Raw genomic sequence first — 57671 nt, forward strand, 5'->3', positions numbered from 1 at the left:
AATGCGTCTGATTGTTGCGGCTGGCCAGGCGAGCCTGCGCCAGCGGCCTCATCGCCTCGGCGCCCGATACCTCCACAAGCTGGCATGGTCCAATCAGTTCGGCCCAGGCGCGCGCGAATTCTTTGGCTCCGGCTTTTCGCCTTCCCACCTCCCTGGGAACCTGCACGTACAGTGCCGAGGGTGAGATCCGTTGCGCAATCTGGCTGATCATACGCAACAGCAGCGTCGACGGGCGCGGCGAATCTCCCTGAAAGGTCACGCGCAGCAGAAACCGCGGTGTCTCAATGGGAGCGAAGACTTCACTGACTGCATCAATGATGGTGCGTGCACTCGCATCGGGCACATCCGGCAAAGACACGACATAGCCGGCGGGCATTGCCTGGGTTCCCACTGTGACCGCGCCGTAAGGGCGGACCTGAACCTCATCGAGTGAGACAAGGCGCTGGCCGCGTTCTGAGGCGACAAGGCCGCGGGAGACGGCAACAGTGGCACCGGCATAGACGCGGGCGGGGTGTGAACGCCCTCGTAACATGCGCCATATTTCAACGGGGAGCCGCCATGCGCCTGCGATGCCCAGGAGCACCACCATGAATGCCAGTGCTATCAGGATGCGGACAGGGTGCGTGCCCCACATGACGAGCATTGGCCAGATGATGCCGGCCAGCAGGGCACACAGGCCGGAAAGGAGGGCCACGGCTGTCCAGAGGGTGGGCGGCGAATAGAACGTTGGATTCTTTCCGGCCGACACTGCCGTGTCGTGGCTGGTGTCGCCTGAATAGGGCTGGCCGATACCCCACTGTTCGTAGGTGACGGCTCGTGACGCTATGAGCTGCAGTGTCTGGTCATTGAGCTGGTTGATGGTGGCACGCCTGTCGCCTTCAAGAAGTGCGCGCAACCTGGCTTGCCCAGTGAGCGTGAGCGAGTGATCGATGCCGGTGACGATCTGTGGGAACTGACCTGATAGCAGGGTGTTGGCGGGCTGCGGCTGGTTGCCGGGGTGTGGGCGGTCGCTGACTTGCAAGTAGTCGCTGGCCTGCGGGGCATGACCGGTTGGCAGGGTGACATCCAGTCCCCACAACTGTTCGTGGCGACGATTCATACGCGATATTTCCGCATCAGAATCCAGGGAGATACGCGGCGGCATCACACAGATCACTCCCCAGTTGTGCGCCACCTTTCCTGGCCATTGGGGATCCAAGCGCAGTGTGCGCCCACGCAGCTGCTGAGTTGCAGCTGATGTGGCCACAGCGGTCAGGTCAATCAGCGTGTTGACGGCCGGGCAGTCCCATCCCTCCCCCAGCAAGCCTCGGGTGCCGACCAGCAGACGTACTGTGCCTTGCTCCATCAGTGTGGATACCGCTCTGACAAGCACTGCCGCAGAGGGGGAGGATGATTCCACTTTGACTCTGGTCACCAGGTGGTCTGCCTGTTCCGGCTCGTTCTCGTCACCGCTATCAACTGCCAGGCGCAGACCGCTGAGTTCTTCAAGGGCGGGAATGATCCACTGCGCGTCAGCGCTGGCAACATGCAGGTGCTGTGAGGTCAGCAAAATCGGGTGCAGTCCCGCTGTTGTCGCGTCAGCACACACTCGGGCAAAACATTCCACCGCGCTGGCAACGGGGCCGGTGGAGCGCCCTCGTCGATTCCCTTCAGTGGCAAAGTCGCACACGATAACTGCCCGAACGTGTTGACCGTCCGCGCTTGCCAGCTCGTGATGCACAATATCGACGGCCGCATCGTTCTTGGCGTGTGACTGCGCCATGACGGTGTCAACCGGATTCCGACCCGCACGGATCCCTCTGTCAGTCAGGTAATATCCAAAGTCTTTGAGTGTGCGGCGCATCGCGTGCCATTCATCGGCTCGGCTCGCATCCGGCAGAATCTTCTCCAACGCGAAGCGTGCACACACCCGTATGGCGCTGTCGATGCTGGGGCGTCTGTTGCCGATCAGTCTGGGCAGTGTGAGTGCTGCAGGGTGATCACCGTGGGTGTGAATCAGAACCTGCGCAGCTGATTCCGTGAATGCATAATCGGCCTCCAATTGTGCATCTATACCTGTAGGCTGCTCGCCGTCTATACCTATGAAACCTATTGTTTCCAACAAAAAGTCGAGGCCTTCACCCCCTGCAAAAACTGCCTTCAAAAATCTACGCAATTGGCGATCATGAGAGGTAAGGAATGTGATTTCATCATCTGCCGGCTCAGTGAACCACACAAGATCCCGGTATGGTGCAAGGTTGCCTTCCCGAACGACGGCAGGGGTCGGAACCTCAAAGTCGACGTCACCGAACAAACCTGAATAGGTGTCAAATGCGCGGCCATCGTCCACACTGGGCAGCGTGGCGGTCAGACCGATCACGATCGGTTCGCGGCCACTGGCACGAATACGCGCCAACAGCAGTCCGATAACCAGTGCCCAGTGGTCAAGCAGATGATGGCATTCATCAAGGATGACTGTGCGCACGCCAGCCTGAACTATCCGATCAATTGCAGCAATTGCATGAGGGTGCAGTACGCGTTCCACCAGCTTAGGATCCTGCGCTGTCAGGGTTGTGCGGATCTTGGAGGCTCGACGAGAAATGCCGGAGCGATAAGCCGCGCTATTTGAGCTCTTCAGATCTTTCAACCATTCGTCAGCCGCCTGCACTGAGCGGCCCGCATCCACCAGGTCGTCGATCCACTGCTCCCGCGCCAAATCAGCAACAGCATCTGTGCTGCGGACGGTGGACAATGCCTGATATGTCAGCGCAGTGAAATCGCCGACCAGTTCCGGATCTTCGCTGATCGTAGCTTGAGGCTCATCGTCCGGCACGGGTGCATAGGCGGCGGCCGCCCAGCTCAGCTTCGTGGCAGTCAGAGCCCATTGATGGCGAATAGTTGTCGTGGGAGCCAGTGCAACGGCTTTCCATCCTGAACGCATGGCCAGCATCAGGCCGACCAGTGTTTTGCCTGCTCCTGGCGGCGCCACAATATGCAGGGGATGATCCGGGCCTGGTGTCAAAGTGGCAAGAATGTCGCGTTGGTACGTGCGCAGGGTTCCCGTGAATTGCCACGTGCTCAGTGGGCGCTCCTCTTCACAGCTATCGGTATCACAGCGCTGACGCCTGTTCCTGTGCGCATCACAAGGCACAGCTGAGTCGTCATCAGGTGCGCTCGATTCGGGCTTGTGCATGCTTCACTCTAACCTGATGCGCGGACCACCAGCTCACACGGCAGCAGGACAGGAGCTTCCGTATGTTTGTCGTTGATCAGGTCACGCAGCATCCGCGTGGCAACGTCAGCCATCTGATCAGCAGGGTTCGTCAGTGACGTCAATGGCGGAGTGAAGCTCGCTCCCATTTCCGAGTTGTCGATCGACACCACGCGAACATCATCCGGTATGCGAATGTCCTGGTCACGCCACACATTGATTGCGGCCATCGTCATCAGGTCCGACGAGGAAAAAACAGCGTCAACTTCGCCCCGCTGAATCGGCTCGGTCAACTGATACCCCGCCCGGGCTCCCGATTCAGCAGTGAACGAGCCGTTGACGACGAGTGCCTCGATATCGTGAGTTCGCAGCTCATCACAGAAACCATCCAGACGATCCTGCGCTGCCACCATATCCGTTGATCCGGTGATAATAGCCGGTTTGCGCGATCCACCCTCGACCAGTCGGCGGGCAGCCATACGACCAGCCTGCTTGTTATCCACATCGACCCACGACTCAAAGGATGTGGATTGTTCGGGTCGTCCGATGAACACGATTGGAATGGGCGCGTGCATGAAGGTTTCAACCTGGCCGGGGATCTGGTGATGAGAAGTCACGATCGCACCGTCCACATGCCCGTCGTACAGGAATGGTCGCAGGCGCTGGTGGTGGCCTTCCTTGTCTGCAAATGCCAGAACCAGTTGCACGTCCGTGTCATCCAGGCTGGAGACAACCGCCTGCACAACCGAAGAAAAGAACGGGTCGGAAAAGATGCGTTGATCCGGCTCAGGCACAATCAGCGCGATCGTGTCAGTTCTCCGGGTCACGAGCGAACGGGCCGCACGGTTAGGCCGATAGTTCAGCTCCTTGACAGCGCGCTGCACGGCGCGCACTTTCTGCGGTGACACACGGGCATCCCCGCGCACGACACGCGATGCCGTTGCACGTGACACGCCAGCTGCGCGCGCCACGTCCTCAAGGCGCACTGCGCCCGTGCGTGCGACTCCCATGACTCATCCTCTATTCTTGGGCGTCTGGAATCTCCAGCGTTCCGGTGCGCATGACGTCGCGGTACCACAGCGCTGAAGCCTTCGGTACTCGCTCGAGCGTGTCATAGTTGACGCGCACGATGCCGAATCGCTTCGAATATCCCAATGCCCATTCGAAATTGTCCATCAGTGACCATTCCAGGTAGCCGCGCACGCGGGCGCCCTCGTCAATTGCCTGGTGAACAGCTGCCAGATGATCACGAATGTACACCAAACGGTCGTGTGAATCGTCAACGTAGTCGTGCTCATCAGCAGCATCAGGGTAGGCGGCACCGTTCTCGGTCACCACAAGGTCAGCTCCTGCCGGCCCGGTGTATTTCTGATGTAGGTCGGTGAGCAGCAGGTACAGGTCGTGAGCGTCGACTTCCCATCCCATATCTGTCAGCGGCAAGTTGCGCGAGACTACGCGCACAGACGATGAACCGACTTCCGGGCTGGAACGCAGCACTCCCTGCGCATTCGGTGCAGGCACCGATTTCCTGTATCCATCCTCAGGTGCGGCCACTGCCATTCCGTTATAGAAGTTGACGCCCAGCACGTCGATCGGCACATGAATCGTCTCCATGTCTCCGGGGCGTACATACTGCATGATGTCGGCTTCCAGACGCATGTCTTCGACCACGTCAGCAGGGTATTCGCCGCGGAAAATGGGGTCGAGGAAGATACGGTTGTGTAGCCCGTCAATTCGTCTGGCGGCATCACGATCAGCCTCGCTATCCGGGTCAGCGGGGTGTGCGACAGTGAAGTTCAAGGTAATTCCACGCGTCGGCTCCTCACCTTTTTCATTGGCGAGGGCGTCGATGGCACGTATCGCCAGTCCGTGCGCCAACAGCAGGTGGTGCGCCGCCGCCACAGCCTCATCAGGGCTGGTGTGACCGGGTGCATGCTCACCGCATGCGTAGCTGAGGAATGACGAGCACCACGGTTCGTTCAGCGTTGTCCACACGTCCACGCGGGCGCCAAAACGGTCGTATACGGCGGCTGCGTAATCAGCGAACAGTTCGGCGGTGTGGCGGTTTGTCCAGCCGCCCTCGTCCTGCAGGACCTGCGGCAGATCCCAGTGGTAGAGCGTGAGCCACGGCTTGATTCCCGCTGCGCGTAGCTCATCGATCAGGTCACTGTAGAACGCCAGGCCTTCTTCGTTGAGAGTGTGCCCGTCAGGCATGACCCGCGCCCACGACACGGAGAATCGGTAGGTGCCGACACCGAGGTCTTTCATCAAGGCGACGTCTTCTTTCATGCGGTGGAGGTGGTCGCATGCGACGTCGATAGTGGATCCGTCGATGATGGCGCCCGGGGTTTGGCAGTGAACGTCCCAGATGGACGCAGCTTTCCCGCCCTCGTATGCGCCGCCTTCAACCTGAGCTGCCGCGGTGGCGACGCCCCATCGAAAATCTTCAGGGAAAGTGAGTGTGGTCATCCTTTGACAGCTCCTTGCATGACGCCGGAGACGAGGTGTCGTCCGGCCAGGAAGAACAGAATAATCAGTGGTGCCGTTGCCACGACGACGCCTGCCATGATCAGGGAGTAGTCCTTGAAGTAGGAGGCTTGCAGCAGTTGCAGTGCAACGGGCAGTGTTGGGTTTTTCGCGCCCAGAACGATGAACGGCCAGAAGAAGTTGGTCCATGAGCCGACGAACGTGAACAGGGCGAGCATCGCCGCGGCGGGTCGTGCAGCTGGAATCGCCACTGACCAGAACGTGCGGAACATGGAGGCGCCATCCACGCGGGCTGCCTCGATCAGTTCGTAGGGCAGTGCGTCGCGGATGTACTGCGTCATCCAGAACACGCCGAATGCGCTGACCATGCCCGGCACAATGACGGAGACGAGTTCGCCGCTCCATCCCAGTTTTGTCATCACCATGAACAGCGGGACAACGCCCAGCTGTGCGGGCACCGCCATCGTCGCGATGATGAAGGTCAGCAGTGGTTCACGCCCGCGGAAACGCAGCTTCGAAAACGCGTAACCCGCCAGCATCGAGAAGAACACCACAGAGGCGGACGAGATCACTGCGACGATCACCGAGTTGATGAACGCCCCCCACACGTTGATGTCGGAGTTGAGGACGCGCTGAATATTTTCGATCAGGTGCCCGCCCGGAATCAGGGACGGAATCGGATTCTTGGCAATGTCAGGCGCGGTGGACGAAGCGAGCAAAAACGCGAAGTACAGCGGGTAAGCAGAGATCAGCAGGATCACTACCAGCAGTGCGTACTTGTACCACCGCGGCCGCTGGGTCGTGCCGAAACCACGGTGTTCGGGTGTGTCCGCGCGCCGGCCACGCTTTTTCCGCACAGGTTCGGAGAGCTCGTAAGCAGTTGATTGAACTGACGAGGCAGCTTGGCTCTTTCCTTCCTGAGTCCGTGCCCTGATGGTGCGACGACGGTCTTGCCTGGCTCTCGCGCGCGCCGCTGCGCGCGCAGCCCTTTTGCCGCATCGCTGCTCAATCATGGCAATCGACGGCTGGTAAGCGCCTTCAAGAGTACTCATGACAGGTCAGCTCCTTTCCCTGCAGAAGTTGAATGTGCCGAACGGTGATCGGAGTGTGCGGCCGAGGTGGCAACCAGTTCGTGCTGCGCACCCGATTTGTCGGAGCGATGTTGTGCTTCGACGGCGCGCCGACGCGCCTCGCGCTTCTCAGCACGGGAAATCCTTCGACCGGAGGAGGAAATTCGCTTGGTCAGGAGGAAGTTGATCGCCACGAAGAAAACGATGATGAGGAAGAGCAGCCATGCCACGGCAGATGCCTTACCGAAGCTCTTTTGCGCGCCCCACCCGACCTGGTACAGGTACATCGTCAGGGTCAGCCACTGGTTGTCGGCGCCGCCACCACCCATCGTGTCGTACATGCGCGGCTCGTCGAAGATCTGCAGACCGCCGATAGTGGAGGTGATGACAACGAAAATAATGGTCGATCGAAGCTGCGGGATCGTCACCGAAAAGAACTGGCGGGCAGGGCCTGCCCCGTCAACGGTTGCCGCTTCGTACAGTTCACGCGGAATAGCCTGCATGGCGGCCAGAAGAATCAGAGCGTTGTACCCCGTCCAGCGGAAATTCACCATATTCGCAATAGCGATATGGGAGGCCAAAGCGTTGGCATGCCAGCCGATCGGACTGATGCCCACCATGCCCAGCAGCGTGTTGATCATGCCTGACTGGTCAGCAAAAACTTTCGAAAAGATCAGGGCCACGGCCACAGGCGCCACAACGTAAGGCAGCAGCACACCCATGCGCCAAAATGTCCTGGCACGCAAGTTGGCATCGAGCACCCAGGCAATGAATATCGCGGCGATGATCTGCGGAACTGAGGACAGTAAGAAAATTGAGAATGTATTGCGCAGCGCGATCCAGAAGACTGAATGGTCCAGAACGGCTGCGTAGTTTTCAACTCCGTTGAACCCTTTATCCCCACCGATCAGGTGCCATTTATGGACGGACACCCAGGCTGTATAGACCAGGGGGAACAATCCGGTCACGGAGAAAACAATAAAGAATGGCGAAATGTACAGATACGGAGAGGCTTTGTACTCGAATCTACTGAGACGATCTCGCCATGTAACGCGCGCAGTGGCAGCATCGCTCGACATGGGTTTTCCTGCGTTCTTTCAGGTAGAAAAGCACGAATGTGCAAGATGGATCCGATGAGCTGGGGACCGTGGCGGGCCCATTTTGAGCCCGCCACAGTCTCACAGTGAGGAGTTATTGAAGATCAAGCTGGTTGTATTCAGCAATAACCTTGTCCCAGGACGCCTGGGCATCATCAGTCTTGTCGACATCGACGCGCGTAATGCCGTCGGTGACCAGCGTGGTCAGAGCGAAGAAGTTGGGTCCCTTGTACGGCTGGACCGTGATCTTCTTCGACATGTCAGAGAAGATCTGCCCGATCGGAGCGTTGTTGAAGAACTCGTTGGTGTATTCGGTCAGCTCCGGAGAATCCAGTGCTTCCAGCTGCGAGGGGAAGTTGCCCTTGGTCTCGAATGCCTTGATCTGCTGTTCGGGTGCGGTCAGCCAGGCTGCGAGTTCCCTGGCTTCCTCCGGGTGTGCGCCCTGCGCAGGAACAGTCAGGTAGGAGCCGCCCCAGTTGCCACCGCCACCGGGGAAGACAGGAGCCACGTCCCAGCCTTCGACGCCTTCAGCATTTCCTTCGACAACGCCGAGCATCCACGGCGGGCACAGCATCGTGGCAAAACCATCATTCTGGAATGCGTTGGTCCAGTCTTCCGACCACTGTGACAGGTGGGCAGACAGGTTATCCTCGACCGACGCCTTCAGTACCTGGTCGTACACCTTCTTGATGGTGTCGTTTTGGTCCAGCGGGATCACGGTGTTGTCAGACTCTTCGAAGGGCTGTTCAACCTGGTTCAAAATACCCTGGTAGGTACCGGTTCCACCGTCAAACCACGGAATTCCGGTTGCCTCGACGAACTGTTTGCCGACTTCGAAGTACTTGTCCCAGTCGCCTTCCAGCAGCTTGGCCACCTCATTGCGATCAGTTGGCAGGCCGGCTTTTTCGAACATGTCTGCGCGGTAGCAGATGGCTTCCGGACCGGCATCCGTGCCGTATCCCATCAGCTTGCCATCTTCAGTCATCGCAGCTTCGGCCTTCCAGTCCAGCCAGCGACCCTCAACGTCAGGTGAGCTCAAATCGACGAATTCATCTGGGTACTGCTTCAGTTCGGGCCACCAGTCCACTTCGATTGCTTCGATGTCCGACAGGCCGGATCCTGCTGCCAGACGGGTGAGCATGTTGTCGTGGGCTTCGTTCGAGGTGGCCGCTTTCTTCTGCTCGACCTTGATGCCCGGATGTGACTCCATGTATTCGTCAAAGAGGTTGTCGTAGCCAAATTCGTTGAATGTTGCGACAGTCAGCGTGATGTCGCCGTCTGATCCGCCGCCAGCCTCGCCTGATGCTGAAGATTCCGATCCTCCGCCTGACGAGCAGGCTGCCAACGCAAGTGCGCCAATTGAGAACACTCCGATGGTGCCCATCATTTTTCTCGATCTCACAACTACTCCTTCGTATGTGATGGTGTCGTCCATTGCCGATGCGCATGGACCAGCGCCCTGATAAGGCCACCTTTGGGAGCGCTCTCTCATTGTGTTCACAGGCTGAGAGCGCTCTCAACAGGATGTTTCCCATCCTGCCACCATAGTGCGCAGGCTGCAACCGTTAAACGGACACGATTTAGTAACACCTTTCACAAGGCGGGTGTTCAGGCTGTCGCCGGTACTCCTCGTGTCTGACGGCAGTCGTCGCTCACAGCGCCAAAGCTGTGGAGACCAGCGTCGCTACGGCGACGATTAACAGCAGTCCACCGAAAGCCAGTGTCAGGGTGCTGTTTTTGGCTCGAGTGGTCAGTTTTCCGCCGAAGATTCCACCCACCATTGAGGCAGCTGCGAACGACAGTGTCACAACCCAGTCGACGCTCACGTGAGTTCCCACCCGAGATAGCAGCCCCATCGCTGAGGCAATGATCATGATCAACAGCGACGTGCCTGACGCTTCCTTGATCGGGAATTTCAGCACCAGCAGCAGCATCGGAACAACCGCGAACCCGCCGCCGACACCGAAAAAGCCAGTCAGGAAGCCTGTCAGTGTTGCCGCAGCGATCGGTGCCCAGACGTTGACGCCGTCCAGTGAGAAAAGACGACGAGGCGCGCGGGCACCCTCGTCAATACGGGTGGAGGACGGGTCAGCATCGTCACCATCAGTACCGTCAGCGAGAGTATCGTCGAGGGCATCTGCGGACGCATTGCCAGATGACGATCCGGCACGGCGCAGCACTCGCCAGATCATGAGCGTGCCCACGCACAGCAACAATGCGCCAAAACAGAGCATGAGGATGGTGCCGTCTACCAGCACGCTCAGGCGTGAACCGGCCAGGGACCCGATGCACGACAGGGCTCCGAAAATGAGCCCTTCCTTGATTCGGACCCGTCCGTGGCGCAGGTGGTCAACGATTGACACGACGGCGGTCAGAGCCACGATGATCAGTGACGACGCGGCGGCAGAATGGGGGCTCTGCCCCAGCAGATACACCAGGATCGGGACGGACAAGATGCCGCCGCCGGCGCCCAGCGTGCCCACCACGACACCCACCGCTAATCCGACTGCCAACGCTGCAACAATGTTCATCATGTCCTGCATGTTCCCTTTCGCGTGTCATTCATAATGTCGCTGGCGGGCCGGCCCGAGACAATCAGGCCCGCCATGCGCTCCAGGTCAGCGCTGATGTGTCGGTAGAAGTGCTCGTATCCGGCGCACAGATAGTTCTGCCCGTACTCTCCGTCGACCGAGCGAACGAAGCGGTCCTTCGGGCATCCGCCGTAACACAGCTGCAGGTACGGGCAACGCCGGCACTGTCCGGTCAGCTCAAGGCGTTTCTTGCGTGAAAAGCGGCCCATCGTGTCAGTTCGGGCCAGGTCAGCAAACGCGTCCGACGCCACGTTTCCCACAAGCCAGTCAGGTTCAACCCAGTGGTCGCAGGCGTACACATCGCCGTTGAATTCCATGGCGAAGTTGAATCCGCACTCGGGCGCATGCACGCACACCGACGCGGCACCGAAAAGCGCAGACAAGGCTGAATCGAAATCCTGGACGAAGACGCGCCCCACATCGCGCTTAACCCAGCAGTCGAAAACGGTGGAGAGGAACTGGCCGTACGCCTCAGGGTCCACGCTGCGTGATGTCACATCCGAGCCATGCTGACGGTAGAGCACGCTCGGAGCGCGCTCCCCTTCGCCGCGCCAGCCGTTTTCAGCCAGATCAGCATATTCGGGGTCGACGCGCTCCACGATGGGAATGAACTGCATAAACTCAGCACCCAGCTCATCGCGGAAGTACTCGTACACTTCGCGGGCGTGGTGTTCGTTCGCATGGTGAACAGTGCATAGGACATTGCAGCGCACACCGGCTTCCTGCAGGTATCGCCACCCTCGGATCACCATCGCGTGTGTTCCGCGGCCACCCTTATTGAGTCGGTACGCATCGTGCAGAGCCTCAGGCCCGTCAATCGAGACACCAACCAGGACGTCGTGCTTGGCCAGGAATTGCGCCCAGTCGCGGTCGATCAGAGTGGCGTTGGTCTGAATCGCGTGGACAACGCGTTGCGAGGGGCGGCGGTAATCCTCGCACAGCTGGACGGCACGTCTGAAAAAGTCGAGTCCGCGCAAGGTGGGCTCGCCACCTTGCCACAGCATCGTCACCTCGCCGTCGGCGCTGGCGGCCAGGAACTCTGCGATGTAACGCTCCAGCGTGTCCTCGCTCATGCGTTGGCGTGGCACGTCGTAGAGCAGTTCCTTCGACAGGAAGAAGCAGTACTGACAGTCGAGGTTGCACGCCGCACCAGAGGGTTTGGCAACGACGGAGAAAGAAAATCTTTCGCGTGCCAGAGGTGTCCCATCGAGGGAAGGGGCCTCGGTGCGCACATGTGGAAACGGCAGTGGTGTCAGTGCCGGCACAGAGTCTGCTGCGGGTTCGGGATCCGGCGCTGGAGGTGCTCCGCGTGTCATGGATACCTCCTGTCCGTTCATCGTCAGCCGTTTTGATCCAGCGTAGTCACGGTTTTCGCTCAGGCGCCACCGCATCAAGGCCCGGGCGGGATGTCTTATGCAACGTCACATCGTGCAGTGGTCGCGTCCCTGCCCGACAGTTGGCTCCCTCGTTATTGACGAGGGGCGTGCCGCATCACTGTTCGAATGCGCGCCAGCTGATCACGCAGTTCGGTGAGACGCAGGACCAGGCGGTAACGAAGCATGTTGATCGGGATTTCCCCGCACGTCCACACCTGTGTCGGTTCGGCAGCAAATTTCGTCTTGAACGTATCGAGGTGGGCGAACTGGGGAGCGTTTTCTGAGCCGATTCCCATCAGATCCAGGGTGTGGCACTTGCGTTCGCGGGCCACCTGAATCATCTTCCACACCAAGGCGTCGGGAGCCAGTTCGCGTTTGGCCTGAGGCGTGGCAGCGGCAAAGTAGTAGGTGGCGAGGTCGTGCGCATGGGTCATCATCAACCAGGCCGAAGATTGACCTTCGGGGGCGTAGGTGATCAGTGTTGCCGCATCCCCTGTGCCAATGCAGTCAGGAAGTCATGGTAGTAATCGCCCGTGAAGGTGGCGAAGTGTTCCGCGCTGCCGAGATTGTTCATGATCTCGACAAGAGGGCGAAATTCTTCAGCGCTCAAAGAGGTATAGGTGTGAATAGCACTCTAATCGATCTCGCGCAGGGCTTTCCGCGCGTCGCGTCGCCCTCGTTTTTTCATGCGAGCGAGCACATCGGAGTCCTCATCGCCCTTAAGGTCCAGCATCACCGTACGATCGTAGGCCACGGCATCGCTGCACGGCAGGCACTGCGCCTGAAGGCTCGCCACAATTCTGAGGAACGTGGCATCACTGCGTGATTTCTTGACGTACGCGGCTAGGTCATCGATCATGCGTCGTTCAACTGAGGCAGGGGGCGCTCATTCCAGACCGGCCCGCCACGAGACCACAGGAACGGTACACGATGAGTCTCATACGACTTCAAGGTTAAGACTGCTTCATAGTGCCCATCAGTCCACAGGTGGCGGGACCCCTCACAAAGGTCGCGGCCCTCATGCAGTGCGTCCACGCGATCCCATTGCACTGTCGCCTCGATCGGCACCAATGACTGCGCACGTGACAGGAATGCCTCGTATTCCTCGTCAGTCAGTGTCTGGATATGCGAATCAGCCGATACTTCCGCTGCAGTGTAAGGGTCGCGCGAAACGGGCGCGCTTTTTTCTTTGTGACTCACGACGCTCACCTTCTGTGTCTGACCTACGGAGCAGGGATGATGATCCGTATCCCACCAACCGGCCATACTCATTGGAAAAACGTCACTGTAGGCGGATATTGCGCCGAATCTTTCGAGATCCTCAACGGACAACAACGGTTCAGTAACGAGTTGCAATTCCTCATCGTAGCATTTGGATCATCCCGAGGATCTCACTGTGATCACTTGAGGCTGACACCACAAAGGCCCCGGCCCATGACACCTCACCCCGCCGATCAGGCCACTCGAGAGACCGTTCGTCGGGGTGAAGCTCAGATGATTGCGATGCTTCTACTTTTCCGTGCTGAACATGTAGTTCGTGGCCACCACGATCGCGCCGTAAATCAGTCCGGCGATCGGCCACACCAGCCACGAGGTTTCCCAACTGCCCAGGAATGACACCGCCAGGAAGATTGCAACGGTCAGCAGCCAGTACACTCCGCTGATCATGCCCAGAGGGCTGTGTGAGGTCTTCTTGGCCAGGTCGTACTCTTCAACCTGCAAGATGACGTTCATGCCGTTCATAACAGTCTGAACTGCAGTAATGCTGTAGGTCGCGACGGCGAAGACGATCAGGGAGAGAGCAAAGCAGATTGCCAGTATCCCGTCCCCGAACACGTCCGACAGTATACTGCCAAGTATCAAAATCAGTAGCCCGACGATGTAGGAGATCACGGAGATCGTAACGGCACGCGAATATGTCGGCTTAAACTCCTTCTTCTGCTGCTCAGTTCGATACGTTGCGGCAATGGTGGGCGCCAGAACCTTCTTCGACATGTCCTCATACTCACCTGAGTAGGGGTTTTTCAGCATGAAGTACAGTCCGAGGCAGACCAGAATTGCCACTACTGTCAATCCGATGGCACCAGCGATCATCTCAACGGTCTCGCCGCGTCCGTCAGCCACCATGCCACCGCAGATCAAAGCGATTGGAGACAGGATAAATGCTGCCACTCCCAAGGCGATGGGGCGTGCCCGTTTGCGTCGATGCTCAATGAACTCGGCGGCTCGTTCAGGACTGATCTGAATCGGTGTATCAGCCAGGGTGACTGTGCGCTCGGTCGGTGCTGTCACCTGGGGATCGTCCACCTGGCTTGCCGCTGCCGACTGGGGTGATGCGGCCTGGGCTGGAGCGGCTACTCCCAATTCTGCTGCCAACTCATCAACATCTCCGAAGTCAGCGATGACCTGGGACAGTGCGTAGTGTTCGGGCAGTCCCTGCGCCAGGAGTTCGTCGTATTTGTCTTCCATCAGCTCGAGCATTTCACTGCGGGCCTGGTCGGTTTCAGGGGTGTGGGGAAGGGATGAGAACATGTACTCGAGATATTGCTTGATGGCTTTCATGATTACTCCTCAACGAATGAATTGATCAACGAGGGTTTTGGTGTCGTTCCACTCGGAGCACTTGTCATGGTAATAGGTACGTCCTTCTGTGGTGATATGGAGGTAAGTCCGAGGTTTTCCGCCGGTTCGGGTGCCGGGGTACGAGGTCACATATCCGCCTTTTTCAAGGCGCTTGGATGCGGAGTACAACGTCGTTTCCTTCATGACGAAGTCACTGTTGCTCAGTTCGGTGATGGATTTGGATATTTCGTAGCCGTAGCTGTCCGAGTCGAGCAGAACTCGCAGAATCATCAGTTCCGTGCATCCGCGCAGAACTTCACTACTGACCATGTGGGTTCCTCCCTTTGTGATCCCGTCGCCGCACTGTTGTGGTGATGTGTATGCCCCTCAGCAAGTACTCCATGTGAAGTACTACGTCTGATGTAGTAAACACTGTACACCTACTACTACGTCACATCAAGTAGTTTGGGTCACTTCATGGTGCGGTGATTTCCGCCTTACGTGTGTTGGCAGCGACTGAGCCGAAGATCACGCGCTGCACCTCCTAGAGGCCGAAGCCGTCGACACCTCGTGCATCAGTGTCGATCGAATCGAATTCGCTCGCCCGGATTCCGTGCAATATCGACACCTCTCGCATCAGTGTTGATCATGCGACTTCCCCTCGTCCACCACTCCCATCGCGCCGAATCCTCGGCTCATTCACCCCACTCACCGTCTCTTGCGCACCTCCAACCCAGTCCCGCCGCTTCCTCGCACAAAACCCTAAATTTGACGCCTCGTTGTGCACATTCCCCTAGATCTAAGGCCACCACATGCACATTCCCCTAGATCTAAGGCGACCTCGTGCACGATGCCCTGGAAAAAAGAGAGCCTTTTCAGCACTCTTTTCCATGTGTCCACGTCAGCCGGCATTAGCTTCAGCGACGCCCGCGACAGACCTTGTTGACCTAGGGGTTTGTGCAATTTTCTGCCTAAATCTAGGGCTTCGTGCATTTTCTTCCCTTAAATCTAGGGGATTGTGCGTTTTTCTCCTCTAGATTGAGGAGATTGTGCACGCAGACGGCTGCTTGACGATCAGCGCCGACGGTCAGCGCTGGCATGGCGGATTGCGGAGGCGAGCGAAAAGTTCGGACAGTGTGCGCTACGCGCAGTGTTTAAGGCGAGCGCCGGCGTGGCGGATCAGGGGGTGCAGGGCAGATCACGCTCATCGATGTTGCTTTCATTAAAAGTTGTGCCTAACGTAACTAAGCAATTCCTAATTCACTGTTAGAAAGTGAGAGTGCGTTTATGCGCCACCTGGCGAAGACTCTGGTGACCATCAGTGCATCGATTGCGCTGATCAGTGGATGTTCCACTGGGGCCACTGACGCTGGCGAATCTGACCTGGCGACGCATCAGGATACTTCCGCCCAGCCGGCATCGGCTCAGTCCGGGCAGGTCCCACGCGACATTATCAGTGCCTACCGCAATTGGTCGATACGTCGCCAGCCATTGAGACGCACTCGGGTGAATGCCGGGGCCGTCGAGGTGGCGCTCGGCATTATCCCAGTTGATGTCGTTGCCCAGTCGAACAAAGATCACGCTTCCCGGTTCGATGTGGGTGCGTTGGTCGCGTGCACAGTCTTCGAGGTCCTGCGCGGTGACCTGGGTTCTGGGTGGGACGCGACCGTTTTCTGATCGCGCGGCCACGTCGAGCAGCACGCCGGGCGCATCAATGATGGGAATGCTTTCCGCGCCTCCTTCTGAAAATCCGTCGTAATTTTCGAGGGTGTCTGCGCGAGATGAGCACCCGTAGAAGTGCAGATCGTCTGCCTGGTGGCATAGCGCGTCGATGTGTGTTCCGGCGTGCTCGTTCATGACGATCACGCCGGAGGCGCTGGAGCGCGGCAGTGTGCCGGGCTGTTCGCGCAGGGTGTCTTTGTGGCGACGGTACAGATGGTAGGAGTATCCGGGTCGGTGGGATCCCAAAACTGGCATACCGTCGAAGCGTTGCTGTTCCAGGTCAATGATCTGAGGTGTCATGTCCGCCTCCGCACTTTCGTCGGTGCACGCCGCGATATTTCAGTCCTCAAGAGTGATGACTGTGTCGAAGAGGCCCACATCTCTGAGCTCTTTGTGCGAGCGGATGCCTGTGTAGCTAAGCGATGCGTCCTCATAACGACGAAACGCGAAAACGGCCTGATTCATGTGGATCGAGTTGAATACCCCCAAGTCTACGAGGAGATGAAAATCATCAACTGTCAAACCAGTTACTGTCTTGAACAAGTCAGGCTCTATTTTTGTGATTACGTCTTGCAACGTATTTTCCCGGAAGTCTGTCAGGTACATAAATGCCGGAATGCGCGTAGCGAACTTGATGAGCTTCTCTTGAATCTGCTTGCGCTTGGACTTGTATTCCTTTTCCTCTGCTGTAAGTTCCTTTCTTTTGTCTCCTGAAAGAGTGTCGCCTTTTTGCTTCTTGGTTTTCGACACTGACTCGCTCTTGTTAACGACCGTTTCGAAGACGTCTGACCCAAGCGAGCGGAAGCCCTCGATGTTCATAATGGCTTCCATTGCGGCTTCGTTGTTCATAATCTTGCGCAACGTAGCGTTGTCTACGTTCACCAGAATCGCAGACTCCCACTTGCGCGCCAATAAGGTTGCTGACGTGCCTGACATTGCGATGTCAAGGATGCTTCCGGCATCTATTTGCGTCATATTCGCCCCGTCATAAGCGAGCACTGGAAGGAAACTCACCAACTCAGCAACGGCATTCTCCGGGTTCGACATCTGCGGATTGAGCCCAGCACCATAGTCTGCTACCTGCCGAAGAGCTCGAGTCGGTGCGAAATCGAAGACGAAAGCAACAGGCTTGAGGACTTCCTCCTTTGAGGGATTGTCGCCATTTGGGTTCTTAATGGACCACGGAGACTGCACACGAAACGCTGCCTGGAAATAAGTTTCTGGACTGGCGAGGTTACGCAGCATCAAAATCGATGACCACTGCTTCACCGTGACACCGGTGGTCAGCTTTCCACACGAAAGTGTAATTGTCTTCGTCTCATGTCCATCCCTAATAGCTCTCCGCACAGGTGGGAGTGCCTCTATTCCCACGCCTGCACCTGCGCCCGCCACTACAAGTACCTGGTAGTCATGCCAGTATGTGTTATGTCGAGCCTTCAAAAGATTCGCCATCGCATGGCATGCAGCTACGTTGGGCATAAACCAGAATGAGTGTTGCATATACGGCAGTAAACGCGAATCAGCATACGGGAATGGTGGTCTCGTTCCAGCTCTGAGCGAGTCAAGTTGAGTTGGAGCATGCTCTCCACGAATGAGATCCAACCATTTCTGTACATCTGACTCATGTTTGAACATCGCTTCCCGGCCCGTTCCGGTGGCGGAAAAGAACTCGTTCAAATCGAACTCATCGAATTCCCCTTGGTGGGCTGTAGTAATTAAGTCATCAGGCATTTGGTACGTCATGAGACGTAATTCAGGCAACGCACCGTATGGATTCCATGCGCCGGGCTGTTTTTCGGCCCATTCTTGTTTGGCGCGTTGCTCATCGGTATATGTCCAGTTGAAGATTTGTTCTTCAATAAAGTCGCCTGACCCTATTGCGCGAAACGGCGTACCAGATAAGTACAGGTAGGCACGCGTGGTGATCGGCAAGAACTCATCCTCGTTGCTACCCAATTCATCGAGTTCTTGATCGAAGGTTTCCAGGCCCTCATGGAACTCGACTTTGAGTTCTCGTGCGGCTTCTCTTTCATCCTCACCTTCAAAGAGTTCCTTGACGGAGTCGCGCCACGCCCCAAAGTGATATTCATCAAAAACGACCAAATCCCAGTCCACTGCGTGGATCCATTTGTTTTTCGCCTTGATTAGGCCCGTTCGACGATCGCGGCCCAGTAGGTCCTGGAAAGATCCGAAATATACGAACGGACGCTCGCGATCAAAATCCAGTTGGCCCTTCATCGTTGCCGCATTACCATATTGCCATCCCTCAAAATCAACGTGGTTGGACAGGTCCTCTTGCCACGCATCCTGCACAGCGGGCTTGAAAGTCACCACAAGGACCCGCATGGCGCCCATTCGCTTTGCCAGTTGATAGGTTGTGAACGTCTTTCCAAAACGCATCTTTGCGTTCCACAAGAATCTCGGTGTTGCTTCTCCGTCCTCATGCCATATTGAGCGGTAATACGCCAAAGTCTCGCTCACTGCCCGATCTTGTTCGGGACGCATCTTGAACGTTTCATAGCGTTGCCCGGTGTATGTCTTTCCTGCGCGAAGTTCTTCGATGGCGGTCTTCACGTCTGCGGGAGTACATCGAACCCACTCTCTAGCCGAGCCGCGAGGGGGATTCTCGAAGCCTTTTGCCACAAGACGGGCAATCACATCCTTATCACTGAAATTGCCGCCATCTTCGCGCTCCGCAATCTCATCCACATGTAGTTCGTATTCCTGCTGCATCTGGCCCTGAGACTCTCGAATGCGATCATTTACATCCGCTTTTGTAGTCTGGCCAACCTTGATCAGTCCCTCATAGTCAACAGGCGGATTCTTTGGGGTCCACGCGTAAATATGCAGCCGGGATGAGGGCTTAGGTGGGAGTAAATCAGAAATATTCCTCATGTCACTTACCATTCATGGGACGTATTGACTGCTCGATTAGATTGATCTCCGACTCATCTAGCCCATAACGCGAGTAGAGCTCCTTATCGGAGAAACTATGGTCCCAACTTTGCAGAGGTACATACTTAAACCGGGACTTTGTAATGTGTTGAGTCGATGAGCGTAAAGCTACCAAAAAACGTACGAATTTCGTTATGACGTAAGAGAGGCAACTTTCAGCCTCCCTCTGACTTTCAAAAATCCCAAGTAATATGTATGTTTCCGTCACCACTGCATTCGGCTCAAGTATAGATGTTCGCCCCAGAACCCTCCTAGTTCCAGTTTTATCAGGCTGGCCAGCATGATCATGAGATGCGTTTGAGGTGAAAACTTTCCACCTATCCACCGCATCTAATCTCGTTCGTATTTCATTCCTAGAAATCCAATCAATCCCATTGTTCCGCACTAGCTTTACTGAATCAGTAGAAGTTATTTCTGAGCGACCTCGAAAATTAGTCGGAAATCCAAAAGGCTTACGTGAACTTACTTGAGTAGCCATTTGCAAGTTCTCGGGAAGAATTGTTTTCGACTCTTCTAGCGACGTTTTCATTTCGACTGAGTAAATCTTACGCAAAATCGATATTGCCCTACTGTTGCGAATGAAAATATCGTTTCCCGGTTCGAGCAAAGCGCGCTCAGACACGTCTTCATCGCCGTGTACATGGGTCGTGACACTCGTAATCCCGTTATGATTCTGCGCCCATAGAAAGTAGCAAATACCGCCTGCTACATCTACATCGGGGAACACATCACGGCTATCCGGAAAGTCATGGAGTGCCACAATTCGGGAATCAGTAAGCATTTCTTGACGGAAATCATCGAGTCCCTTACCTCCTGAATACCACCGTGCCGGAATAATCATGCTTAGATATCTAGGATCAAGTTTCTTTGCTTGATCGATGAATAAATGATAAATTGGCTTAGCGCTAACTCCGTAACCCCCATCACTGAGCTGGTAGGGAGGGTTACCGATTACAACATCAAAATGCATTTGTTCTCCAAACATCTCGTTCATACGAGACTTAATATCATCTGTGTGGATGAGGGCGTACGCGTGCGATTCCATATCATTACCGCGCGCATAGTCATCCTCACCCGCACCGCAGTAAACACAGTGTCGGTGCGTATAGATGGTCTGGTCACCGCCGGTAAGTGGGTCGAGGCGAACTTCCTTACTCCCCCCTACCCATGTATGTTCGGTGCGTTCGAACCAGATGTTTCCCCAGTCATTCTCAAAAGCCTTACAAATGGAGTGTTTACCGTTAGCCCACTTTGAACAATAAACACTGCGGCGTGCAAGCAACGCGGTAAGATTCGTGATCCCGATACCGAATACTTGGCGCGTCAAAATATGGTCTACACGCTGTTGCAGGTCGGGAATTCTCATGACAAGACCGCTTACAAGCCGACGGGTGATCTCACGGAGAAATACACCAGACTTAGTGAAAGGATCCAAAAACGTGACTTTTGGATTCTGCCACAGATTCTCGCCGTCGTGATCTTTCGCCCACGCGTCCGCTACTCGATCAAGCATCTGATTGGCAATATCCGGAGGGGTAAAAACTTCGTCGTTGGAAAGGTTTGCAACGCACGTCAGTACATCAGGGTTATGATTGACCAAATCCGTTATCGTCATAACACATCTCCCATTTCGGCCATTTCACGAACGGTCATGGGTTTATAACTGGTTACCGGTTGAAAAACGTCGTCCTCTTTAAATTCCCCAAAAAGCGCCACGTTGTATGCACTTCTCTTAGTTAGTTTGTCATATTTAAAATCACGCCTCTGGAACTTACCTCTGCCGAGGTATCCCCATTCAGAAAACGTCAACGACCCACCTGTAGGAGTCTTCATTGTCAGCGCGTCGGCCTGAACTATGTTTGCGGTGAGTACGACATCAGCAGCCTGAATCCACTGTTCGGCATCCTCTACGCCAATAAAAGCCTGAAAAATCTCACAAAGGACCCGCCGGCACACGCGCACATTGTCCTCCAATAGCTCGATTCCGTAGATGCACATGAGAGCAAGCAAGGCATAATGACGGCGTTCGAATTCGTTTTTTCCATAATTCTGTTGGACTGTCGTTAATTTGCGCTGAAGCACTTGCTTCAAGAAGTTACCCTCGCCGCATGCAGGCTCAAGAAACCGTGAATCGATGCGTTCGGACTCGCCTTTAACGAGATCTAGCATGGCGTTGACGATATGTGCCGGAGTGAAAACCTCACCGTGGTCCGTTACCCGTTCCTTAGACTTGACGAATATTTCCTTCTGATCCACCAAAAACCCCACTCCTTATCCCAAAATCAGGCTTGTTCCAGAGCCGACATAGCTCTCGATAAGCCCAACTCAGATCATCGATTACTTGGATGAACCGTCCATTCAACTCTAGGTCAGGTCAAACGCACAAAACTTGTGATAACACACTCCGCATGCATCTCGAGACCGGTCTTAGATATTATCCTCAGAATACCGCCTCAAGAAAACAAACTACGCTCCTACAAGAGGCACTTCTCTGACTAGGCATCGTTTGCGGCACCTTTAGTGGGTTGATACTCAACGGTACTAAGAAGTCACGGCTTGGTGCATGCACGTAAGCACGCCATGACCAGTGAATCCCAGGAGATTCAGTTATCCGCGGGATCTTCTGTATCCTTGCCTAATGCGGGCGCCGTGAGTGGCGACATCTAGGAATGCTAGCGCAAGCTGAGAAAGCAGAGCTGTTGTTGGACCGATCTTGGCGAGCTGCTTCGAATTCGACTGCTGCGATGCTGAATTAATCACAGTAGCAGGAGCAGTTCTCTGCCCCGGCCTGCTCTCTCCATCGGCTCGATTGCCTCGGATCGAGCGAGTGCTCCTGACGGGTCGATTGAGCCCGCCGGATCCGTCACGTCCAAGGGACCGATTGGCTTCTCTACTGCGTTGAACTTGGCGATGTCTCGCATCAGGGATGCCATAGTCCTTCACAGCTCCAATCGAGAAGTCAACGAGTTTCGTCAACGTATGTCCTTCCACACTGGCCATCTGCTTGAGCCGATACTTTCCCGCGGATAAGTAAATTACGCGGTTCGAGCTATGTGCACCAGCCAGCGTCTAGATCATCGTGTTCTTAGCCGTGTCTCCCTCACCCACAGCCGAGTCCTCTTTCCCAAAGCAGTGAGTATCTGACGCGTAATATCGGCCAGCTCCGCCTACGTCTTTGGCACCGCATCAGTCCGATCTCTGTTTGCCAGGATCTCTGCCTAGATTAGGAGCTCAGTTTTTCCATCAACGCGATAGAGATCGAACTTCGCACGTCCAGCTTCTTATCTCTGTCGCCCTCAACTGTTCAACCAGCAATTCCTTCGGGAGCAAGCGACAGGTCAAGTAATAGTGCTGCATCATTTGATGATAACCGTCCGCGTCATATGCGTGGGCGATGTGTCGGTTGCCGTCCGCTTCGTTCAATACCGCATCAGCTAGGACTGCTCCGGTTTTCGCTTTATTAACGTCGTTGCTCCAATACACGAGGCCGGCAATGTGCTTTGTCAATGCTGCCATGCTCAAATCAACCTCAGTACTCCCGTCCGGACTTAATAACGGAGTCCTCAACTTTCGTGCGTGGCGCAACCGCCCAGCAGAACGACAATCGCGTGATCTCGATCTGCCGCTGGTTCGGTATCCGCCGAATGACCGCGTGGACTCATATCAAGAGCCTCGGTAACAGCCACCAAGTCACTCCACTGGAACTTCCTCGGCATTGGCCTACGTTGCATCGTCCTCACATTCGACGCATTATTCACCCAGAGCCGAGCTCTTAGCAGCCACCTGTTCCTCCGCAGACAAACAGAAGTCATCGTTCATCTTGATTACGAGAGCGATTATGAGCTTTAGGACGGTGATGTAGGTCTGAAAGTGGGCACCTTCACCATCGCCATTCACTTGTGATCCGTGAAGGTATTTGTTGCGCAGCTCAGGCCCGTTACTGAACTCAACCTTATTGAGCATAAAGTTGAAGTAGGCAGCTTCGGCTTCCGTCAGCAGGGACGAGCGACGGGTCACCCACCCACGCTTTTCCATTGAATCCGCTTCTGCACGACCATTCTCCGAGAGGTGGAAGTAACTCACTGCCTCACTGGTGAACAGTGAATGAAGGATGCAAAACTGCTGCGGTTTCGCGATTGTCACCTGTGCCTCCGTATCCTGCAGGATACCTAGCTTGATAAGCTGATCAACCATACTCCGTTGATATTCATCAAAATCGCCATATCTGACCTCGTTCTTGAGTAGAAGTTCCGCGGCGCTTGTTCCTCTCAAGTCATCGCTGATGCACGTTAGCCTCGACTGGTCAGAAAAAAGCGCGTGGAGGATTCCTGTGATTTCTTGTTCATGTGTCGAGTAGATGTACTTTCCGTCTAGGAGGCTGGGTACCCGCTTGTATGCTATTGGGTCTGAACTGATGGAGAGCAAGTCGGGGTCGATTTCACCATTGTTAACAAACTGACGGAATTGGTTCAAAACACTCTCCATTTCGACGAAAAGGTGCCTAGTCCTTTCCAGAAAGGAACTTCCGGGCGTGGAGCGGGTGAACGAGAAGTTCATGGCGCCGAACTCGTCCACAAGATAGGTTCTAAAGAACCAGATGATAACATCTTCCAAGTCGATTCCCTTGTCTTCTAGGAAATGCTGGTAGAGCCTTGTCTGCAGGAAGGACGCCATTTCGGCGACTCGGAACGCCACACCTACCGGGTACTCGCTCTTCCCAGGCACACCCACGAAGCTTTCAAGGGCCCCGAGCTGCGAAGTGTCGAAGGGAAGCTCAGTATTACTTCGCGATTGGCGAACTCGAAGAGGTACTGGAAGTTATTGAGGACACTCGGGTAGTCGAGGGTTTCTTCCAACCAGCGACTGCTGTAACTAAATTGAGCGACTGTCCCATCAGAGTTGTCCAACTTGGACACCACTGGTTCGTCTTGGGTATCGGAGAGACACATCTCAACACCGAACCTGATGCCTGCCGTCTCCTCAAAGAGCTTTTGCGTCATCTCGGCATTGCGGCGCTTCGCTTTCAACTTCAGCTTGGCGTCAATCCCGGTCGCCACCATACCCTGGGATGAAGCGGTCTCGATCAACCTCACGTAGTTAGGGTTAGCCTCGGGACTGTCAAGGTATCTCTCCAGCAAATCGTGCACATCGCTAGTCGTCAGATTCGCAGGCAGGTGGATATCATCACGCGTGTTCTTCTCCAGATACTTGCGCACCACATGCTCTGCGTTCTGCGGCGATGCGAGCAGCCTTTCACGCATCTCCAGCTGGTAAGCAACCACGAGCTTCTCGCATGCAAGCATCTGACCAATGCGGACGCCCGCAGTATCAAGTACAGACAACATGATGGTTGGGTTGCACCGCTCGTACGCTCTGTTCCGGCCAAGTAGTTCGAGTAGGTCCGCGTGGTAGTCATAGTTGATGTCAGTAACGATGGCTTCACAGTTGGACTCGTTGACTCTAGAGAAGAACCGTGCCACCGCGCTGCGCATCCTTGGAACTAGGCTCTCAGCATGGGCGCGTTGTTCGGCCGTGTAAGTCTGGGGTAGAAAACCCTTCTCTATGTACGGCTGGACGTTGTGGAGCTCGATCGCGTCCACGGTCGTGGTCAGCGTGTCAGCATTCTCAAATTTCTCGATGAGCTCAGCCACGCGCGGCATGTACATCCAGGTCGCTAAATCCTGTGCGCCGTAGAACTTCACTCGTCGGAGGGTACCTTCGCCCATCAGTTGCCCCCAATCATACAATCAAGCCACGGGTTTGTACCTCGGCTGGCCGAAGCGTGGTTCCTTGGCCAATCTCATTGTAGAGATCACCCCGGACACTAAACCCGCCGAGCAGCTCAGTACGACACACCAGCGCGCCACGCCTCCTGGAAGTCGAGAGACGCCGCTGAAGACGCCTGTCAGAGCATCAAGCCCCGACTCGCCCCTGATCTAGTCGCTGCGTGACGAGCTCCTCTGAGACGCCAAGCGCGGCAGCGAGCCAGCAGCGGATCAGGATTAGGCCCTCCCGCGTCCGTACCCAGGCTTCTCGTCCTTCCGTCAGATCGTTGTCAGCGTGTTTGACTCCTTTGTAGGCCTCGTTGAAAGCCTTGCACCAGGAATCACGGCTGCCGCCCTCGCCAACAACAGCGTCGGGTTCGTATCCCAGGAAGTCGAAGATGTTCTTGAGCAGCGCTTCATACGTTCCCGATACTTTCTTGTCGGGATTGGCTTTTTCGGCGATCGCGTAGCCCAATGCTTCGAGCGCCACGGCAACGTGAACAAGCTGCGACTCCACCGGAAGGGTGCGATGGAACAGGGCACTCATGGCGATCCAGGTCGGTCGAGACCAGTACGAGTACTCATTTAGCCACTTCGCAACAAGATCCGCGTTGGCCTCGTCAAGGAAGAAAAGCGGGTTATCATCGTCGGTCAACTGGCGGTCGGGATCGACGGTCCGACCGAAAGACGGTTGGTATGCGTCTCGCCAGAAACGACGCTCATCTGTCGGCGGCAGTTCCTGGTCGTCTTCCCTCATCACCGAGATCAGCCGCGATCCGCAAGGCTTGCCGTATACCAGGCACATGAGGTCTTGCATCATCCGATGCGTCTGCTGGTGCGTCTGCCAACTTTCAAGCTCAGTGCTAAGGGTTCGCACCAGCAGAGCGGTAGGGATCGTGAAGACGCCGTCCTTCGGCATGGGGTTGAAACGGAACGAAGTGCACAGTTGCAGATCGAGCGGGCCTCCCAGAGACAACGAATCCAAGTTCTTTGCCACAATCGAAACACCCTCGATGTCCTTTCCCTCCTCGCCCAGCATCAGTTGCGTTGTTACTGGAACCAGCTTCGCCCACTTGGCCAATCCGTCGATCTCCGAGGTCATCCCATTGACCCCTACATAATCGACTCCGTTTGCACCGGAGTGGATCGCGCGCCTGTAGCGAAGGCGCTCCAGAGAGTGCCCAAGAGACGACGCAGACGCACCCACGGTGTAGCCCTCGGCAAGAGTGAGCCATCCATCGCCATCCCGCAGAATGAGCGGGTCCGGGATTTGCCGACTGTCGTCATTCAGGCGGAGAGCCTCAACTAAATCCAGGGTTCGTGGCCATCTCACGAGCACACCCTTGGTGTCGAACTCAGCAACAACTACCTCGTCGGATCCCTCAGCGCCCGACCGCGTGTGCGCGATCCTCACGACACCAGGTTCCAGCTTCGTCGCCATTTGCCTCACCGCCGATTTTCCGTTGGATGCCGTCCTGCAGGCACAGCGCGGCTACCGGAACAATTCTCTCTGATGCCGGAGCCACTGTCACGAACTTCATGGGCTGCTGTGAAGTCGTACCTCGTCGTCCACGCTTCACATGTGCATCGCCCCGAGTTCCTGCGCGGCTTTCGCATGTGACATCGGGCGTGGAGCTACCACACAGATTGCAAAGCACGCTTGACAGTTTTTGCAAAGCTTACTAGTCTTTTTTGTGTCGGAATGCTTCACAGTGACAGGAGCAAGATGCGAACACAGATCCCGAAACTACGCAAAGAACGCAAGCTTTCACAGGAAGACCTTGCTCTGGCAGTCGGCGTCACACGGCAAACAATCACCTCAATTGAAACCGGTAAATACGTGGCGTCCCTGCCGCTGGCATACAAAATCGCCCACTACTTCGGCCTCACAATCGAGAACGTTTTCGACTTCACAGACCTGGAGAAAACAACATGAACGAACTCGAACAATACCGCACAGAACTCAAGAAGCGCCACAGCCTGGCTCTGATCTTTGTCATCGCCGGCCTCGCATTGAGTTTCTTCGGAAACTTAATACTGCGCGCAAACATCCCGGATGCACCGATCGTCAACATCATCACCGCAGCAGGAATTGTTTTCGAACTCATCTGCGTCGGCTACATGAGTTTCAACCTCAGCAAAATGCGCAATGACAGTACCTTGAGGCAAGCCTATATCCGTGAAACTGATGAGCGTGAAGCCGCCATTCGCGCTCATTCAGGCAGACCCATTGTCACCGTGCTGTCGATGACACTCGTCGGCGCGTCATTCATCGTCGGCGCCTTCAGTATCCCGGCATTCATCGCTCTTCAATGCGCGGCCGCATTCCAACTTATCGTTGCATTCGTCCTTACCGGATACTGGAGTCGCAAACTCTGAGCTGGTGCGTCAGACAACAGGGCCGGCGTCACACACCCCTTCGCCTTCAGCATACTACCCAGTATTGAGCTGGTGATCAGGCTTTGCGGCGTCGGATAACCATGGCGCTGCCAGCAAGCAGCATCATCACGCCTGCTGCCATCTGAACGTATCCGTCAGCTCACCCAGTGCTGGCAAGTTTCCGCGCAGAATAGCTCGGCTGGACCGAATCTCCCGGGTCGACACCTGGCTTTGGTTGAGGGTCGGGAGCAGGTTCAGAGTCACGCGTCGTCCACTGAGCGTATAGTGTCATGTCCTCGGTCACCGGAGTAGTGCCTGTGAAGTTCGTGCCTTTCCCATCGCGTTGAGTATTCCACCCATTGAATTTGTAGTGGACACCGTCAACCTCCATTGAAGCAGGCAATGTCGGCATGCTCTGATCAGTTAATGAGTCAGCCTCAATACCCTTCTTGTGCACAACATTGATCGTGCCGAGGTCTTTTTCAGCAGCACCAGGAGGTGTGTTCTCATCGAAGCTCACCTTGTTGAAGGCAAATGTCACGTCCACGTTGTTGGCTTGCACCGGGCCAAGCAGGAGCTTGCCTCCAAGGGATTGTCCAAAGACGTTCACTACGGAAGCCTTCACCACGCCCTCAGCATTCCAGTGACCTGAATCGGATCTGCTTCGCCATTGGCGATCTTCAGGGCATCTTCTGGGCTGACAGTGAGCGGAGCGCTCGAATCGTCAAGCATCAGGCGCTGCATCTTGGCGATCTTCTCATAGGTCGCAGGAATGCGGTCACCACCAGGCGCTTGGTCATATCCGGTTCGGGTACGAGTACGAACCACGATTTCGTGGACGGGAACACGTTCGCCAGCGGCATTCGTCATCCACGGGACAATTTCGATGATCGTGTCTGGATTATTGTTTTCTGCGAAGTCTATTGCCGTCTTGCCATCCGCAACGAGGGAAACCCCATATTTCCCGCCGGGATTGTCCTTATCCCCCATCGCAACTTCACTGCCATCGGCGTTCGTTGCGGCGTAGACAGCGATCGGACGGAATGTGTAGCTGGAGAACTTGATCTTCATCCGCTCCGGCATCACGATGCGTTCGTCGAGCTTGACGCGCATATCGACGTGGGTCGCCTTGGCTGTTCTGTTCGCCAACTGACTCCAGTCAGAACCGTTATCCAACGCACCTACTATCGGATCTTTGTAGACAGTAATCGAGGTGAACGGAGGCATCGAAAACTGCGCCTCATAAGAAACCTGGTAACCATCGGTACGGTCGTCGTAGTAAGCGGTTGTGGTTGGCATATCGCCTTCGACTTCAAATTTCTTGATGTCGGAGTCAGGCGCTGTTTGCTCACCGCTCTTGCCGCAGTTGATGGTTGCCATCGACGTGGTATCCAGGCCGACGTAGTCGGTATTGGATACGTAGATAGCGTGCAGGGTCTGAGGCGCGGTTCCGGCTGGGAAAATGTCGCCAACCTTCTGGCTCGCAAAGTAGAACGGACTGTCTTCCGAATATTTCTTAAGATCCTTGAACTTCGGATCTGGAGACCACCCGAGGAAGTACATCCTGAAAGGCCACTGATTGATATCGGTCTGTACACCCTGCGTACCGAGAACCGCTTCCGGGTCAGTGAAGGTTTGCTTCGCCTGCACATTCTCACCGTACATAGAGGTGATCTGGACACTGTAAGGCGCGGCCTCCGAGGACTCTGCAGGTGGAGCTGCCGCTTCACGCGCAGACGTATCGTTCGGTTCGACTGAAACAGCAGTATCTTCTGCCGGGGCAGGAGCACCCTCTTCAGAAGTCGGAGCAGCTTCTGAGGCATGAGCCGCCTCCGCAGGAGCCGCTTCAGGATCGACAGGTGACGGGCTCGGCTGACCGGCATCAGATGCCGGCTCGCTGGATTCCACAGCAGGATCAGCGGCAGCGGCATCACTTCCATCACCATCTGCCCACGTCACTGGGGTGATGCCACACATCAGCAGGAGAGCCAACAACAAACTAACACTTGAAAAATGTATGACAGGATACACGGACTTTGTGTGTGACAACATCCTCATGAGGTCCCTTTTTTTCAAAGGGAGTCAGAATCTGGACCCGGATATCGTACACTCAGCAATACTCCGGCATTAGCCCAATATTCGTCGCCACGACACAAAAAGCGCTCATTGTGAATCACAATGAGCGTCCAGTGGTGGAGCTAGTGGGACTCGAACCCACGACCCCCTGCTTGCAAAGCAGGTGCGCTACCAGCTGCGCCATAGCCCCGTTATTGAGTTCCTACCGTACCTGACGGTGACAGCTCCAGACAACCGCCCAGAAAGCGGTCGGGTCGGGTCGCCGTCGTTAATGAGCGGTGGAAGATTCCGGCTCATATTCGTCGGTGACGGACCTCCACAGATCAGCGTTATTGGACAGGTCCTGAGCAATTTGACGAACGACAATCCCCGCTATCGCAGCACCGGCAAGCGCCGCAATGGTCGTGATCGCCTTCTTCACCGCTCCGCCTCCCATTCAGCTGAGTGTGGACAGTGGGCCTAGCTGGACTCGAACCAGCGACCTCAGTCTTATCAGGACTGCGCTCTAACCAACTGAGCTATAGGCCCATCCGCGCCCCAAGGGCACCGAACTATCGTACCCGAGCATCGGTGCGACAACAAAACGAGAGCCTAGTGACGTCTATGACATTCACCGACACCACAGTCGCCATCTTCCACCGCTCGCGCCTCTACTCATCCATCAAGGACACGCGCACCCCGCCCACCAATGAGGCGATGATGTTGTACAGGAACGCACCCAGCGTCGACATCGCCGTGATCATGATGACGTTGGCCACCGCCGCAATGGTCGCGTAGGACAGCACCTTCGACAAATGCAGGTACTCCATGAGCGTGACGAAACGTTCCGCGCTCAGATTCTTGAGGAATTCCTCAATGTCGCCGAAAACGTGCATGGAGTCGAGCATCAGCCACAACACCAGGGTGGCGAACACCAACGCTATCCCCAGCGCCACGGACAACAGGAAACCAACCTTCATGACTGACCACGGGTCCACGCGCGCTACCGACAGGTCGACTCTGCGCGGTACATCCTCATCCAGGATCGGCTGATCGAGGTCTTCAAGATCGCTCATTGCTCGTCCTCCTCAGTTTCTGCACTTGACGCTACAGGCTCATCAGCCTCTTGTGCAGCTGATTCGTCGGCGGTTTCATCAACGGCCTCATCTTCGTCATCCTCCGTGTGACGCGTAATCGCAATAATGCGGTCATCGTCATCCGGGCGAGCGAAAATGACACCCATAGTGTTGCGCCCGGTGGCACGCACGTCGGACGCGTTGATTTGGACAAGTTTACCGGATTCGGTAATCACCATGACATTCTCGTCACTGTCGACAACGAGGGCGCCCACCAGTGCACCTCGTTCATCCACCAAGTTGCCTACTCGCACGCCGAAAATGCCGCGACCCTTCACAGGATATTCGCTCAACGGGGTGCGCTTCGCGTAGCCACCATCTGTGACGATCAGCAGGTCCGCACCCTCGCGCACAACTTCCATCGCCAGCAGCTCATCGCCGTCACGGAACTTCATGCCGCGCACACCCGACGTGCCGCGCCCCATCGGACGCAGCTGCTCATCGCTGGCAGTAAATCGCACCGCTTGCCCCTTACGGGACACCAGGATCAGATCATCATCAGCGTTCACCAGCTGAGCAGACACCTGCTGATCAGGCTCTCCGTTGTCATCATCACGCAAGTTGATCGCAATAATGCCGCCGGTTCTGGCACTGTCGTATTCCGACAGGCGCGTTTTCTTCACCAGACCGGACCGTGTGGCCAGCACCAGGTAGTCAGCCTCGTCGTAGTCGTGAATAGCCAGGACCTGTGCAATGCGCTCATCGGGTTGGAACGCAAGCAGATTCGCAACGTGCTGACCGCGGGAGGTGCGACCGCCCTCCGGAATCTCATACGCTTTCGCGCGGTAAACACGACCCAGGTTCGTGAAGAACAGCAGCCACTGGTGCGTGGTTGTGACAAAGAAATGCTCCACCACATCATCGCCCTTGAGCTGAGTGCCGCGCACACCTTTGCCGCCGCGTTTTTGCGAACGGTAATTGTCGGTGCGGGTACGTTTGGCGAAACCGTCACGGGTGATGGTCACCACCACGTCCTCTTCGGGGATGAGGTCCTCCATCGACATTTCGCCCGCGTACGGCACGATCGTGGTGACACGCTCATCACCGTAGCGCTCGACAATCTCCGCCAGCTCGGTGGACACAATGTCGCGCTGGCGTTGCGGGGTGGCCAGGATGTCTTCCAGGTCGGCCACATGGTCACGCAACTGTGCGTGCTCGTCCAGAATCTTCTGACGTTCGAGGGCGGCCAGGCGACGCAACTGCAGTGCCAAAATGGCATCAGACTGCGCTTCATCAATGTTGAGCAGGTCCATCAGGCCGGTGCGCGCATCGTCGGCTGTTGGAGAGCGACGAATCAGCGCAATCACTTCATCGAGGGCATCGAGCGCCTTGAGGTAGCCTTCCAGAATGTGCAGGCGTTCGCGCGCCTTGTTCAAACGGAAGCGAGTGCGCCGCTCAATGACTTCGATCTGGTGTCTGATCCAGTGACGGATAAATCCATCCAGCGACAGTGTGCGCGGCACGCCGTCCACCAGGGCGAGCATATTCGCCGGGAACGAGTCCTGCAGCTGCGTGCGCTTGTACAAGTTGTTCAGGACAACTTTGGCAACCGCGTCGCGTTTGAGAACCATGATCAGGCGCGTGCCTGAACGGCCCGACGTTTCGTCACGGATATCCGCAATACCCTGGATCTGGCCGGCCTTGACCATGTCGGCAATTTTCTGGACCAGGTTATCGGGGTTGACCTGGTAAGGCAGCGCCTTGACAACCAGGCACGTGCGGCCATGGATTTCCTCAACCTCGACAATGGCGCGCTGAATAATCGAGCCGCGGCCAGTGCGGTAGGCATCCTCAATGCCCTTGCGACCCAGGATCGTCGCACCGGAAGGAAAATCCGGGCCCTTGATGCGTTCCATGAGAGCTGCCAGCAGTTCTTCACGCGTGGCATCAGGATGCTCAAGTGCCCACTGCACACCCTCGGCCACCTCACGCAGGTTATGCGGCGGGATGCGCGTGGCCATACCCACGGCAATACCTTCCGACCCGTTGATCAGCAGGTTCGGAATACGCGACGGCAGGATCGTAGGCTCCTGGGTGCGCCCATCGTAGTTGTCCTGGAAGTCAACAGTGTCTTCATCAATGTCGCGCACCATTTCCATCGCCAGGGGCGCCATCTTACATTCGGTATAACGAGGGGCAGCAGGCCCCAGGTTACCGGGAGAACCAAAGTTACCCTGACCGGCAATGAGCGGGTAACGCATTGACCACGGCTGGATGAGGCGAGCCAAAGCGTCATACACGGAGCTGTCACCGTGAGGGTGGTAGTGCGCCAACACGTCACCGACGACGCGCATGCACTTGTAGAAACCTGCATTGGGGCGGTATCCGCCGTCGTACATGGCATACAGGATGCGGCGGTGAACCGGCTTGAGGCCGTCTCGCACGTCCGGAAGGGCGCGGCCCACAATGACCGACATGGCGTAATCAAGGTACGACCTCTTCATTTCCATTTCGAGGTCGACTTGATCAATCCGTCCGTGCGGAGCGGTTGATTCAATCTCTGTGGTGGGCTCGTCACTCACGATGAAACTCTCCTTGGTCCCTGATCAGTAGGTTGTTGACGATGGTCGGATCACTGTCGTTGCGCCGCGGCGCTAGGCGTCAATGAATCGCACATCCTGAGCGTTTCGTTGAATAAACGAACGCCTGGATTCCACGTCATCACCCATCAGCAGGGTGAAGATTTGGTCGGCAGCTGCTGCTTCGCCCACCTCGACTTGCTTCAAAATTCGGTGCGCAGGATCCATCGTGGTTTCCCACAATTCCTGGTCGTTCATCTCACCCAGGCCCTTGTAACGCTGGATGCCACCGTGCTTGGGCAGGCGATGACCGGCCTTGAGTCCTTCAGTAAGACAGTCGTCACGCTCCTTGTCCGAATACACGTATTCGTGCGGAGCATTCGTCCACTTGAGTCGATACAGCGGAGGTGTCGCTAGGTACACGTAGCCTTGCTCCACCAGTGGTCTCATATAGCGGTACAGGAACGTCAGCAGCAAGGTCGCGATGTGCTGGCCATCCACGTCAGCATCTGACATCAGCACGATCTTGAAGTAGCGCAACTTGTTGATGTCAAACTCTTCACCAATGCCGGTGCCCAGGGCGCTGATGAGAGACTGGATCGTCTCAGAGTTCAGCGCGCGGTCAAGGCGAGCCTTTTCAACGTTCAGGATCTTGCCGCGAAGTGGCAAAATCGCCTGGTGTTCCGGGTCGCGCCCACCGACGGCACTACCACCTGCCGAGTCACCCTCGACAATGAAGATTTCACACACTGAGGGGTCTTTGGATGAGCAGTCGCGCAACTTCGTCGGCATCGACAGCGTGTCCAGGGCGGTTTTGCGCCGAGTGGCTTCACGGGCCTTGCGTGCCGCGACGCGCGCCAACTGAGCCTGCTGACCTTTCATGATGATCGCCTTGGCGTCGGCAGGATGCGCATCGAACCAGTCCTGCAGGTGCTGGTAGACCTGCTGCTGGACGAATGTGCGGGCTTCTGTGTTCCCCAGCTTGGTCTTGGTCTGGCCTTCGAACTGCGGTTCGGTCAGCTTGATGGAGATCACCGCCGTCAGACCTTCACGCACATCTTCACCGGACAGGTTTTCGTCCTTGTCCTTGAGGATTCCGCGCTCCTTGGCATAACGGTTGATCACCGTGGTCAGTGCCGTGCGGAAGCCCTCTTCGTGTGTGCCGCCTTCGGTCGTATTGATCGTGTTGGCGTAGGTGTGCAGGCTCGACGAGTACGCCGTTGTCCACTGCATCGCAATTTCCAGCGACATCGTGCCCGGATCGTTTTCAGCTTCAAAATCAATGATCTCGGAGTTAATGACGTCAGTCTTGCGGCTCGAATCCAGGAATTCCACGTAGTCGCGCAAGCCATGTTCATACATGTAGGACACGCGGCGGAACCCTGGAACAGGATCGTCAGCTGGGCCTTCGTCATCCCCGGTGATCTCGTCGCCCTCGTCCTGAACCCAGGGGCGCTCATCGGTCAGCGTGATGCGCAGCCCCTTATTGAGGAACGCCATCTGCTGGAAGCGGTGACGCAGCGTCTCAAAGTCAAACTCAGTGGACTCGAAGATCTGTGGATCTGGATAGAACACCTGGGTAGTGCCCGTTTCGTCGGTTTCCTCGCCACGTTCGAGCTCAGAGACCACTGCCCCACCATCGGCAAAGGACATGCGCCACACGTACCCCTGTCGACGCACCTCAGTATCAACCCGGGTGGACAAAGCGTTCACGACGGAAATACCCACGCCATGCAGACCGCCGGAAACAGCGTACCCGCCGCCTCCGAACTTGCCTCCGGCGTGCAGAATCGTCATGACGACCTCAACAGTTGGTCGCCCCTCGGTGGGGTGAATATCCACTGGAATACCGCGCCCGTTGTCGACTACCTTCAGGCCGCCATCAGCCTGGATCGTCACCTCGATGTGGTCGGCATATCCAGCCAAAGCTTCGTCAACGGAGTTGTCGACCACTTCATACACCAGATGGTGCAAGCCGCGTTCTCCCGTTGAACCGATATACATGCCAGGCCGCTTACGAACAGCCTCCAGACCTTCCAGAACGGTGATGTCTGATGCCCCGTAATGCCCCTGGTCCTCATTTGGCTGGGAATTGATCCCTTCGTCCGCCACTCACCGGCTCCCCTCATTGTGATGGTGCTGTGCACCGCGGGCTGGCTGCCCTCCCGGAAAATTCCGGGACCGTGTGTCCACATGACACACTACTCATAATCTGTTTATATTTTACCAAAAAACAGGGTTTTTCGACTTGATTTCACGTTGGTGCAGGCCCTACTAAAGTACTCGTGAGCTGCGAAAATACAGGTTTTGATGAAGTGTGGGAGGGGTCACCCATACGTGTCACGCACACCTCTGCCCTTCACTGACCATCGGCCCTTGTTCCAGGAGGGGGCCGACGGGCCGCGGACGATGACCTGATCGACCACTCCGGCACCGACTTCTTCGGCAATTCGGCGCTCAATATGAGGCAGAAGCAGCACGAGCTGTTTGGCCCACGCCGTTGATGAACAGCGCACAATGAGTGTGCGGTCATTGAAGGTTTCGATTGAACAGTGCTGGGCGACGTTGTCTCCAACAATCACTGGCCACTGCGCCATAACGGACCCCATCGCGGTCGAGGAATCCCACCCGCGGTCATGCGTGGTCTTCTTAATGACACGTCCAATGGAGCGCGGTTCATTCCACCGCAAGCGACCAGAAGCCAGTCCCACACGTCCGGCGCGCCCAGCCCCGCTTCGATGCCGCAATGCCCACAGAGGTCCCAGCATGGCACGAGCTCGCAGTTCCTCGCGTGCATTGCGAGGTTCGAGGGTGACCTGACCACTGTGTGTATCACCGTTCGATGCACCGGTGTCACCTGCACCAGCGTGAGCGCCATGGGCGAACTCATCGCGCTGAGTGCGCCCAGAAGAGCCGGCAGCGCGCGGATGAGTGCTGCGCGTGGCTCCCCGAGCCAGCATGGCACGCTGCATGCGAGCAGTGGCCTGCGCGATCACATCGGTGCGCTCACCATCAGAAAGCAGTCCGGAATTTTCATTCACGCTCAATCACCGAGCCATCTTCTGGATCCCAGTGGACGCGAAAAATGTGAGCGTCCAGCTGATCGGGCACATCGCTCTCAACTGCCGCAGTAATGAGCACCTGATCTGCCTGCCTGATGACCTCGACAAGGGCTTGACGCCTCTGCGCATCGAGTTCAGCAAAGACATCATCGAGGATGAGGATTGGCCGTTCTCCCTCGTCACTCAGGACTTCAAAGGATGCCAGGCGAAGTGCCAGGGCAGCCGACCATGATTCGCCGTGAGATGCATAGCCTTTAACGGGCAAGTGTCCCAAAGTCAGTTCCAGGTCGTCGCGGTGGGCACCCACAAGGTTCACACCGCGTCGCACTTCATCGTCTCGAACATGCTGGAGGGCCTGTCTTAATGCCTCAATGTGCGCGGTCGGGTCAGTGACGTCGATATCGCTGAAGGCTGACACGGAGGCTTCCAGGCCCACTGAAAATTCTCGAGGCGAGTCAGCCACACTGCTATAGGCATCAGATGCCGGTGTACTCAGTAACGTGACGACGCGGTGGCGCTCAAGTGTGACCTGCGCAGACAGTTCCACGAATTGGTCATCCCAGATTTCCAGCGTTGACAGGTCAGGGACCTGGCCACGACGCACACGTGCACTGGCAGCTTTGAGCACTGCGGCGCGTTGGCGTGCCACACGGTCAAAATCTGCACGAACGGCGCTGAACGTCGGGTGAAGCTGGATCGCGCATTCGTCGATGAAACGGCGCCTGACCTGCGGTGCATCGCGCACAATGGACAGATCCTCGGGTGCGAACACAACGGTCCTGACCATTCCGAGGATTTTCTTAGCCGCCAGCGTGGTGCGATTCAGGCGCGCCCGATTGGCTTTTCCGCGCACCACTTCCAGTTCCACCACCTGGTCGCGCCTGCCGGCTTGATCGCGCCTTTCGGAGGATTCACCTGCCTGTGACGTATCCGAAGCATTGTCACTGTTGTCCCCGCTCAGCGACGTCGTGTGCTCCCCTGTCACCAATTTCACGCGGATCATGGCACCACCAGGAGGAGCCTCCTCGCCGGTCGGTACCCGCACAAGTGCCGTGTCGGCAGCGACCCGATGAGACGAAAACGTTGACAAATAGGCGATGGCCTCAACAAGATTCGTTTTTCCCTGACCGTTGTGGCCAACGAAAACGCTCACTCCAGCGGGAAGTTCACACACCTGGTGACGGTAGGAACGGAAATCATCAAGTGCGATGTGCGAGATACGCACACACTCACGCTCCGAAGCGGATGGGCATCAGCAGGTAGCGGAAACTGGTGTCCTCTCCCCCATCGAGTTCACTTTGACCAGTCATGACAACCGGCTTGGACTGGTGTGTAAAGCCGAAGCGCACAAAGTCAGCCGACAGTACCGACAGGCCTTCAATCAGATACGACGGGTTGAATCCTGTGGTGATCTCGTTGTTGACCTGAGCTTCAATTGCTTCCGAACCCTGGGCGCTTTCACCCTGGCCGGCTTCGAGGACCACCTGACCTTCTGAAAATGCCATCCGCACCGACGTCTTACGCTCAGCCACCAGCGCCATACGCTTGACCGCTTCAAGCAGCACATGACGATCACATACAGCCTGAATCGGTGTGGTTTCCGGGAAAAGTCGGGATACCGGCGGGTAATCCCCGTCCATCAACGTGGAGGTGGTGCGTCGACCCGATGCCTCAAAACCAATCAGAGATGATGCTCCTGGCTTGGATTCACGTGACAGACCGATCGTCACGCGCGACCCTGATGCGGTGGACTTGGCCACGTCGCTCAGAATCCGGGCCTTCACCAGTGCCGCATCGGAGAACTGCGGGTCACTGGGTTCCCATTCCAGGTCACGCACAGCCAGGCGGTAGCGGTCAGTGGCGATCAGCGATATGCGCTCACCTTCAAACTCCATACGCACACCCGTCAACAGTGGCAACGTGTCGTCGCGCGACGCGGCGATCGAGACCTGGCCGATGGCCTGGGCAAGTGTTTCAGAATCAACAGTGCCGCGTGTTTGGGGATGTTCGGGCAGCAGCGGGTACTCATCCAGTGGCATCACAGCCAGCACAAAGTGAGACGATCCGCAGGTGATCGTCACTTTCGGTCCGTCAACAGTGAAATCGACCGGACGCTGCGGCAGTGACTTACAGATGTCGGCCAGCAGGCGACCCGATACGAGAACCTCACCGGGCTCATGTACTTCGGCAGGAATATGCGAGTTCGCGGATACCTCGTAGTCGAATGACGACAGCGTGACGATCTCAGCATCTGCGCTGAGCCTGACACCTGCCAGAATCGGGCTGGGTGGCCGTTGCGGCAACGCTCGGGCAGTCCACGATACGGCTTCCGACAAAATGTCACGGGCGACAGTGAACTTCATTCTGTACCCCTCCAACTCCCCGTGCGAGCACTCATTAGCTGTTTTGATGAACCGAACCAACTCTACTCGATTCTCATGCAGAAGTTGACCCCAAGGCGAAATATGTGGATTAAATCAGAACTGACCACGAACCCGTGCGATGAGCTTCGTCGAGCTCTTCGCGAACTCATTAATCGGCCACCCATCGTTTGTTGTGAGTTTTCCACTTTTAATCTTTTATTTCTTTTTCTTCATCGTCATAGGACATGTGGAAAGTGTGGAAAAGCCCGTCAACCCCCGCGATTTCAACGATTCGTTACGTGGACAAATGTGGGCACGAGATGTGAACACTTTATGAGCCGATTGTGGATTCACACAAGATCGGTCCGTGCATCCACAACGAGCAGGCATCGATCCACAGATCGAATCACAAATTTCTTGTCATTACCCACAGGATATCCACAGTTTTATCCCCAGCGGTGGGTAAGTAAGGAATATGCGGCTGGACGCGCCCCCTTCGTCAATTCGTGGCTCAACGGTACGGGCGATCCTTACGAATTGCGAGCTTTTTGCTTGATGCGGTTGGTCAACTCGGTGACGTGGTTGAAAATGTCACGCTTTTCCGCCATCTGCTCGGTGATCTTCTTATTGGCATGCATCACCGTGGTGTGGTCACGACCGCCGAACGCTGCGCCAATCTTGGGCAATGAAAGATCTGTCAACTCGCGACACAGATACATGGCGATCTGGCGTGCTTCCACCACCGTGCGGGAACGGTCAGTTGAACACAGTTGATCCAGCGTGACATCAAAGTAGTGCGCGGTCTGACCCATAATCAGTGCGGACGTGATCTCCGTGTCATCGGGATCAGAAATGATGTCCTTGAGGACCATCTCAGCCAGCGGCAAGTCAATGCGTTGCTGCGTGATATTGGCGAAAGCCGTCACGCGCAGCAGCGAACCCTCGAGTTCTCGAATATTCGACGAAATGCGCGAGGCGATGTACTCCAGCACAGCCGGATCCACTTCGATCCCCTCGCCAACGGCCTTCTTCTGCAAGATGACGATACGCGTTTCCAGATCCGGTGGCTGAACGTCGGTGAGCAGACCCCACTCGAAGCGCGAACGCAGCCGGTCCTCAAAGCCTGACAGCTGTTTGGGCGGCAGATCCGAAGTCAGAACGACCTGTTTATTAGCGTTATGCAGGGTGTTGAAGGTGTGGAAGAACTCCTCGACGGTCTGCTCTTTGCCCTGAATGAACTGGATGTCGTCCACCAACAGAATGTCCACTTCGCGGTAGCGGCGCTGGAATTCCTCCGCGCGGTCTTCGCGAATAGCGTTAATGAAGTCGTTCGTAAATTCTTCGGAATTGACGTAGCGCACACGCAGATGCGGATACATCGACAGTGCGTAGTGACCGATCGCGTGCAGCAAGTGAGTCTTTCCCAGTCCTGACCCACCGTAGATAAACAGGGGGTTATAGGACTTGGCCGGTCCTTCAGCCACCGCCGTTGCCGCCGCATGGGCAAAACGGTTCGAGGGGCCAATGACGAATGTGTCGAACGTATAGCGAGGGTTGAGCCGGGTTTCCGTTGAATCGATATTCACAGCATCGAGCACGCGCGAGGCTCCGGCGTCGCGCGGAGTTTGCAAAGGTGGAACATGATCATCGTCGGGTGATGCGCTCTCGTCTTCAAGCGGTGCAAGCGAGGTGTCAATGGTGACAGCGATGCGCACGTTGCGACCCAGTGCCTGGGACAGTGACTGCGTGACTTCGTCGGAAACGCGTGTCTCAATGAAACCTTTGGTGAATTCGTTGGGGACGGCCAGCAAGATGGTGCCTTCGATGTCGCCCAGAGGTTTCACCATGTTGATGAATGACGCCGCCAATGGCCCTAAATCAACAGATTTCAACGATTCGAGGGCGTCTGCCCACGCATCGGATAACGACTTGCTCACTGTTCTTACCTTACCTGCGAAACCGACGTGACATTCAACACTTGAACGCTACCAGTTTGTGACGACGTCCGGATAACTCACTGTATCGATCTGAGCGTAATCCACAAGTTGGGGAAAGGTCTGTGGAAAACACGCTGGCAAATGACACACGTGTAGTTACAAAGCCGAATTCAGAGATGCTGCGGAAAATCCGTAAATTACACCGTTGTGGATAACATGTGGAAATCCACGAATGTGGAAAAAGTTATCCACGGGCCAGTCCACAGTTGTGGACGAAAATTGGGAGTGTGGAACCGGTGACAATTGGCCTCGATTGCGTTGACGGCTCTGGGTCAAACCCCTACGCTTGAAATCTGTCTGTGCTCGCATGAGCACGCCGTGAACCGTCCTGCGAGAACAACTCGGTGGATACTCGCGGTGAAAGAAATAAAGGAAGAGTGGAACGAGGGGTTCCACCGTCAAGGAGTAGCGTCATGGTGAAGAGGACCTATCAGCCCAGTAACCGTCGTCGTTCCCGTACGCATGGTTTCCGTTTGCGTATGCGGACACGTGCAGGTCGCGCGGTGATCTCCAACCGTCGCCGCAAAGGCCGCGCACGTCTTTCTGCCTGAGACTTCGGTGTTGCCGCGCGCGCATCGCATGGTGGATTCGACCGATTTTTCAACGACAATCCGTCATGGTTCTCGCAGCGGTAATGCGATGGTCGTGGTGCATTGCCGAACCGACGAGGATGCTTCCAAGCGCCTCGTCGGTTTCATCGTGCCCAAGCGCGAAGTCGCGTTGGCAACACGACGCAACACCATCAAGCGTCGCCTGCGCCACCTCATGGCCGCGCGAGTAGCTGACCAGCCCGACGGTGCGCGCATTGTTGTCCGCGCAGGGCACCGAGCTCTGGGTCAGGACTCGGCCACACTGGGCGTCAACCTGGATCGGGCACTGACGCGGGCATGGCGCAAGTGGGATGAACGCGAGCAGCAACGGGGCCAGAAATGAGCCTCCTGCGCACCATCGCTTTGGCACCCATACGTTTCTACCAGCGCTTCATCTCTCCCGGTTTGCCACCACGATGCAAGTACGCACCCACATGTTCGGCTTACGCCGTGCGTGCGATCGAAGTTCACGGCATCATCAAAGGCACACTCCTGGCGTCATGGCGGCTCCTGCGATGCAACCCGTGGTCCAATGGCGGTGTCGACCATGTGCCGCTTCAAGGCCAGTGGAGTGCACCCCCCTGGGTTCCGCCTGACGATTGGGCGGGTTATCTGGACCCCGATGACTTCCCCGTAATGGGGCTTAGCGATTGTGACGAGTCGCCCTCGTGCACTCACGATACGATCGATCAGACATGCGCACATTCGCCTGTGCGAGACACACATGAAGGAGATGTCCATGTGGTTTGACAAGATCATTTACCCATTTACCGTTGCGATCGCATGGGTGTGGGTAAAGATCCACGATCTGCTGGTGGCGCTCGGAATGAGCGGTGGGCCAGGTGTGGCGTGGATTGTGTCGATCATCGTGCTGACGATTGTGGTGCGCGCACTGATTACACCTCTGTACGTCAAGCAGCTGCGTTCGCAGCGAGCCATGTCCGTCATGCAGCCTGAAATGAAGAAGATTCAGGAAAAGTACAAGGGCAAGACGGACCAGGCATCTCGTCTCAAGATGAGCGAGGAGATGCAGGCGCTCAACAAGAAGTACGGGACGAATCCTTTTGCCTCGTGTCTGCCGCTGCTGGTTCAGATGCCGATTCTGTTCGGTATGTACCGCGCACTGTGGAACGCGGGTGCCGTTGCGCAGGGAACGTTCAATCTTGGCGACCACATCGGTCCGATCGATCAGGCGCTGGCTCAGGAAATCGAGCGGACGACGGTGGCAGGTGTGTCACTGTCAGGGCGCTTGACCGAATCGACGGGTGTGGGTCTGGCGGTCTTCATCATCTTGGCCATCTTCATGGTCGTGCTGCAGTTCCTGACGATGAAGATCTCGATGGAACGCAACATGCCGCAGCAGGCTCAGGATTCATCAAACCCGATGATGCGCACCCAGAAGATGATGATGTACCTGATGCCGTTGATGTTTGTCTTCACGGCATTTGTGGTGCAGATGGGCATCATGATCTACCTGTCGATCTCCACCGCGTGGACCTTCGGCCAGCAGATGGTGATGATGACTGTGATGCCAACCCCCGGTTCACCGGCCTACAAGGACGTGCTGGCCAAGCGTGAACGTGGGTACAAGGAGTGGGCCAAGCCTTACTTCGAGGAATACGACCGCAAGCGTGAGGAACTCGGATCTGATCCTGAGGCTGTCGCACAGCTGAACCAAACATCGCTCAAGGAAATCAAGAGCAAGGCCAGGAGCCAGCGCGTAGCCGGCAACTTCCCTGAATCAATGAGTGAGGGTGAAGTGGTGGGCGTATACCGTAACCTAGCGCTGCAGGAGTGGACGACGTTGCCTGACGAAACGTGGATGCGTGGCGTCCACCGTGCCAAGGAGCGCAGCGTGGTGCGCCAGGAGAAGGCTGCGAAGCGTGAACAGCCCCGACGGATGAGTCGTGAACAGCGCAAGCAGGCAGAAGCTAAGGAACGTCAGTTGGCTGCCGAGCATGAACGTGCCGAACAGAATCGGCGAGCTCGCCGCGAGGCGAACGACCGTGCCAAGAGCGAGCTGACCCCTGAAGAGGTGGAACGCCGCCGCGCACAGCGCAAGAGTCAACGCAACAACCCAGGCCAACGCAAGAAGAAGAGAAAATGATCGGAAAGTGGTGGCACTGACACACAGCGACAGTGACACTCACCGCCGATCCCCCGCACCTGAACAAGTGGAGCCCCACGGAAGGACATCTCAATGAGTGAGAAGAAAGACGAAACGTTGTCACGTCTGGAAGAAGAAGGCGAAGTCGCGGCAGATTACCTGGAGGAACTGCTCGATATTGCCGATCTTGACGGTGACATTGAGATCGACGTTGAAAACGGTCGCGCGTCGGTGGAAATCGTGGCTGACGACGCGACTGGTCTGGAAAACCTGGTCGGTGAGGACGGTGAAGTTCTCGACGCCCTGCAGGAACTCACGCGCCTGGCAGTACAAACCGAGCTGGGCGAACGCTCACGCTTGATGCTGGACATCGGGGGCTTCCGTGCCAATCGCCGCGTCCAGCTTCGTGAGCTGACACAAGAGGCCATTAACCGCCTGAATGCGACGGGTGAGCCGCAAAAGCTTGAACCGATGAACCCGTTTGAGCGCAAGGTGTGTCACGACGTGGTGGCCGAGGCTGGCCTGCACTCCGAATCGGAAGGCGCAGATCCACATCGCTATGTCGTGATCTCCGATCCGCGTGACGATGAGAGCGACGACGTTGATGACGACGCGGACTTCGAGGATTCAGACAGCGATGACGAATCTGTTAACGAGGTGCGCGCTCTGGAGGAATTGCAGGAAGGCGACTTTGTTGCTCCGGCTTCTGATGTAGCCGAGGCAACCTCGGAACTTGCTGAGCGCGACGATGAGTGAGGATGCGGCGCCTGCGGCCGGTAGTGTACCTGACGGCACCGGCGACGCTGACCTGGTGATCCCCGAAGAGCCCACCGAAGCTGTGCGCGAGTATTTCGGTACCAGTTTCTCGGCATTGGAGCACCTGGTCGACATGCTGCTTGACGAGGGAGAGATGCGCGGCTTGATCGGACCGCGTGAAGCCGGACGATTGTGGTCGCGCCACATTGTGAATTCAGCTGCGGTATTGGATTTTCTGCCTAAGCGTGGACAGGTGCTTGATGTGGGTTCAGGCGCGGGATTTCCTGGCCTAGTTATTGCCATATGTAAACCATCACTTGACGTTCACTTGGCAGAGCCGATGGAGCGTCGGTGTGAATGGTTGGCGGACGCAATCGATGAGCTGGGTTTGGACAGTGTGACAATCCACCAGGCTCGCGCGGAAGATCTGCGCGGTAAGGGTCGTGCTGATGTGGTGACGGCTCGTGCGGTGGCGAAAATGTCGAAGCTCGTGCGAATGACGTCCAAGCTGATTGCTCCTCATGGTCAGTTGGTGGCGTTGAAAGGTCGTCGTGCTGCGCTCGAAGTTGAGGACGCACGCAACGAATTGAAGCGCCATCATCTCCTCGCTGAGGTTCATGAAGTACCGTCGGTGATGGAAGATGAATCGACCTATGTGGTCGTTGCCCGTCGCGATGTGTGACCTCGGAACCAGCGGCTGACAGAGTAGACAAGAAGAAGGCAGGCTGAGATGAGCGAATTGACGCAAGGTGACGCTCCCCTATCGCGGCGTCTTCAGCAGAACTATGCTGATCTTCGTATGCTCGAGCACGCGGTCTTCACGCGGCCAGAGCGCCCTGTGGTCATGACCGTTGCCAACCAGAAGGGTGGCGTTGGAAAGACGACGTCCGCCGTCAACTTTGCTGCAGCTCTGGCTCTTGGCGGGTTGAATGTTGTGGTCATTGATGCTGATGCCCAGGGAAATGCGTCGACGGCGTTGGGTGCAGAACATGGCGTGGGCACTCCGTCAATCTATGACGTGATGGTGGAGGGAGCATCGTTGGCAGGCGTGATTCAGGACTGCCCTGATGTGGAAGGCTTGCGGGTGTGCCCATCGACCATTGACTTGTCGGGTGCTGAAATTGAAATGGTGGATTTGCCGCGTCGTGCATTTTTGCTGTCCGATGCGGTTTCGGAGTTCTTGTCAGTGAACCGTGACGTGGATGTCATCCTGATTGACTGTCCCCCGTCGCTCGGATTGGTAACGCTCAATGCACTGGTGTGTGCCGACGAGGTCATGATTCCGATTCAGACCGAATATTACGCGCTGGAAGGTTTGACCCAGCTATGGTCAACGATCGAACGGATTCGATCTGAACTCAATCCGCGGTTGAGGATCTCGACGATTGTGCTGACGATGGTCGATAAACGTACCAAGTTGAGCGAAGAGGTTGCAGCTGAAGTGCGCGAACACTTTGGGGAGATCACGCTGACAACCGTCATCCCACGATCCGTTCGCATTTCCGAGGCGCCGAGTTACTCGCAGACTGCAGTAACCTATGATCCGCGATCGACCGGTGCGATTGCGTACCGCAAGGCGGCGCTTGAGTTGACGCAGCGATGGGCACAGAAGTAACTGATCGCGTCATTTTGCGTGGCCGTGACCTGTGAAGGATAATTACAGTTCCAGTGTCTGTGCGGGTGGCGGGCCTGTGAGTGAGTCAGGTTGTATGCGAATGCAGGAAATGTTTCACGTGAAACATTCACGAAGAGGCCCGTTTGGTCAGTGATGACAAAAGCCCGGTCAAGTTGGATGACCAGGTGCGATGTGAACCCGACATGATGGTGGATAGGGACTCCTGCAACTCGTGATATCGAGCGCTCTTTGTTTGGACGGTGGACAAGGTTGCAATCGAATGTGCTCACAGCAATGTTTCACGTGAAACATTCGTTGGCGCTCAGAGAACTGTAGAATCGAAAGCATCGATACGACCGAAGAAAGTGAAGCGCTGGGAACGATGGCCAGGAAGAAAGACACTGCACATCAATCGTCCGATTCAGGAAAATCGACTCGTCGGCACGGAGGACTGGGACGTGGATTGGCGGCACTGATTCCAGATTCTCAGAGCGAAAATCCACATTCGGTGTCGCGGCCGCTTGATGTCTTATTTCCAGAGCATACGGGTAGCCATGCTCGAGTTCGTGGAGGGTCACAACGAGATTTGTTGTCTCCGCGCTCGTCACGTCGGACAGCACACACACGGAAGGGCACGACCACGCCCGAGTCAGAAGGTACGGGGAATTCAACAACCGTTGCGTCAGAGTCGTCGGACGCATTTGCATCCAATCAGTCCCGCAACTTGGGTCCTGAACGCGCCCACAAGGATTCAACGAGAAAGAATCGTGTAACATCTGCTGGAACAAGAAAAGGTGCAGCCCGCAAATCACAATCGGATGACGGCGCAGTGTCGCGAAAAGGTGAGGGTGCGTCACCTCGTAAAGGTCAGTCGAGGTCACGGCTCTTTGCTGAGGTCCTTGAAGGAACACCTGCGAATGTTTCACGTGAAACATCGCCGTCGGCCGCCGATTCGCCAGGACCTGACGGAGATCACGCGCCGAAAGAAAACTCGGGATCAAATAACGCGGAAGCAGTGCCGAGATCAGACGCTGGTCACGCAGGTACTGGTGACGAGACGTCTGACCTGGTCGAAGTTCCCGGTGCGACCTTTGCTGAGATTCCAACTCAGTGGATTGTGCCGAATACCCGTCAGCCTCGGAGCGTTTTTGACGAAGATGACCTCAACGAACTGGCCGCTTCGATTCGAGAAGTCGGGGTGTTGCAGCCGATTGTCATTCGACCCATCGAAATCACGTCTGATACGCCTGACACATTGCGTGAATACATCGAGGAAAAGCCGGAAGCGCGCTATGAACTCATCATGGGAGAGCGACGTCTGCGCGCCTCTGAAATCGCTGAGGTCGACACCATTCCCGCCATTATCCGAAGGACCCAAGATGAAGACCTTCTGCGAGATGCCCTGCTGGAAAACCTCCACCGCGCCCAGCTCAATCCACTTGAAGAAGCCTCGGCCTATGCTCAGCTGATGGAGGACTTTGGAGCAACGCAGGAAGAGCTGTCAAGGCGCATTGCACGATCGCGTCCGCAGATTGCCAACACCTTGCGATTGCTCAAACTCCCACCCGCCGTGCAGCGAAAAGTTGCTTCGGGCGTGATCTCTGCTGGCCACGCACGAGCCCTGCTCTCTTTGTCAACACCAGATGAAATGGAGCTGTTGGCTGACCGAATCGTAGCAGAAGGGCTCTCGGTGAGGACGACGGAAGAAATCGCTCGGCTCAACAAGCCTAAGCCTGCACGGGTACAACGCATCCGCAAACCTCAGCAGCTCTCTGAGTTGGGGCGCCACGTGGCAGCGGAACTGTCTGATTTGTGCGATACCCGTGTAACGGTGAACGAAGGCAGCACCAAAGGCAAGATCGTCATTGAGTTTGCCGGCGCACAGGACCTGGAACGCATCGCAGCAGTCCTGCGCGCACAGGCCAGGTAACGCGTACGCAGATATAGACAGGGCCGCACGTGCGCGATCGTGATGCCGACATTTATTGTCAACAAGCGTCTCAGGATGGGTTAATGAGTCTTGAGGATTAGACCACTAGAGGTGATATGGGTGTCGCGCAGTCATGCTATGCGCTAGAGGCATGGTGCCATGACGCTGTCACACCGTGATGATGCGATGCGGTGGCGCAAGGCGCCGAGGAATGCACCCGTGAATTCACCGGCCGTGCGCCGCAGACTGTGATCGATACTATTCGTGAAGCCGGTGTGAATGATCACAAACTATCCCATTACATCTGAAAAACGGAGACAATCAGAGCAGCGATACGAATACGGGTGAGCTGCCGGAAACGCTACCAGCGCAACCAGCGGTGAGTCCGTCCACCGGTCCAATAGGAGATTAAGCAGCAATGGGGAATGCGCAGTGCCTGATCAGCACCGTATTGTTCGACATTGGTGGTGTGCTTGTCACACACCGACCTGATGCGGCGAAGATGGCTCAGGTCATGAATATGGATACCACCCCGTCAGACACCGTCAAGCTGGTTGATCATTCCATCTGGTTCCACCGTGATGCCTACGATGCTGGCTGTTCAGACCGTGAATTCTGGGACCACGTCGCAGGAGATTGCGGATTGGGTGAACTCAGCGATGCCACGATCGCCGCTCTCGTCCAGGAAGACATTACACGCTTCGACCTGCCTGACCCGGACGCCCTCGAACTCGTATGCGAACTGAAAGCCCGCGGAATGAACCTGGGGATCCTGTCCAACGCGCCGCACGCGATTGCCGACCGCTTCCCGCAACTGTCCTGGGCTGATGCCTTCGACCACTTCACATTCTCCGCTCCGCTGGGCGTGTGCAAGCCGGCACAACGCATTTATAAAGAAGCAATCGCCCGTTCAGGGGTGCCAGCGGACAGCATTCTCTTCATTGACGATCGACAGCCCAATATTCGCGCCGCCACACTGGCAGGAATGCACACCATTCAGTGGACCGACCCAGCCACCGCGCGTGAGGCGCTGGTCAACCTCAACCTGCTCGACGAATGCGTCGCAGCGAGCTGACACGAGCTGCAGACACTCGCTGAAGTGCTGAAGTGACGAGGGCGCCTTCGGAAAGCACGCTCGACCACAACCTCACAGATCTGAGGCCACGAAATGCACGATGCGGTCGCACACCGCGCTGAATGAATCCTGCGCATCTGCAGCCTGAGGGAACAACGACGTGTCTGTCATTCCGGGTGCCACATTCGCATCGATGAACCACACAGTTCCAGCAGGATCAACGATCACGTCAATGCGGGAGAGGTGACGCAATCCCAGCAAAGCGTGGATCTCCAATGCTGTTTCCTGCGCATGATCGAGAACCTCCTGATCAAGACGAGCGGGCACGAAGTATTCCGTGCTGTCCGTGGTATAGCGGGCATCGTAGTCGTAACGCCCATCATCGGTGACGATCTCAATAGGCGGCAAGGCCGTGGGCCCGTTCTCCAGGTCAAGAACAGAGACGGCAACTTCGGTGCCTTCCACGAAATTCTCGATCATGACGCGCTCACCATAGGCAAAGGCGTCAACCAGCGCCAGCCGCAGCTCCTCAGCCGAGGTCACTTTCGACAGACCCAGGGCCGATCCACCATCAGCCGGCTTCACGATCGCCGGGTAGTGCATTGTCTGATCCAGGGAATCCAGCACACCGGAGGCGCCAACCTGGCGGAAAAGTTGCTGAGGGAGTGTCACCCATCCGGGAGTGTTCAAACCCGATGAACCAACCAGGCTCTTGGCTGTGGGCTTATTGGTCGCCATCATGGCCTGAGCCGAGTTCGACCCGACGAAGGGAATATCAAGGTTTTCGAGCAAGCCCTGCAAGGATCCGTCCTCGCCCAGGGAGCCGTGAATCAGCGGCCAGATCACATCGGGCTGAAAATCCTCGATACCTGTCAGCAATTCACTGTCCAGGTCGCACACGCATACCTTGTGGCCCAGGTGATGCAAGGTGGATGCCACGCGGCGGCCCGACCGCACGGACACGTCGCGCTCGTGGGTAAGTCCACCTGCAATGATCAAGACCCGTTGTGGGTGATCTGTCTGACGAGTCATAGCGTCGATACCTCCTGAGGTAGTCGTGGCAATATCTGTCAAAGAACGTGAGTGGTGTGAACAGTGCGCTCAGGCAGGTTCACGGACCTATTCAGTTATCTGAAGTCGGCAGTGTGGGCTCGACATCGATGTGCGCGTTCGCAGGGACCGACCCGACACCGAACATGTCCACCAGCTCCTTCTCAGCGTTGACCACAGTGGACAGACGTCGCACACCCTCGCGAATTTCCTCGGGAGTGGGGTAGCAGAACGATAATCGCATGTGATTGGTACCACGCCCATCATAGTAGAAGGCAGTTCCGGCCACGTAAGCGACCTGGGCTCGCACCGCGCGCGGCAGCATCGCCTTGGCGTTCAGGCCGTCGGGCAGCGTGACCCACGTGTAGAAGCCGCCCTCAGGATGTGTCCACGTGCAGTCCGGCATGTACTCAGCCAACGCCTTCATCATTGCGTCGCAACGCTCGTGATACATGGAACGGAAGGTTTTGACCTGGCTGTACCAGTCGTAATCAACCAGGTACCCGCCGATCGCCATCTGACCCACCATCGAGGGGCACAGGATCGCTGACTCGCTGGCCAGGACCAGTTTGTCGCGGACTGCGTGGGGTGCGTAGGCCCATCCGATCCTGAAGCCCGGTGCAAACATCTTGGAAAACGATCCCAGGTAGACCACGACTTCCGGTGCGTAGGACTTCAATGCGGGAAGCGGATCTGACCCGAAGCCGAGCAGTCCGTAGGGGTTATCTTCCACGATCAGCACGTGTTCACGCTGGCAGATCTCAACGATGTGCGGTCGGCGTTCCTCGCTCAGCGTCACGCCCGCTGGGTTGTGGAAGTTCGGAATCGTATACAGGAACTTAATCGTCTTTCCAGACTTACGCAGAGAGTGGATCATATCCTCCAACGCCTGCGGAATGATGCCATCGGCATCCATGTCGACGTGCACCACATCGGCCTGACGCGCACGAAACACACCAAGGGCTCCCACATATGACGGCGACTCCGCGATGACAACGTCACCCTCGTCAATGAACAATTCGGAAACAAGGTCCAGGGCCTGCTGCGAACCGGTGGTGATGACAACGTCATCGGGGTCGGCACCTGCGATGCCGTCATAGGACATGACGTCGCAGATCTGTTCGCGCAGCGGTTCCCAGCCTTGACCGGAGCCGTATTGCATTGCGACCGAACCGTTGCGTGCGATCAAGTCGCGCGCCGAGTCAGCCAGGCGCTCAATAGGCAGGTCCTTCAGGTTGGGCATGCCGCCAGCCAGTGAGACAACTTCGGGGCGCGACACTACCGAGAACAACGCGCGGATTTCAGAGGCGCGCAGGTTGTGAGCTCGCTCGGCATAATGGTCAAACCATGGGTCGAGACGGTTTCCATGCTGAGCGGCTTCCCGGCCGGGCATCTGGCTCACAACGATTTCCTTCCATTGTGCTACGCAAGTGCTGATCACACGTTCTATCACCAGTGTGCCACCACTTCACACACGGTCAGTAACGGTGACACTCGTGAGGCGACATATGATGAATCAGGTCACACTAGCGCGCCGATGTTTCATCGCGCAAGCACTGTCCAGTCCGTGACGCAACTCGGTTTTCGGTTGCGCACCATCCCACGTGCGGGTGGGCTGCTCGTCGTCATACGGATTGATCAGGACGGCGCTGGGAACCCACGTCACATGCCATCGTTTCGCAAAGGTGACGAACTGCGGGGCGTCGGTATCGACAGCCACAACCGTGACATCTGCAGCGAATTCACCTGCAAGTTCGTCGAAAACCGGCTCAACCATGCGCGATTCGGGACTCCAGTGGGCCAGGCATGCAATGAAAACGATGCGGTCGTCGGAAAGGAGCGTGTCGAGTTCACGCAGGTCGACACGCTTCACAGTGTTGCCAGGTACCGTTCAGCGTCGAGGGCGGCTCGGCACCCTGATCCCGCTGCCGTAATGGCCTGCCGATACATGTGGTCCACTGCGTCACCGCAGGCGAATACGCCAGGCAGTGATGTGTGGGTCGACGGCTCGTTCACGGTAATGTAACCGGCTTCGTCCAGGTCAATCTGGCCGCGCACGATGTCGGTGCGTGGCAGGTGTCCGATCGCAACGAACACGCCCTGGACGGGCAAGGTGGTCTCAGAGTCGTCAACGGTGGAACGCAAAACGAGGCCTTCCACCTCGGTGTCGCCCTCGACGCTGGCTACTGTCGAGTTCCACGCGAAGGAAATCTTCGGGTCAGCCTTGGCGCGGTCTGCCATCACTTTGGAGGCGCGCAGTTCGTCGCGACGGTGAACGATCGTGACGGACTGTGCGAAACGAGTCAGGAAGGTTGCTTCTTCCATTGCAGAGTCGCCGCCACCGATGACCGCCAGGTCCTTGTCCTTGAAGAAAAAGCCGTCGCAGGTGGCGCAGTAGCTGACGCCGTGGCCGGAAAGCTCATCTTCACCTGGCACGTTCATGTGGCGGTATTCGCTGCCGGTCGCGAGAATCACGGTGCGAGTCTGCAGTGTCTCGTCATCGAGTGTCACGGTCTTGACGTCGCCCTCGAGGCTGACGCTGCGGGCATCCTCGAAACGAATATCGGCACCGAAGCGTTCGGCCTGGGCACGCATATTCTCCATGAGTTCGGGCCCGAGGATACCCTCAGGGAAACCGGGGAAGTTCTCCACGTCCGTCGTGTTCATCAGGGCGCCACCTGCGTCCAGTTCACCTGCGATGACGATGGGCCTCAGGCCGGCGCGCCCGGTATAGACAGCTGCCGTGTATCCGGCGGGGCCTGATCCGACGATGATGACGTCATGAACGGTGCCGTCGGTGTGAGACTGTGTAGCCTCGGTGGCCTGGTCGGCGGTTTGAGGGGCCGTTGCATCGTCCGCCTGACTGTCGCCCAGGCTGATTGCGTTGATAGAGGGGATAGAGGAGACGGAAAAATCAGTCATGATGCACCTTGTCATTCCACAGTGACTTCATAGACCCACGCCTGGTTGCTACCTTCGTCAGACGAGGGCATGTAGCGGAACATTAACACGAGGCCCTGGGTCTCAACAGGCTCCGGTAATGTGATGTCAGTTGTCGGACTCATTGCCGTGGTTGCCAGCTCTGTGCCGTGACGTGCAGCGGTGACGTCAACTGACGGGTCGACGGAGGTGAGGACCAGCTCGCCTCCGGTAGTGCCCGGAGCCATGTGGACAGTCACCTTGGACACGGTGGCCTTTTCCTGCAGGTTCAGTTTGAGTGAGACGATCTCATCGGGCGGGAACTGGTTGTAGTCGAAGGAACGCGACCTCCATGCGGTGTCCAGTTTCCCGTCGATGGCGTAGATCGCCTGGTCCGGGTTGTCACCATTGTCGTTACGCCACGACAAAGCATCCACGGAGGTGACCTGCGGACGGATGATTTCCGGTTCGACAGGTTGATCGGATCCTGACTGGCCGGATCCTGACTGTTCTGCAGATTGGCCGGATTCCTGCTCGTTGTGGGTAGGACTGAATGAGAAGCCTTCGCCGGATACAGGTGCGAGCATGGTCTTGACACCCCACAGCCCGCCACCGATGACCAGGATCGCCGCAAAAATCACGGTCGGAATCGTGGGATTGATGCGCGTGGTGAGGGCACGGCTTGTCGTCGAAGATGCGTTCGAGGCCGGCTCGGGCTGCTCGGTTGCTGTGGGCTGTTCGGTTGCTGCAGATTGCCCGGTCTCAGACGCAGCTCCCGCAGCCTCGGTTGTTCCCGTCGTACTTGCTGTGCCGGCTGTACCTAGAGCGCCGGCCGCACCTATGCCACCTGAAGCGGCAGCTGCCGGCGGCACGGAGTGATCACTCGACTCGTGACCCGAGGAGGCATGATCGGTGAGCCTGCCGAACGCAATCTCATCGAAGCTGGGACGCGCGGGCTGATGAGCGCCATGTTCATGAGAGCCAAACTGATCGAGTTCGTCGTTCTCATCAGGTTCGGGTGGGTAGGGCACGGGATGCTCCTTAGGTGTGTGAGCTGGCGTCGGTTCAGAGGCGCGCAGGTCGTTCGCTTGGGATTGTACTAAGTGTGGAGTCTCTTCGTCGGGCGTCACCGCCGAGGCGAGGCCGTCTTGAGCATCCGGCTCCGGCGCCGCGGCACCCCACCTGCTGACCACCGGCATCTCACCCGTGTTCGTCGGATCTGAAGGTGAAAACCCTCTTTGCAGAATGCTCGAGAGGATCTGTGCATCCTCTTCCACCTGGGCCGGGTCATCACTGTGATGAGCGTCAGCGGGGAACGGGTCAGCATGAAGAGTGGTGTCGTATTGCGCGTCGGTGAGTTCCTGACCAACCTCAGCCTGCTCGCGACCCAGGAACTTTGACCAGTCAAAGAAGTGAATCTGCGTGCGTTGCGAATCGGTATCGTGCGAGGACCCGTCCACCACCGCGTCGGCCTGCGTGCTTTGCTGCTCACCAGAATCTGCTGTCGGCTGCGCGCGATCTGCGGCAGCTGAATCCGACTCGTCGCGCTCAGCGTCGGGGGCTTGCGGCACGGTGGTACGTGCGTGTGAAGCAAAAGAGGCAGTGGAGGCGCCCGCTCCTTCAACGACGAACACCTTGCGGATCAACGCTGGTACGGGTAGTCGCCGGTTCACCTTGCGCACAGCATCACTGGTGGAGGCAGGATCAAGCAGACGCATCATCAATGCGAACACGATGGTGACGACGAGGGCGACCACCACGGCTTTCACAGCTGCGACCAGCCAACGCGCCACCCACTGATCGATCGGGGTGGAAGCCCCCATCAGCCAGATAGCCACACCACCGGCCAGACCCCCCACACCGGCGGCAGTGAAGTATTTGATATAGCTGGCGACAATCAGACCCGGGTTGACGTAGCGAATCTTTCGCGCAACCCAGAAGACGGCGATAAAGCCCTGGAGGAGTCGGCACACCGTTTCAGCTGCGCTGGCCCCGATCGTCCACCAGCCGGGTCCTGCCAGGAAGAAAACTGACCATCCGACGATGATCTGAATGATCGTCGGGACGATTCCCATCAGGAAAACAGGTTTGGCATCCTCGTAGGCGAAGAAGACGCGTTGGCTCATCAGCACCATGCCGGTCGAAGCAACGCCCGGCATCAGGGCGATCAACACTGCCGCGTAGGCGCGCACATTCTCCGGCGAGGCCATCGGCAACACCAGCTGCATGACCGGCACAGCTGCCGCGATCAAAATGGCCGCAGCCAGCAGCGTCAACAAGGTGATGACATTGACGCCTGTGTGGAAATTCCGCGCGACCTCCCGGTGATCATTTTCGGTGACCGCATTGGCCATCCGAGTGAAGATCGCGGTCGCCAGCGACACGGAGATCAATGACTGAGGAACCATGTACACCATGAACGCTGCCGTGTAGGCCACGTAACCGGCAATGGACGCGTCATGCAGAGTGGCACAGTGGTCAGCCTGCGTAGCCAGGTTCGTTGTTGAAATAATGCCGATCTGGCTCACGCCGAGCGTGGCGAACGTCCAGCCGGCCACGCGTGAGGCGGACTTGAAGGACGTGCCCTTGAAATGCCAGTCGATGCGCAGCTTCACGTCAGCGTGACGCAGCGGTATCAGCAAGATCAATGCCTGGAGGATCACGCCGAGCGTGGCCGATCCGGCCAGCACCCAGAACTGAGAAGAGGTGAATTCTTCAATCGGGAAGACACCGTGGTGAGGGCCCCACAAGATCAGGAAGATGCTCAGACCCAGGATGGCGATGACATTGTTGAGCACCGGCGCCCACATATAGGGACCGAACATGCCGCGCGCGTTCAGCAATTCGCCCAGCAGGTTGTACACCCCATAGAAGAAAATCTGCGGCAAACACAGCAATGTGAAGGTGATGGTCAGTGCGCGGGCGGGACCCTCGTAACTGGAGGCGAACAATGTCACCAGGAGCGGCGAGCCCACCATCATCACGATGGTGACGCCGAATAGGATCAGTCCGGCCAGCGTGAGGAGGCGCGAGACGTAACGATCCCCAGAACGCGACTTCAGTGCGCGCACGATCTGCGGAACGAGGACAGCGTCGATGACACCTGCCGCCAGAATGTTGTAGACCGTGTTGGGCAGCGTGTTGGCCACCTGGAAGGTCGCTGACACGGAGCCGGCACCTTCACCGATCGCGATGATCAGCAGCGCGGTTCGCACGAATCCGAGGATGCGGGAGACCAGGGTGCCTGACGCCATGATGGCTGACGACTTCAGCAGGGACGTCTGCCTGGGGGCACGCGAATCAGATGCATCGTGTGACTGGTTCATGGTGTGTCTCCATCATCTGAGTGTGTGTGCTTGCGTCGCGACGACACTAACGGGTCGCGTGATCGCCACTGCGAGCGCACATTGCGAATCAAACCGACGCAGAACGCCACTGCAACCAGCCCCGCGATTGACCACGTCCCAATATCCTCCCACTGTGCGCGCAAACGTACCATGACGGACTGAGAGCTATCGAGTATGGTGCCACGCGGTGTGGCCACAATGTAGGTGACGTCGATATTCCCCGATCCGATGGCCTGAACTGGAACTTCGACGTTACCAGTGGAGTTCGCCTCGAGGGGCTGAGCGGCGCTGGGTGTCGCACGAAGACGCGCATCGTCAGGTTTCAGCGTTGCGGTGACGGTGATTGTCCACGGTAGCTTATTCGTCACGCGCACAGGGAACGCAGCCGTCTTGTTAATGACATTGATCGTCGCTGATGGTTCGGCATGGACCAGTGAGTACAGCTCGCTGATCGCTCCCTGCAGGTTCTTCGCCGCCTCAATGGCGTGATCATCGTCGTGTCCTGCACTGACGGCGTTGAGCATCGCCATGTTGACGACGCTCGTCAGCTGGTGGGGTTCGTCGAGTGCGGTCGCCAAGGCTGCAACCTGAGCGCGTACTTCGTTCAGCGTGTGCAGTGTGTGCTCCCAATGGTCAGGGACCTCAGGTGTGGGATGTACGTCTTCACGCTCGGTATCGGTGGGCTCTGACGTTGCAATCTCGGCGAAGGAACGCGGTGCCATCCAGTCCGACTGTGTCAGGGAGCGGATACGTGATACCAGTTCGGAGTTGACGGCGGTGTTGCGCGCCACGGTCACGAGCTGAGGTCGGGCGATATTGGGAAGCTGACGCGTGATCAGAGCACCCATTGCCTGGGCTGCCTGACGCGCATCCAGCTCATCGCTGTCTGTAGGCGCATCCCACGCCAGCAACTCCGTGAGCTCACGAGTCGAGGTCAGCACCGTGCGAGTCGAATCAGATGCGCCCTCCGTGTGGGTGTGACCATCATCAGCATCGACTTCGACGCGTGTCACGGATGTGAAAGAGGCGTCCTCGGGAGGCGCGACTTCACCGGCGGGTGCAATGATCGTGCGGCCAGTTGACTCCGGCAGCATGGACAGCCCGAAAGTCGATGAGCGTGGCCACAGCACTGATCCGATGACGCTGACTGACTGAGCTGAACCAGTGCGTGATGTGGTCGAATCTGCCTGACCGGCCTGATTGACGACCTGCTCGGGCGTGGACAGCGTGCCGAAAACGCTCATCGACTCACGCGCCAGTTCGGTCAGACGCTCATCGCCTAGCTCTTGCAGCCGAGCGGGGTCTGCATCCATGCTGGGCAGGGCAACAACCTGCCCCCCCGATCCGACGAGGGTGTCCAGTGCGCGCGAGACAAACGCGGAAGTTGCCGGTGAATGCCACCATGACGGTGTGGGGTACCTGGGTGAAGGCCAATGAGGAAACGGAGTCATCTCTGCTGGACCGGCGCTTCCGCTTTGAGGCTGATCGCCGGATTGAGAGCCTGCATCTGCCGCCGTGCCGTTCGCGCTGCCGGACTGAGTGCCTTCAGGTTGGCTGCTTTTACCGGATTGCGCCGGGGAGGCCGAATCAGAATCGGAACGGGCAGTGGATTGGGACTGGCTGGTCGGAGCAGTCGACTGCGGCTGGGCGCTTGTCCCGGCAGATTGAGCCTGGTCAGCGGTCGTAGTCGGTGAGCGCAGCCGCCCGTCGGCGTCAAGAATGCCGGTGCGCACAAAACTGGTCAACGCTTCAGGATCAACAGCCAGTGTCACGCCTGGTGTGCGGGCAAGTTCACTGAGAGCTTTCCACTGCTCCGTGGAGCCAAATGCCTGAGTCGACGTGAAAGGAACCAGCACCGATATGGGTGTCTGCTGACGCTCATAGTAAGAATCCCACACGACCACGGAGCGGTCCTCACCGTCTATATCACCCTCATCAGTCGTGGCCAGCGCCTGG

General features: G+C 57.0%; 47 protein-coding genes, 2 tRNA genes and 2 pseudogenes (2 of these 51 only partly in view). 11 read left to right on the plus strand and 40 right to left on the minus strand.

Features of this window, described 5'->3' with window-relative positions; genetic code table 11:
• From BLT69_RS10425 to BLT69_RS10520, 21 genes are all read right to left on the minus strand, one after another.
• A protein-coding gene (locus BLT69_RS10425) for a DEAD/DEAH box helicase family protein (protein WP_092649000.1) crosses the window boundary here: on the minus strand, window positions 1–3172 show its 5' portion. Its footprint begins 26 nt before the window's first position; 3172 of the gene's 3198 nt are visible here — the first part of the coding sequence; it begins with the start codon at window positions 3170–3172; the stop codon falls past the left edge of the window.
• Between the two features lie 8 nt (window positions 3173–3180).
• Window positions 3181–4200 carry a LacI family DNA-binding transcriptional regulator gene (locus BLT69_RS10430; protein ID WP_092649001.1) on the minus strand — a complete coding sequence of 340 codons (1020 nt, stop codon included), beginning with the start codon at window positions 4198–4200 and terminating at the stop codon, window positions 3181–3183.
• Window positions 4201–4210: 10 nt separating this feature from the next.
• Window positions 4211–5659: a GH1 family beta-glucosidase gene (locus tag BLT69_RS10435; protein ID WP_092649002.1), complete on the minus strand. Its 1449-nt coding sequence runs from the start codon at window positions 5657–5659 to the stop codon at window positions 4211–4213.
• Window positions 5656–6729, minus strand: a complete 1074-nt coding sequence (locus BLT69_RS10440) for a carbohydrate ABC transporter permease (RefSeq protein WP_257525598.1) — start codon at window positions 6727–6729, stop codon at window positions 5656–5658. The genes BLT69_RS10435 and BLT69_RS10440 overlap by 4 nt, the downstream gene beginning before the upstream one ends.
• Window positions 6726–7826: a carbohydrate ABC transporter permease gene (locus tag BLT69_RS10445; protein ID WP_092649003.1), complete on the minus strand. Its 1101-nt coding sequence runs from the start codon at window positions 7824–7826 to the stop codon at window positions 6726–6728. Before BLT69_RS10445 ends, BLT69_RS10440 begins: the two co-directional genes overlap by 4 nt.
• Before the next feature lie 112 nt (window positions 7827–7938).
• A complete protein-coding gene (locus BLT69_RS10450; protein ID WP_227469246.1) occupies window positions 7939–9246 on the minus strand; it encodes an ABC transporter substrate-binding protein in 1308 nt (435 codons plus the stop codon).
• A gap of 250 nt (window positions 9247–9496) precedes the next feature.
• The gene (locus BLT69_RS10455) at window positions 9497–10378 is read right to left on the minus strand and encodes a sulfite exporter TauE/SafE family protein (protein ID WP_092649167.1); all 882 of its coding nucleotides are present in this window, start codon (window positions 10376–10378) and stop codon (window positions 9497–9499) included.
• On the minus strand, window positions 10375–11751 hold the full coding sequence (locus BLT69_RS10460; protein WP_092649168.1) for an anaerobic sulfatase maturase: 1377 nt from the start codon (window positions 11749–11751) through the stop codon (window positions 10375–10377). Before BLT69_RS10460 ends, BLT69_RS10455 begins: the two co-directional genes overlap by 4 nt.
• A gap of 152 nt (window positions 11752–11903) precedes the next feature.
• Window positions 11904–12314, minus strand: coding sequence for a peptidoglycan bridge formation glycyltransferase FemA/FemB family protein (locus BLT69_RS10465; protein ID WP_092649004.1), 411 nt, complete (start codon window positions 12312–12314; stop codon window positions 11904–11906).
• 131 nt (window positions 12315–12445) lie between these two features.
• Window positions 12446–12670 carry a GNAT family N-acetyltransferase gene (locus BLT69_RS10470; RefSeq protein WP_058237574.1) on the minus strand — a complete coding sequence of 75 codons (225 nt, stop codon included), beginning with the start codon at window positions 12668–12670 and terminating at the stop codon, window positions 12446–12448.
• Window positions 12667–13011: a hypothetical protein gene (locus BLT69_RS10475; RefSeq protein WP_157886420.1), complete on the minus strand. Its 345-nt coding sequence runs from the start codon at window positions 13009–13011 to the stop codon at window positions 12667–12669. The genes BLT69_RS10470 and BLT69_RS10475 overlap by 4 nt, the downstream gene beginning before the upstream one ends.
• Before the next feature lie 309 nt (window positions 13012–13320).
• Window positions 13321–14373, minus strand: a complete 1053-nt coding sequence (locus tag BLT69_RS10480; RefSeq protein WP_092649006.1) for a permease prefix domain 1-containing protein — start codon at window positions 14371–14373, stop codon at window positions 13321–13323.
• 9 nt (window positions 14374–14382) lie between these two features.
• Window positions 14383–14703 (minus strand): PadR family transcriptional regulator, encoded by a 321-nt coding sequence (locus BLT69_RS10485; RefSeq protein ID WP_092649007.1) that lies wholly within the window; start codon window positions 14701–14703, stop codon window positions 14383–14385.
• Window positions 14704–15639: 936 nt separating this feature from the next.
• Entirely contained in the window at window positions 15640–16395 is a 756-nt protein-coding gene (locus BLT69_RS10490; protein ID WP_092649008.1) for a cyclase family protein, read from the minus strand.
• 39 nt (window positions 16396–16434) lie between these two features.
• A complete protein-coding gene (locus tag BLT69_RS10495) occupies window positions 16435–18990 on the minus strand; it encodes a DEAD/DEAH box helicase family protein (protein WP_092649009.1) in 2556 nt (851 codons plus the stop codon).
• A 1-nt stretch (window position 18991) separates the two neighbouring features.
• Entirely contained in the window at window positions 18992–20665 is a 1674-nt protein-coding gene (locus BLT69_RS10500) for an Eco57I restriction-modification methylase domain-containing protein (protein ID WP_092649010.1), read from the minus strand.
• Window positions 20662–21306: an N-6 DNA methylase gene (locus BLT69_RS10505; RefSeq protein ID WP_092649011.1), complete on the minus strand. Its 645-nt coding sequence runs from the start codon at window positions 21304–21306 to the stop codon at window positions 20662–20664. Before BLT69_RS10505 ends, BLT69_RS10500 begins: the two co-directional genes overlap by 4 nt.
• A 500-nt stretch (window positions 21307–21806) precedes the next feature.
• The gene (locus BLT69_RS10890; protein ID WP_157886421.1) at window positions 21807–21983 is read right to left on the minus strand and encodes a hypothetical protein; all 177 of its coding nucleotides are present in this window, start codon (window positions 21981–21983) and stop codon (window positions 21807–21809) included.
• Window positions 21984–22800: 817 nt separating this feature from the next.
• Window positions 22801–23745 (minus strand): hypothetical protein, encoded by a 945-nt coding sequence (locus BLT69_RS11150; RefSeq protein ID WP_257590332.1) that lies wholly within the window; start codon window positions 23743–23745, stop codon window positions 22801–22803.
• Window positions 23746–23747: 2 nt separating this feature from the next.
• Window positions 23748–24752, minus strand: a complete 1005-nt coding sequence (locus BLT69_RS11155) for a hypothetical protein (protein ID WP_257590333.1) — start codon at window positions 24750–24752, stop codon at window positions 23748–23750.
• A 211-nt stretch (window positions 24753–24963) separates the two neighbouring features.
• Window positions 24964–26256: an ApeA N-terminal domain 1-containing protein gene (locus tag BLT69_RS10520; protein ID WP_092649013.1), complete on the minus strand. Its 1293-nt coding sequence runs from the start codon at window positions 26254–26256 to the stop codon at window positions 24964–24966.
• A 285-nt stretch (window positions 26257–26541) separates the two neighbouring features.
• Between BLT69_RS10520 and BLT69_RS10525 the strand changes: the two genes are divergently transcribed.
• Together BLT69_RS10525 and BLT69_RS10530 are read left to right on the plus strand one after the other, a co-directional pair.
• On the plus strand, window positions 26542–26751 hold the full coding sequence (locus tag BLT69_RS10525; protein WP_092649014.1) for a helix-turn-helix transcriptional regulator: 210 nt from the start codon (window positions 26542–26544) through the stop codon (window positions 26749–26751).
• Complete coding sequence (locus BLT69_RS10530; protein WP_092649015.1) at window positions 26748–27194, plus strand: hypothetical protein; 447 nt, start codon at window positions 26748–26750, stop codon at window positions 27192–27194. The genes BLT69_RS10525 and BLT69_RS10530 overlap by 4 nt, the downstream gene beginning before the upstream one ends.
• Window positions 27195–27270: 76 nt before the next feature.
• Here BLT69_RS10530 and BLT69_RS11290 read toward each other — a convergent pair.
• From BLT69_RS11290 to dnaA, 13 genes and pseudogenes are all read right to left on the minus strand, one after another.
• Window positions 27271–27339: pseudogene (locus BLT69_RS11290) on the minus strand (LPXTG cell wall anchor domain-containing protein); the annotation flags it as partial.
• 15 nt (window positions 27340–27354) lie between these two features.
• Window positions 27355–27804, minus strand: coding sequence for an InlB B-repeat-containing protein (locus tag BLT69_RS10535; RefSeq protein ID WP_157886422.1), 450 nt, complete (start codon window positions 27802–27804; stop codon window positions 27355–27357).
• Between the two features lie 11 nt (window positions 27805–27815).
• The gene (locus BLT69_RS10540; protein WP_162272401.1) at window positions 27816–29153 is read right to left on the minus strand and encodes a hypothetical protein; all 1338 of its coding nucleotides are present in this window, start codon (window positions 29151–29153) and stop codon (window positions 27816–27818) included.
• A 231-nt stretch (window positions 29154–29384) separates the two neighbouring features.
• Window positions 29385–29460 (minus strand) — tRNA-Ala (locus BLT69_RS10545).
• Window positions 29461–29538: 78 nt separating this feature from the next.
• The gene (locus tag BLT69_RS10900) at window positions 29539–29691 is read right to left on the minus strand and encodes a DLW-39 family protein (protein WP_227469239.1); all 153 of its coding nucleotides are present in this window, start codon (window positions 29689–29691) and stop codon (window positions 29539–29541) included.
• Between the two features lie 33 nt (window positions 29692–29724).
• Window positions 29725–29798, minus strand: a tRNA-Ile gene (locus BLT69_RS10550).
• Window positions 29799–29920: 122 nt separating this feature from the next.
• A complete protein-coding gene (locus BLT69_RS10555; RefSeq protein WP_070726086.1) occupies window positions 29921–30325 on the minus strand; it encodes a DUF3566 domain-containing protein in 405 nt (134 codons plus the stop codon).
• Complete coding sequence (gyrA, locus tag BLT69_RS10560) at window positions 30322–32907, minus strand: DNA gyrase subunit A (RefSeq protein WP_257590334.1); 2586 nt, start codon at window positions 32905–32907, stop codon at window positions 30322–30324. Before gyrA ends, BLT69_RS10555 begins: the two co-directional genes overlap by 4 nt.
• 72 nt (window positions 32908–32979) lie before the next feature.
• A complete protein-coding gene (gene gyrB, locus BLT69_RS10565) occupies window positions 32980–35016 on the minus strand; it encodes a DNA topoisomerase (ATP-hydrolyzing) subunit B (RefSeq protein WP_070726082.1) in 2037 nt (678 codons plus the stop codon).
• A 215-nt stretch (window positions 35017–35231) separates the two neighbouring features.
• Window positions 35232–35945 carry a DciA family protein gene (locus BLT69_RS10570; RefSeq protein ID WP_058237583.1) on the minus strand — a complete coding sequence of 238 codons (714 nt, stop codon included), beginning with the start codon at window positions 35943–35945 and terminating at the stop codon, window positions 35232–35234.
• Window positions 35938–37191, minus strand: a complete 1254-nt coding sequence (gene recF, locus BLT69_RS10575; protein WP_058237584.1) for a DNA replication/repair protein RecF — start codon at window positions 37189–37191, stop codon at window positions 35938–35940. Before recF ends, BLT69_RS10570 begins: the two co-directional genes overlap by 8 nt.
• 4 nt (window positions 37192–37195) lie before the next feature.
• Window positions 37196–38329: a DNA polymerase III subunit beta gene (dnaN, locus tag BLT69_RS10580; RefSeq protein ID WP_058237585.1), complete on the minus strand. Its 1134-nt coding sequence runs from the start codon at window positions 38327–38329 to the stop codon at window positions 37196–37198.
• A 530-nt stretch (window positions 38330–38859) separates the two neighbouring features.
• Window positions 38860–40266, minus strand: a complete 1407-nt coding sequence (gene dnaA / locus BLT69_RS10590; protein WP_058237586.1) for a chromosomal replication initiator protein DnaA — start codon at window positions 40264–40266, stop codon at window positions 38860–38862.
• A 473-nt stretch (window positions 40267–40739) separates the two neighbouring features.
• Here dnaA and rpmH point away from each other — a divergent pair, with 473 nt between their 5' ends.
• From rpmH to BLT69_RS10635, 9 genes and pseudogenes are all read left to right on the plus strand, one after another.
• Window positions 40740–40877 carry a 50S ribosomal protein L34 gene (gene rpmH / locus BLT69_RS10595; protein ID WP_083314406.1) on the plus strand — a complete coding sequence of 46 codons (138 nt, stop codon included), beginning with the start codon at window positions 40740–40742 and terminating at the stop codon, window positions 40875–40877.
• A gap of 7 nt (window positions 40878–40884) precedes the next feature.
• Window positions 40885–41259 (plus strand): ribonuclease P protein component, encoded by a 375-nt coding sequence (gene rnpA / locus BLT69_RS10600; protein ID WP_058237587.1) that lies wholly within the window; start codon window positions 40885–40887, stop codon window positions 41257–41259.
• Window positions 41256–41666: a membrane protein insertion efficiency factor YidD gene (gene yidD, locus BLT69_RS10605; protein WP_092649019.1), complete on the plus strand. Its 411-nt coding sequence runs from the start codon at window positions 41256–41258 to the stop codon at window positions 41664–41666. The genes rnpA and yidD overlap by 4 nt, the downstream gene beginning before the upstream one ends.
• Window positions 41656–43023: a membrane protein insertase YidC gene (yidC, locus tag BLT69_RS10610; protein WP_092649020.1), complete on the plus strand. Its 1368-nt coding sequence runs from the start codon at window positions 41656–41658 to the stop codon at window positions 43021–43023. The genes yidD and yidC overlap by 11 nt, the downstream gene beginning before the upstream one ends.
• A 93-nt stretch (window positions 43024–43116) precedes the next feature.
• A pseudogene (locus tag BLT69_RS10615) lies at window positions 43117–43620 on the plus strand (Jag family protein); the annotation flags it as partial.
• 151 nt (window positions 43621–43771) lie between these two features.
• The gene (gene rsmG / locus BLT69_RS10620) at window positions 43772–44461 is read left to right on the plus strand and encodes a 16S rRNA (guanine(527)-N(7))-methyltransferase RsmG (protein ID WP_092649022.1); all 690 of its coding nucleotides are present in this window, start codon (window positions 43772–43774) and stop codon (window positions 44459–44461) included.
• Window positions 44462–44509: 48 nt separating this feature from the next.
• Complete coding sequence (locus tag BLT69_RS10625; RefSeq protein ID WP_092649023.1) at window positions 44510–45394, plus strand: ParA family protein; 885 nt, start codon at window positions 44510–44512, stop codon at window positions 45392–45394.
• A 1015-nt stretch (window positions 45395–46409) separates the two neighbouring features.
• Entirely contained in the window at window positions 46410–47324 is a 915-nt protein-coding gene (locus BLT69_RS11295) for a ParB/RepB/Spo0J family partition protein (protein ID WP_371935794.1), read from the plus strand.
• A gap of 418 nt (window positions 47325–47742) precedes the next feature.
• Window positions 47743–48399 (plus strand): HAD family hydrolase, encoded by a 657-nt coding sequence (locus BLT69_RS10635; RefSeq protein ID WP_092649025.1) that lies wholly within the window; start codon window positions 47743–47745, stop codon window positions 48397–48399.
• A gap of 72 nt (window positions 48400–48471) precedes the next feature.
• Here BLT69_RS10635 and BLT69_RS10640 read toward each other — a convergent pair whose 3' ends face one another.
• The 6 genes from BLT69_RS10640 to BLT69_RS10665 all read right to left on the minus strand — a co-directional run.
• The gene (locus tag BLT69_RS10640) at window positions 48472–49431 is read right to left on the minus strand and encodes a D-alanine--D-alanine ligase family protein (RefSeq protein ID WP_092649026.1); all 960 of its coding nucleotides are present in this window, start codon (window positions 49429–49431) and stop codon (window positions 48472–48474) included.
• A 91-nt stretch (window positions 49432–49522) separates the two neighbouring features.
• Window positions 49523–50842 (minus strand): aminotransferase-like domain-containing protein, encoded by a 1320-nt coding sequence (locus BLT69_RS10645; RefSeq protein ID WP_092649171.1) that lies wholly within the window; start codon window positions 50840–50842, stop codon window positions 49523–49525.
• A gap of 123 nt (window positions 50843–50965) precedes the next feature.
• Complete coding sequence (locus BLT69_RS10650) at window positions 50966–51322, minus strand: thioredoxin family protein (protein ID WP_070726064.1); 357 nt, start codon at window positions 51320–51322, stop codon at window positions 50966–50968.
• Window positions 51319–52371 carry a thioredoxin-disulfide reductase gene (gene trxB, locus BLT69_RS10655; protein WP_092648034.1) on the minus strand — a complete coding sequence of 351 codons (1053 nt, stop codon included), beginning with the start codon at window positions 52369–52371 and terminating at the stop codon, window positions 51319–51321. The genes BLT69_RS10650 and trxB overlap by 4 nt, the downstream gene beginning before the upstream one ends.
• An 11-nt stretch (window positions 52372–52382) precedes the next feature.
• Complete coding sequence (gene murJ / locus BLT69_RS11160; RefSeq protein ID WP_092648033.1) at window positions 52383–55694, minus strand: murein biosynthesis integral membrane protein MurJ; 3312 nt, start codon at window positions 55692–55694, stop codon at window positions 52383–52385.
• Window positions 55691–57671 carry the 3' portion of a DUF6049 family protein gene (locus BLT69_RS10665; RefSeq protein ID WP_092648035.1) on the minus strand. The gene runs 533 nt beyond the window's last position, so the window shows 1981 of its 2514 coding nt (coding positions 534–2514); its start codon lies off the right edge, out of view; it ends in the stop codon at window positions 55691–55693. The genes murJ and BLT69_RS10665 overlap by 4 nt, the downstream gene beginning before the upstream one ends.

The organism is Schaalia radingae, from assembly GCF_900106055.1.
GTDB lineage: Bacteria > Actinomycetota > Actinomycetes > Actinomycetales > Actinomycetaceae > Pauljensenia > Pauljensenia radingae_A.

Bases quoted from the DNA above. Each gene is read 5' to 3' on its own strand.
- BLT69_RS10430 (WP_092649001.1), bottom strand. From the start codon at position 4,200: ATGGGAGTCGCACGCACGGGCGCAGTGCGCCTTGAGGACGTGGCGCGC.
- BLT69_RS10435 (WP_092649002.1), bottom strand. From the start codon at position 5,659: ATGACCACACTCACTTTCCCTGAAGATTTTCGATGGGGCGTCGCCACC.
- BLT69_RS10440 (WP_257525598.1), bottom strand. From the start codon at position 6,729: ATGAGTACTCTTGAAGGCGCTTACCAGCCGTCGATTGCCATGATTGAG.
- BLT69_RS10445 (WP_092649003.1), bottom strand. From the start codon at position 7,826: ATGTCGAGCGATGCTGCCACTGCGCGCGTTACATGGCGAGATCGTCTC.
- BLT69_RS10455 (WP_092649167.1), bottom strand. From the start codon at position 10,378: ATGATGAACATTGTTGCAGCGTTGGCAGTCGGATTAGCGGTGGGTGTC.
- BLT69_RS10460 (WP_092649168.1), bottom strand. From the start codon at position 11,751: ATGACACGCGGAGCACCTCCAGCGCCGGATCCCGAACCCGCAGCAGAC.
- BLT69_RS10470 (WP_058237574.1), bottom strand. From the start codon at position 12,670: ATGATCGATGACCTAGCCGCGTACGTCAAGAAATCACGCAGTGATGCC.
- BLT69_RS10480 (WP_092649006.1), bottom strand. From the start codon at position 14,373: ATGAAAGCCATCAAGCAATATCTCGAGTACATGTTCTCATCCCTTCCC.
- BLT69_RS10485 (WP_092649007.1), bottom strand. From the start codon at position 14,703: ATGGTCAGTAGTGAAGTTCTGCGCGGATGCACGGAACTGATGATTCTG.
- BLT69_RS10490 (WP_092649008.1), bottom strand. From the start codon at position 16,395: ATGACACCTCAGATCATTGACCTGGAACAGCAACGCTTCGACGGTATG.
- BLT69_RS10495 (WP_092649009.1), bottom strand. From the start codon at position 18,990: ATGAGGAATATTTCTGATTTACTCCCACCTAAGCCCTCATCCCGGCTG.
- BLT69_RS10500 (WP_092649010.1), bottom strand. From the start codon at position 20,665: ATGACGATAACGGATTTGGTCAATCATAACCCTGATGTACTGACGTGC.
- BLT69_RS10890 (WP_157886421.1), bottom strand. From the start codon at position 21,983: ATGGCATCCCTGATGCGAGACATCGCCAAGTTCAACGCAGTAGAGAAG.
- BLT69_RS10520 (WP_092649013.1), bottom strand. From the start codon at position 26,256: ATGGCGACGAAGCTGGAACCTGGTGTCGTGAGGATCGCGCACACGCGG.
- BLT69_RS10525 (WP_092649014.1), top strand. From the start codon at position 26,542: ATGCGAACACAGATCCCGAAACTACGCAAAGAACGCAAGCTTTCACAG.
- BLT69_RS10530 (WP_092649015.1), top strand. From the start codon at position 26,748: ATGAACGAACTCGAACAATACCGCACAGAACTCAAGAAGCGCCACAGC.
- BLT69_RS10555 (WP_070726086.1), bottom strand. From the start codon at position 30,325: ATGAGCGATCTTGAAGACCTCGATCAGCCGATCCTGGATGAGGATGTA.
- dnaN (WP_058237585.1), bottom strand. From the start codon at position 38,329: ATGAAGTTCACTGTCGCCCGTGACATTTTGTCGGAAGCCGTATCGTGG.
- rpmH (WP_083314406.1), top strand. From the start codon at position 40,740: ATGGTGAAGAGGACCTATCAGCCCAGTAACCGTCGTCGTTCCCGTACG.
- yidD (WP_092649019.1), top strand. From the start codon at position 41,256: ATGAGCCTCCTGCGCACCATCGCTTTGGCACCCATACGTTTCTACCAG.
- yidC (WP_092649020.1), top strand. From the start codon at position 41,656: ATGTGGTTTGACAAGATCATTTACCCATTTACCGTTGCGATCGCATGG.
- rsmG (WP_092649022.1), top strand. From the start codon at position 43,772: ATGAGTGAGGATGCGGCGCCTGCGGCCGGTAGTGTACCTGACGGCACC.
- BLT69_RS10625 (WP_092649023.1), top strand. From the start codon at position 44,510: ATGAGCGAATTGACGCAAGGTGACGCTCCCCTATCGCGGCGTCTTCAG.
- BLT69_RS10635 (WP_092649025.1), top strand. From the start codon at position 47,743: ATGGGGAATGCGCAGTGCCTGATCAGCACCGTATTGTTCGACATTGGT.
- BLT69_RS10640 (WP_092649026.1), bottom strand. From the start codon at position 49,431: ATGACTCGTCAGACAGATCACCCACAACGGGTCTTGATCATTGCAGGT.
- BLT69_RS10645 (WP_092649171.1), bottom strand. From the start codon at position 50,842: ATGCCCGGCCGGGAAGCCGCTCAGCATGGAAACCGTCTCGACCCATGG.
- trxB (WP_092648034.1), bottom strand. From the start codon at position 52,371: ATGACTGATTTTTCCGTCTCCTCTATCCCCTCTATCAACGCAATCAGC.
- murJ (WP_092648033.1), bottom strand. From the start codon at position 55,694: ATGAACCAGTCACACGATGCATCTGATTCGCGTGCCCCCAGGCAGACG.